The sequence below is a fragment of the Halomonas sp. ATBC28 genome (genome assembly GCF_005937175.1).
GTDB classification, from domain to species: domain Bacteria; phylum Pseudomonadota; class Gammaproteobacteria; order Pseudomonadales; family Halomonadaceae; genus Vreelandella; species Vreelandella titanicae.
Genome location: NZ_VCQL01000008.1, coordinates 57,330 through 115,000 on the forward strand (window position 1 = coordinate 57,330; position 57,671 = coordinate 115,000).

The window sequence follows — 57,671 nt, forward strand, 5'->3', positions numbered from 1 at the left end:
TTAGGCCGCTGGTTCAAAGTACCCCAGGCGCGCTTGGACGCGCTGTTTGAAGAGCTCGCCGAAAGCCTGCGTGGGGAACTGGATTATCACGCCGAAGCCGATGCACTGGCCCGCTACCGTGAGCGCTATAAGGATGACCCGCGGCTAGTGATTCCCGAGCCTTTGCCAGCGCTCTCCGGCCCTCATGTGCTGGCGATGCGCTACGTGGAAGGAGCGCCATTGCGCGAATTAGCCGAGGCAGATGACGAGACGCGCCAGGGCATTGCCGAGACATTAGCAGACTGGATTACCCAAGAGCTGTTTACCTACGGCGAACTACATGCCGACCCCCATGCGGGTAATTTCGCAGCCGATGCCCAAGGGCGGCTGGTGATTTACGATTTGGGCGCGGTAATTGCGGTCCCCGATGCGCGTATAACGGCGATGATGCAACTGTTGGATGCCACCTTGAAGCATGACCCCATGGGGATGGACGAAGCCTTGATGCAAATGGGTGGCCGCCAGGGGCAGGGCGCGCCGCTGGCGCTCTATCGTGAATCTGCTGAATGTATCGCGCCACTGTTTGAGCCGGGCGAGCAGGATTTCAGCGATGTGCGGGTGCACCGTCGCCTGCGCGAGCTAACTCCTAAAGTGTGGGCGGCGATGGATCGCCTACAGCCTCCCGCAGAAACGCTGCTGCTTTCCCGGGCGCTGAACGGTCACTATTGGAATTTAGTGCGTTTGGGCGCGCGACTGAATATGCACGAGCGCACGCTTCCGCTATTACATCGAGCCTATTAATGATCAACCGATTGCCACTGCGACCATGTCGGCCTTCATGCTAAACTATGCCGCTTTTAAACAGGTCATTGTTTAATTCGATATCGTTGAACACGACATCGTTTAACAAGCTATCCTGTCACAACATGGAGACGGCAATGCTGGCGGTATGGGTCGATCAGCTGCTGGGATTCGCCTCCGGGGCACTCTCGGCAATCAGGCAACAAGAACACTATCCGGATTTTATGACCTGGGTGCGTGCCAAAGGCGCGGATTCATTTGAAGGCGATGTGTCCATGGCCCAAGCGCTGGCACCAGTGCTGTGGTCGCAAACACCGCTAGAGCGGCTCGACTTTGCCTGTGAGCCCCTCGCCACGCCGGGGCGTAATGAACCGTGCTGGTGTGACTCAGGGCGCAAATTCAAGCAGTGTTGCTATCAGATCGAGTTTCCCACTGAGATCCCCGATCAGATGATGTGGATGCTCTCGCTGCGCGAATGGAAGGGCGCGACCCTGAAAGCCGCGTTGGATAGCCGACAGGCTCCGGCTCAAGCGCTACTGGAAGCCGGGTTGATTGCTGCTGAAAGCGGTCAGACGGGCCGCGCTATGCAAATCCTTGAATCACTCTTCGATGGTAGTGACTGGTCACGGCTGCCTGAGCAGGCCGAGCCTGCCTTTGAAATCCTGCTGGATATTTATCAAGAGCGCGGTTTTAGCCGTAAACGTGCTGACCTACTTGATGATGTGATGGAGCGGGGGCCGCTGTTTTTGCGCGGCGTGGCTCTTGAGCGTTTATGCCTGATGCACTTGGATAACGATGACCTCGATAGTGCCCGCGGTGCCTTTGTGAAGGCTCAGCAGGCGCTGCCCGATTCGCCCACTTTGGCCTACATTGAAGCCATGCTGTTACTGCATGAAGGGCACGAACAGGAAGCCAAAGAGCGCGCCAACTTCTGGTATCGCCGCTTGGTTCGCCAGGGTGACCTGGATGAAGATCAGCTGGATTTTTTAGCCGCTTTGGCAGATAACCCCGGCGCGACGCTTGCCGATCAGTTGCTCAGCGCGGAAGAGGATCTGGCCACGCCGCTGGTAGCGCTTCAGGCATTGCTGGCCGCGTTGCCCACTGCCCCCAAAATCGATGTAAGCGCCGACCCTGAAAGTGGGCGATTGCTATATAACACCAGTGCTCGTGAAGAGACTCTGTTTGCCGCTTGGCATGAGCAGTTTCAGGTGTTGGTGGATGAAGACGTAGCGTTGGGCTTCCGAGATGACCCCTGGGGCAACGCCATTGAGTGGATGTCGGCACTCTGTGCACATCCCGAGTGGCTGGACGCCCCACAGGTAGTGCAGGACTTAACGTTGGCGCTCACCAGCCGCTTTGGCAGCCTGCCGTGGATGGCCCCAAGCCTGCTGGAGCCACTGGCGCTTCGACTTTCGCGCTGGCTGGAACAAGCCCGCGCCGAAGGCGACGGCAACCTGTGCTGGGACGATGCCAACAACGCCATGTTGCTACGCACAGGGTTAGCGCTGGTGGTTGGCATGGAGCGCGGTGCGTGTCAGCACTCCCGCGAGTTGGCCGAAGAGCTACTGCTGATCGACCAGGAAGATAGCTTAGGGCTGCGGGAGCTGGTACTTGACCAGCTGCTGCGTGATGATCGCAACGAGGAAGCGTTGGCACTTGCGGAAGAGAGTGACGACGACGGCTCGCTGGTATTGGGGCTTTTGATGGGTAAAGCCCTGGCACTCTATCGGTTAGAGCAGCGTGAGGCGGCAGAAGCGGCGCTAGGCGATGTGCTTGGCCATAACCGCTACGCGTTAGAGCTAATTTGTGCAGAGAGCCCGCGGCCTTCCATGCCTCACCCCGATGGTCAGGTTGACCCCGGCTCCCGGGCGGAAGCGTGGCAGTACCGCACCTTGATGCGCGATCAGTGGCGGACTACGCCAGGGGCCTTGGACTGGCTCGAAACACACCGCTAGCCTAAACCTTCAAGCCTGCTTAAGCAGGCTTGGGGGTAGGTACTAACTGCTTGTCTCGGCTGATCCAAATCGCCAAGATAATGGCGGGAAGGCCCAGTAACGTTGCGATGACAAAGAAGCTTGGGTAGCCCTGAGAGGTTACGACCAGCCCACCAAAACCGCTCAAGAACTTTCCTGGCAGCGTCATTAGTGATGAGAACAGCGCGTACTGCGTTGCAGTATAGGCGCGTGATGTGAGACTGGAAAGAAAGGCGATAAACACCGCACTGGCTAAGCCATTGGCAAGGTTATCGCCGATAATCGTCACCACCAGCATGGGCAACTGATTACCCACCACGGCAAGCACGGCAAACAGCAGGTTAGTTACCATCACCAACCCCGCGCCGAAGATCAGCAGCGGGCCAATGCCGTAGCGCGCCACGCATAGCCCGCCTAGAATTCCACCGGTAATGCTCATCGCAATGCCGAATATATTGGTCACGTTAGCAATCTCTGCCAGCGAAAAGCCCAGGTCGATATACAGCGGGTTGGCCATGGAGGCCATGGCCAAATCGCTGATTCTAAATACGGCAATAAACACCAAAATCCACAGCGCTTTCACTCCATAGCGGCGAAAAAAGTCGGTAAACGGACAGACCAGCGCACCAATGCTCCAGGCACCCAGGCGGCGTAACAGTTTGGGCTTACCGCGGCTGGCGCGAATAAACGCCCGTACCTTAGGCTCATGGATAAGTTGAATAGAAAGCGAAGCGCGCTTCGGTTCAGGGCGCAGCAGCACGGTGAGAACGCCAATGCCCATTAGCGCCGCCATGCTCAGGTAGGCCGCATCCCAAGAGGCAGAGGCCGCGATATACAGCGCGCCGGCACCAGCGGCAAGTAAGCCACCGCGATAGCCAATAATATAGGTCGAGGCCATGGCGGCCTGAACATCGTCATCGGCGGACTCAATGCGATAGGCATCGATAGCGATATCTTGCGTCGCTGAACCAAACGCCACCAGCAGGGCAAAGAGGGCCACCCAGCCGAGATTACCCACTGGGCTCAAACCGGCCAGCCCCACTAACCCTGCAACGATCAACCCCTGGGCTAACAGCATCCAACCGCGGCGCTGGCCGAAGGCGCGGGTTAAAATCGGGAGCGCTAACCGGTCTACTACCGGCGCCCAGAAAAACTTGATCGAGTAGAGCATGCCAATCCAGGCAAAAAAGCCAATTGCCGCTACCTCCACGCCGTCGCTACGCAGCCAGGCAGAGAGTGTTGAAAACACTAATAAAAAGGGTAGGCCTGCAGAAAACCCCAAAAACAGCATGGTAATAACGGGGGCACGACAATAAATAGCCAGCGCAGCAAGCCAAGTGCGCTGGGGGGTGGGGTTTAACATTAAACGCTACTCCTGGTGGAAAGACGCTGGCAACGGCCAAGTGATAAACTGAGGCAGTGTATTTATCGCAAAGTGCTATCACAAAGTTCTATCGCGAAGTTCTATCACAAAACCGACAGCTTACCGGAGAGGAGTTTTCCATGTCGATTACGGCGCATCAGGTAGTTACCTTGCACTATGTCCTCAGCGACGTGCTCAATGATGGCAGCAAGCAGGTACTGGATGACTCCCAAGCGCGCAATAAGCCGCTAGAGTATTTGCATGGCCACGACAATATCGTGCCAGGGTTGGAGAGTGCGCTAGCAGGTCAAACCGTAGGCGCCGAGCTTAGCGTTCAACTAATGCCCGCGGATGCCTACGGTGTGCGTAACGAAGATTTGGTTCAGGAAGTCAGTCGCGGCTCTTTTGGTAACGCTGAGTTGGAGCCGGGCAGCCGTTTTCAAACTGAGGGCGAAGCCGGGCCGCAAATTGTTACGGTACTCAAAGTCGATGGTGACCGCGTCACCGTCGATACCAATCACCCCCTGGCCGGGCGCACGCTGAACTATAAAGTCACCATTTTAGACGTACGCGAAGCTACCCGTGCAGAATTAGCCAAAGGCCATCCGTTACCACCAGGTACCGAACACAGTAAAGTCGAAGACCGCAAGGTGCTGTAGGTTAATAGCACCCAAAAATTGACCAGTATCAATTTCCTGTTTAACCGCTTACCCCCGCCTGCCGTAACTTGATCTAGGTCAGCATTCTTCTGCCGTTGAGTGACTAGTATGAACGCATACATCACGGCGGGGGGATTCACCATGTATTGGGATGACACAGTTATTTTCGGCTTAGTGACCGTCGCGTTAGTGATCGTTTTTATGCTGGGGTGGGTGGGCTTCGTGATTCGTGATCATCTACGTAAAGATGAGCGTAAAAAGTAGCTTTCCCACCTCATGTAAACCTTGTCAGGGGAGGGGGTTTGCTATCGCAGTAAACCTCCTGTTGCCAGCCCACCATGGGCTGGCTTTTTTTTGCCTGAAATGTGCTGAAAAGTTGCAATCGCATAGCGTGCGTTAATGAGCAATGCAAGGCGTGCTCTGGTAAAGTCCATTGAAGCAATGACTACACTAGGATGCTTTGTCATGAACGCAGTTGCCTTACACCACAGCCCGTGGGGTCGTGTACGTGATCGGTTAGCGTGCGCGTTAATTGTCGTGGGCATAATACTTCCCGCGACTGCCTTTGCCCAGGCAGTAAATATGATCAACGGCGATGTCACTCAAAAGGTCGCTTTAAGTGACTTGCACGACATGTCTGATACGACGTTTACACTCTATGACCCCTATCAAGGGCGCGATGTGGAGATGCAGGGCGTCGAGTTTCGCACCTTTCTGATTGAACAGTTTGGCGAAGTGCCCCCGGCGCTTCACTTTACCGCTTGGGACGACTACGAGGTTACCTTAGAAGGGTGGGACGACCCTAACTGGTACCTGGTTAGCTCTGAGGATGGCGATCCGCTCACCATCCGTACGCGAGGCCCTGTGCGGCTGGTAGAGCGTGACTACAATAATCAGGGCAAGGGTGATCGCGACGTAGAAAACCTGCGTGAGTTCAATGACTGGATCTGGATGATTCGTAGCATAGAGGCGAAGTGGTGACATCCAAAACTAGGCCCGTCGCGCAGCCCACAGTTCGTCCCCGGCCTTTAGCTCGCCAGCACCGCTATTTTACGTGGTTATCATTGAGCTTGATGAGCTTTTTGGCACTTATGGTGTTGATTGTTTATGAATCGCGCTGGGTATACCCCGAAATACAGGCTTATTTCAGCCAGACGGGGAGCCTTACAGGTCAGCAGCTTTCTACTCGGGCACGGGTCTACCTACAAAATGCCCAATCCGAGCTATTGAGTGACCAGGCAGAGCAAGATGCGCTGGATGCCGCAGCCTTGGATATTGACCTGGCCTACGGCTTAGCCGATGTGCACATTTATCGGCGTGAATATACCTGCGTTGAGCCTAGTTTGAAGGAGTTGGATCGGCTGGTGGCGCTGCTCGCGGCGCGGGGCATTGACCGTATCGCTGCGGCGATGGCGTTGTTCGCACCGATTCAATGCTTAACCCATATTGAGATGGATCAGCTTGATCGTCGGGGCGCAGCGATTAACGATTTTTCCGAAAGCACCCGTCAGCATAGTCAGGTGCTGACCTACTCCAGTTTATTGATCTTTGTGATGGGATTGGCGTTTTGGTGGCTCCATGAGCGCCAGCTAAGACGCACTGATCGTGCCACTCAAGAGACCTTCGAGTGGATGAAACGCGCCATGCGCGACCCGCTCACCGGGATCGGTAATCGCAGCGCTTTGCATCAGGATGTGTTGGTGCAGCAGCACCAGTCGCTGGGGCTGATTCTGGTCGATATAGACTTTTTTAAACAGTACAACGATGCCTACGGGCATCCGCAAGGCGATACCCTTTTGCGCCAATTGGCCACATTGATTGGTGAAACGCTGAATGATGAAGCGCAGCTCTACCGCTTGGGAGGCGATGAGTTCGCGGCACTACTTCACTGCCCGAACACCGACACGCTGAAGCGTTACTGCCGTCAGCTAATTGAAGGGCTGCGGGAAGCTGGTTTTGCCCACTCTGCCCATCCGGATAAAAAAGGCGTGACGTTAAGCGTTGGCGGGAGCTGTTTTGTAGCCGATGAAGCAACGTTTCCCTACGCTTACGAAGCCGCCGACAAAGCACTCTATCGGGTAAAAGCGATGGGCCGTGACGGATGGCAGGTTACTGAAGACGCATAACGTCTGCGTACATAGGGGCGAGTCTGCCCAGCAGTTCATTACGTGCGCCAAGGGCAATACCCTCCGCCTGCATAGCCGCATCGAGATGTTCCACCAAGCGATTAAAATGCGCATCTGTTAGCCCCATATGTTGATGAGCACGATCCATCGACGGGCCTTCATAGTGGCAGGGGCCATCGCTTACATCGCATAGCTGGCTGGCCAGGGATTCAGCAAATAAATCGATATTGGTATTAGCAAAAAACACCACTACTTCGGGATCATCCGCAATTCGGTATAAGAGATTCTCGACCACCGTGTCGATAGTGCCCTGACCGCCAAGCCGTTCGTAAAGCGTTGTTGATTGAGTGGCTGACTGATGAGTGCAGCCTGCGAGCGTAATTGCGATTGTTGCAAAAATAACCGTTATTAAACCACGGTGTGTCCGCTTGTATTTGTGTGGAAAGCTCATAGCGCCCCGCTTAGAAAGCTGCCTGAAGTGAAAGATAGCCGCCGCGTTGGGAAGGTAGGCCGGCAATGTCGCCTAAGTTCAACCACGCGCCCGTGAGTGATAAGTGCTTATTGAAGAAGTAGGCACTGTAGAGACTTTGCCAATCATCCTCTTTAACTACGCTTAGGTTATCGGGTTTCTGGCGATACTCTGCACCGACAACCCATTGCGGGGTAATAAAAACGCCCACGCTCCCCTCGGCCATCCACGAGCGGCTACTCTGATCGCCGCCAAAGCCAAGCAGACCGCCCTGGTTGGCATTGGTATTGCGCAGGGTGGCGTTGAATAGCACATTGCGCCCGGCAACAGCGCTAAACAGCAACTTGCTGGCGCTAAGATACATATCGGTACCGCTTGTTTTATCGGCACCGAGGGCGGTGGGAATGGTGCCATCAACCAGTCGTTTATGTTGCATCCCAACACTCCAAATGCCCCAAGGGTGATAGAGCACATCACCGAGCAAGCGCACCTTAGCACCGTAAATATCCTGGCCTAGCTCACCACCCAGGGTGTCTAGATCAAGCGTTTGACGCGCCACTGAGACTTCAATACGGTCATAAACATTCAGGCTTGCGCCGGTCACTGTTAGCCGATAATCGTCTACCCAGGCACGGGTAGCGGCGGCAGTGACGCCGATTTCCTGTTCGCTGGCGGTGCTGGCCAACACTGCCCAAGGCGATAAGCCACCCCCCGCGGCCCCTTCAATAGCACTCACTCCGCCCGTACTTACAATTCGGCTACCGGCATAGGAGGGCATGGCCGCAAGCGCTAAACAGACCGCAAGGCAGCTGAAAAAAAAGTGCCGAAAGGGTGAACTGGATGGTGAAAACATAGATTGAAATAACATCATGGCTTTCTCTGGAACGCCTTTAGTAGGGAAGACATCGGGTGGGGCAAGGAGAGCGGCGTAAAATTATCCAACCAGGCGGGGAGTTCATCAGCTGGCATTGGTTTAGCAATCCAATAGCCCTGTAAATAGTCACAGCCAAGCTTGCTTAACAGCTCGGCGCTGGCGCGATTCTCGACGCCTTCGGCCACTAAGCGCAGTCCTAAGCTGTGGCCCATTTCGATGGTCGAGCTGACAATAGTCAAGTCATCTTTTTGGGAATCAATGGCCAACACGAACGATTTATCGATCTTGAGTTCATCCACGGGCAAGCGTTTGATTTGCTCTAGGGAAGAGTAGCCGGTGCCGTAATCGTCAATCGCGATACGCAGCCCTAGTTGGTTGAGCTCCATCAACGTGGCCATGGCGGCATCAACGTCCTGCATAACGGCACTTTCAGTGACTTCGATACTCAGGCGGGTAGGGGCAAGACGATAGCGCTCAAGCAGACTAGCCAAATAAGCAGCTAATTGGCGATCCATCACATCACTGGCGGAGAGATTAACCGCTACCGATAAGTGGTAACCACGCTGCTGCCAAGCATGCAGTTGAGCGCATACATTGGCTAACATCCAGTGGCTAAGCATGCTGATGCTTCCCGAATGCTCGGCCAAGCTAATAAACTCATCGGGTGGCACAAAACCTAACGACGGGTGACGCCAGCGCATCAACGCTTCGCACTGATCGACACGGCCGTTACGTGTGTTTACTTTGGGCTGGTAGGCCATCCACAGCTCACCGTTGCCCACCGCGTCCTGTAGGTCTCGAATCAAGGTGAGCTGGCGTAAATGATGCTCATCCTGTCCTTCCAAATAGCGTTGATGGGCGTGACGGTGGCGACGCGCCATATCGAGTGCGATGTCGGCACGCCGCAGCAGCAGTTGAGGGCTGTCGCCATGGTCGGGGTAATTAGTTTCGCCCGCCGAGAGTGACGGCGTGATAGGGAATTTATCAAGGTCGATAGGGTGGTGCAGCGTTGTAAAAAGGCGGGTTCGCCAGGCAAAGTCGCTTCTCGACTGCTTGACGAGTAGCAGTAATTCATCGCCATCCAGTCGGTAGGCAGTGCTCTCAGAGCCATCAAAGTGCTGCAAGCGCTTGGCCAGTGTGACTAGCACGTGATCCCCCAGCGCATAGCCGAAGGTGTCGTTGATGTCGCGAAAGTTGTTAATCGCCAGGCGAAGCAAGGTAAAAGGCTCACCGCGTTTGATCAAAAGGCTAATATCTTCTTGGGCGCTGATGCGGTTGGGCAGGTCGGTAAGGAGGTCGTGGCGAGACTGGTGATGAAGCGTCGCCTCGCGCTGAGCGATGCCTTCCTGCATGGCGAGCAGTGTCGACGCCAAAAGCCCCGTTTCACTTCGCTCACTACCAATTGGTAGCTCGGTAAAACGTTCGCCGCGACCAATGCGCTGTGCCGCCTTCGCCAACTCCATTAACGGTTTGCTCATACTCCGGGCGCTCCACATAGCAATCAGCACGGTAAACAGCAGGATCAAAGCAATGATTCCCAGCAGTTGCCACTGCAGCGAGCGGTAAGCGCCAAGCAGCTCGTTGCGTGAGAGTTGTAACAACGCATAGGTCTGGTTGACGTCATCGGAATAGAGCTGAGACGCGTAGGTCAGGTACTCGGCATCCGGCGTCATCTGGCTGTGTAAGGCATATTCACCTTCGATTAGCTCATCGTCACGCCCGCTCATTAATTCCAGGGCCAGCTGCTCGGGATGAGAACTGGCAAGGTAGCTGATCTCGCCGTTGTCGCGATAGTTGACTACGCTGATGTCCAACCCGGTTAATGCATTAATCTCTTCCGTGACCGCTTCATTGATTAAAAAGCCCATACCCACCCAGCCAATCAGGTTGGGGGCACGCACTGGCAGCAGGGCAAACTCGTACGGCTGCCCTTCGGCGATGACGACGCTAACAGCTTCGCCTTCTTGGCTGGCTCGATCGAACAACTGCGGGAAAGGCATGGGGCTATTTTGCGCGTGATGGCTGCTTGCCAAAATACGCCCATCCAGGCCGCTGAGTAACACGATATCCGCCTTGGCTCGATCACCATGGTTGGCCAGTACGGAGTAGAGCGTATCGGTGTCCTGGGTGGAAACGGCGCTTTTAAAACCGAAGTCATCGGCAAGAATGGCGACGTTATTAGCTAACTGCTCACCGCGTGCGTCCAGCAGTTGTTCCAATACATTGGCACCCACTTCTAAACGTTGGGAGCCTTTTGCAATGACGTCGTTTTGGGTCGCACGAAGAAACGCCACCCCGGTGGCGAGTTGCGAGACAATCACCACTGTCAGTAGCACGAGCATCAGGCGCGTTCTAAAGCGCATAGCAACCTCACTAAGTGGCGGATCGCGATCTCCTGAACACTGATAGGGGCTTAGGTGGCATCTTTAAATCGCTGCTGAAGTGGGGAGAGTGTTGGCGCTGGGGGTGGCAGCGCATTGAGTTTCAAGCTGACGTTTAATTGGTCGGTATCGGTGATGACGCCTTCCCACCAGACTTGTTGGCTGTCATCAAGTTGAGGGTGCCAAATCCGCACACGATGCTCACCTGGCGGCAGAGTAGGCAGCAAAAGCGTGCCTTCGGCAGCCGTTGTGGCCATATAGGGAGCGTCGCTAACGACAATAAAGGCCTGCATATGGTCGTGAATATTGCACCCCAAGACGACAATGCCCGCTCGGTCGAATTGAACTGGTGGTGGGGTTTCTTGCAGGTAGAGATTTAAATCAAAGGTTTTGGCCGGTGAAAAAGAGTAGACGTGATGGCGAGTCGTATCTTGGTTAGGAAATGCCACATAGCTGCCGGTCGGTACGGTTAGCACCTTGGGATGAAAGGCGGCATCGCGCTGGTAGATACTCTCTTGTTGGGGTGGATTTCCTGCTGAGGTGTCGTAATAGACCTCAACCACTGCGTCCTCAAGCAGTTGACCTTCAACACTACGCACCGTTACCTGGGCAGCATTAGCGGTGGAGACAAGTAGGGATGTGATTGCCACTACAAAAAACGGGGCAGTAAATACGCTGAAAAAGCCACTAAAAGGGCTACGTTGTTGTGTTGGCATTCAGATTGGCATCCCGCATTAAGCTGGCAAAGTGTTAAGCCTAATAGTGGATGGATTATGCAAGAAAGTCATGCCTTTGGCTTAACGGTAAGCCAACACTTGTGGATTTATCCTTAACTTTGCTTTTGTTTTATGAGGTGCTGTGGCACTCGCACCAGTGACCACGTTAGCTTTTACCGATTAGATTGGCAGGATAGTGCTTAACGCAATGCTGGCTGGCGCCAAGTGTCCCGCCAGGCATACATGACGCGCTCTGGGTACCAGGTTTCTCCCAGGCTGCGTCTGGCGCTGCACGTTATCACCAATAAAACGCGCTAGCGGCGTGCCCATACGTTCACGCCGCTGGGCTTGTCTCTACAAGCCCAGCGGCGCTCAGCGTTACTGTCTTAGCTAGCTTTCTCACGCAAAAAGTCGATGATTTGATCCGCAGGCACCATGGTGGCTTCGCTATCCCGACGTCCTTTATATTCCAGTTCGCCGTTGTCCAGGCCGCGGTCGCCGATTACCAGGCGGTGAGGAACGCCCATCAGCTCCAAGTCGGCAAATTTAACGCCGGGCCGGGTGTCTCGGTCATCCAGCAAGACGTCTAAGCCAGCGGCGGTGAGCGCTTGGTAAAGACGTTCAGACTCTTCGCGAACACGCTGGGATTTGTGTGCATTCATCGGCACCAGTGCCACCTGGAAGGGCGCAATAGCGTTAGGCCAGATAATGCCGGATTCATCGTGGTTCTGCTCAATGGCCGCGGCGACCACTCGGGTCACGCCGATGCCATAGCAACCCATCCAAGGATGGCTGGTTTTGCCGTTGTCGCCCAGTACGTTGGCGTTCATGGCCTGGGAGTACTTTTGGCCAAGCTGGAAGACGTGGCCAACCTCGATGCCGCGCTTGATAGAGAGCGTGCCTTGACCGTCGGGAGAAGGGTCGCCTTCCACCACATTGCGTAGGTCGGCCACCTCGGGAAGGGCAGCATCACGCTCCCAGTTAATGCCGAAATAGTGTTTGCCTTCAATATTGGCACCCGCGCCAAAGTCGCTCATCAGGGCAACGCTGCGGTCGGCAATAATGGGCATATCAAGGTTAACCGGGCCAAGCGAGCCAAAGCCTGCACCAACTGCTGCGCGAATTTCCTCTTCGCTGCCCATGGTCAGCGGGGCCGCCACTTGCGGAAGGTTCTCTGCTTTTACCTCGTTCAGCTCATGATCGCCACGCACCAATAGTGCAATCAGGCCACCTTCAGCGGCATGTACGATCAGGGTCTTGACCGTTTTCTCGATCGGCAGATCAAACTGCTCAACCAGGGCGGCGATGGTCTTGGCATTAGGTGTGTCTACCAGATGCATCTCTTGGGTAGGTGCTTCGCGCTGTATATCGCTGCCCACCGGGGCAGGCAAGGCTTCGGCCTTTTCCATGTTTGCGGCGTACTCGGAGGCGTTGGAGAATACGATATCGTCTTCGCCCGAGTCGGCCAGTACGTGGAATTCATGGGAGCCGGTGCCGCCGATAGAGCCGTTGTCGGCAATTACCGGGCGAAAGTCGAGGCCCAGCCGCGTGAAAATGCGTGTGTAAGCATCATACATATCCTGGTAGGTCTGCTTCAGCGAGGCTTCATCCAGATGGAAGGAGTAAGCATCCTTCATGATGAACTCGCGGGAGCGCATTACCCCAAAGCGTGGGCGAATCTCGTCACGGAACTTGGTCTGAATCTGATAGAAATTGACCGGCAGCTGTTTATAGCTGGCAATCTCTTTGCGCACCAGGTCGGTGATCACTTCTTCGTGGGTCGGGCCGACGCAGTAGTCGCGGTCGTGGCGATCTTTCAGGCGTAACAGCTCGGGGCCATACTGCTCCCAACGGCCAGACTCCTGCCAAAGCTCAGCGGGCTGCACGGCGGGCATCAGTACCTCTTGAGCACCGGCACGGTTCATCTCTTCGCGCACAATGGCTTCCACTTTACGCAGGGTGCGCAGGCCAAGTGGCAGCCAGGTGTATAGCCCTGAGGTTAAACGGCGAATCATCCCGGCACGGAGCATTAGCTGGTGGCTAATGACTTCGGCGTCAGCCGGGGTTTCTTTGAGAGTGGCAATCAGTAATTGGCTGGCGCGCATGGGCGTGAGCATTCCTTAGGTTTTTGAAAACAGGGTTGTTGAAAACCTGGTTCTTGAAAGCTGGGTTCTTGAAAAAGTGCTTGGAAGCGTTGAATGGGGACATTGTACGGTCTAGCGGTTAAAGCGGCAAAATAGTGCTTATGTTCAAATGATCTATGCTTTTGGATGGCTGTGCTAAACTGATCGAGTTTTGTGGCGCGATAGTCGGCAAAAACGCAAGCGCAATACGCTATATCGACTATCGTTACTTTTGTATTTGAGGGAACCTTCATGCATCAAGCAGTTCGTCGCTGGTTGACTGGCGCCGTGGTTGGCGTTTCCATCGTGTCATTGAGTGGTTGTGGTACGCTTTTTCACCCTGAACGTAAAGGGCAATTGAGCGGTGATATTGATCCGGTTATTGCTGTCGCCAATGGGGTCGGTTTGCTGTTTTTTATTGTACCCGGAGTGATTGCCTACGCCGTGGATTTCTCTAATGGCACCATCTATCTGCCGGGCCGCAACAGCGCCTCAGTAGATGTTCACCACTTAGACGACGCTATGGATGTGGCTTCCCTGGAAAAATTGCTCTCTGAAACAGCTGGTCAGCCGGTGAGCTTAGAGAGCGAGTTGGTCATGATCGAGGAGGTGAGCAGCTTGGATGAAGCGTTGGCCATGGTGCGTATGTCGGGCGTGTTAGACCAAGAGAAACTCTCAGCTATGTAACGTTCGCTATTGATCGCTAAAACCCAGCCATGTGTCACGCTTGGCTGGTTTTTTTCATGTCGTGCAAGTGTTAAGCATACTGGGGAGGGTTGGGTACGCTGGGAAAGCGCGGCGGGTGCGCTTCCATGTAGGCGTGGCAGGCACGCAGTACCCGCACATCATCATACTTGCCACCCGCAAGCTGAAAACCCACCGGTAAACCGTTATCGGTAAAACCACAGGGCACTGACGCGGCGGGCTGCTGGCTAAGGTTAAAAGGATAGCTAAAGGGCGCCCACTCTTCCCAGTCCCGCATATCGCTGCCGAGGGGAACTTCCTGGTTAATTTCAAACGGCGGTATCGCCACCGAGGGGGTCATCAGTAGATGATACTCTTGGTTAAAGTGCTCCAGGAGCTGGGTTAACTCCGCACGATCTGCCAAGGCACGAAACAGTTCAACGGCTTTCCAGGGTTCGGCCTCACGGGCATTGGCCACCATGCCTGAATCTAGCAGCGTACGCTGGTGATCATCCATTTGTGACCACTGCTCTAAAGAGGCGGTAAACCACAGCTTACGGAAGGTATCCAGCGGTGACGAAAAGCCGGGATGCACTTCGACGATTTCAGCGCCCAACGCCTCCAGTCTGCCGGCTGCTTCTCGCACGCGTTCGGCAACCTGTGGATCTACCTTGGCGTAGCCAAGATCAGCCGAGTAGCCAATCCGTAGTCCGGTTAAACCTTTATCCAAATCCATCCCCCAGCACTCGGGCTGCCCGCGGGTGGCGTAAGGGTCACGGTAGTCGTAACGGCCCATCACATTGAGCATGCTAACCGCATCCCGCACGGTGCGCGTTAACGGCCCCAGGTGCGATAGGCTGGGTTCTTTAGCTGGAGGCCATTGGGGCGTCCAGCCAAATGTGGGTTTGAAGCCAAAAACACCGGTGAACGCCGCGGGGATACGTATGGATCCGCCGGAGTCGCCGCCCTGGTGCAGTACCCCCATATTGAGTGCCGCAGCAGCGGCGGCCCCGCCGGAAGAACCGCCGGGGGTTAACCGAGTATCACAGGGGTTAGCCGTGGCACCGAAGACACGGTTATCGGTCACGGCTTTCCAGCCAAATTCGGGCGTGTTGGTTTTACCTAAAATGACGGCGCCTGCTTCACGCAGCATGCGTGCGGGTGGCGCATCGGTGTCACATAGCGCTTCAGAAGAGGTTAACGAGCCTTCTCGGCAGGGCATGCCTGCCACTTGGGTCAGGTCTTTAAGCGATACCGGCACCCCGTCGATGGGGCTTAGCGGCTTGCCTTGCCCCCAGCGCCGCGCCGAGGCTTTGGCCGCCGATTCCGCACCTTCAGCATCTACATACACATAGGCGTTAACGTCTGGGTTGAAGCGCTCGATTCGATCAAGAGCGACACGAGTCGCTTCTAGCGGGGAGGCCTCTCGGCTTGCAAACAAGTGAGCTAGGGTCTGGGCATCTAAACTGCCAAGATCGGTATCGCTCATTGCACACTCCTTACGTAGGCTGGGGCTTGGGTAAAGGAGTTTAAGCGTAGGCAAGCATTACCGGGCGTGCAAAAACCGCTGAATCGTAGGCTGACTCTTTGTATCCACTTCAGGAGGCTTGAGCGCGTAGCCAAGCTATTTCATCGGCCCATATCTCGGGTTCGATGGTCTCCAGTATCATTGGAATGCCGTTAATCCGTGGTTCCTGCATGATGGTGGTAAAGGCAGGTAGGCCAATATTGTCTTTGCCCAGGCTATGGTGGCGATCCACGCGGCTGGCAAGGTTGCTTTTGGCATCGTTTAAATGCATACCGCGCAGATACTCAAAGCCGACCACGCTGTCTAGCTCATCAAGCGTTGCTTGGGTGGCCTCTGTCGTGCGTAGATCATAGCCCGCCGCAAAGGCGTGGCAGGTGTCAATACACACCCCCACGCGAGTTTTATCGTCCACGTGGGCAATGATCTCGGCCAAATGCTCGAAGCGCCAACCTAGGTTAGTGCCTTGGCCAGCGGTATTTTCAATGACTGCGGTAACGCCTTGGGTATGCGTTAGCGCTTCGTTAACGGATTCTGCAATACGCTTTAAGCAGTCGCTTTCGCTGATTTTGTTCAAATGGCTGCCAGGGTGAAAATTAAGCAGCGTCAGCCCCAACTGCTCGCAGCGCTGCATCTCATCCAGAAACGCATCGCGGGATTTGCGCAGCCCTTCCTGCTCGGGGTGACCCAGATTAATCAGATAGCTGTCGTGGGGCAAAATCTGCTCTGCAGAAAAGTTGTGCTCGGCACAGGCATCGCGAAAGGCTTGAATCGCCTCATCGGTGAGCGGTTTACCTTTCCATTGACGCTGATTTTTGGTGAATAGCGCAAACGCATCCGCACCGATTTCCACTGCTCGCTGCACGGCTTGGTCTGCGCCGCCAGCGGCGCTCACATGGGCTCCTAGGTACTTCACGGTGGACTCCTTGTCAGTGTGTGAACTTATAAGTTGTTAGAGTTTATCAATGGCTGTCTAAAAAGCGCTTGAACGCGGCGGGTTCATCGGTGATGACACTGCCGATGCCCCACTCCCAGCGGCTATGAAAGGCACTGGGGTCATTGGCGGTATAGCACAATATTTGATAGCCATCGCGCTGCATAGCTTCGGCTTGGGCGCGCTTCAAACGCGGCCAGTGGGGGTGCACGCTAAAAGCCTCAATGGCCTCGCACTGCTCACGCCAACTTTTGGGCACGCTACCGAACAGCACACCCAGGGCCAGCCGTTCTTTGCTGGCAAATTGACGGCAGTGGCCAAGAGCCGCGGCATTGAAGGAGGAGATAATCAAGCGCTCGGGGGGGAGAGTGTCGAGCATTTCCGGCAGCGCGCGTTCCACCAGCGCGATGGGGTCGCGGCCTTTGTTGACCTTGATTTCCATATTGGCGCCCATTTCCAGCTCGTTAAGCAGTGCCAACATCTCGCTGAGGCTAGGCATCTTCTCACCCGCAAAACGATCGTCAAACCAAGCCCCGGCATCCAGGGTTTGCGCCTTCGCCCAGCTCATGGAGGCGAGTCCGCCCCGTCCGTTTGAGCAGCGTGCTACATCGCCGTCGTGCCAAATCACCGGGGTGCCATCACCCAGTAGCTGCACATCCAGCTCTACCCATGTGGCTCCCGCTTCATAGGCGGCGCGCACCGCGGCGAGGGTGTTTTCAGGGGCAGCGGCGGAGTAGCCGCGGTGGGCAATCAGCGCGGGGAGTTGAATAGCGGGATGCGTCATGACAAATCTCTAAGCCTTAGACGATAAAGAAGCGCTAATACTAGCATGGGCGCATGACAGCAGGATTGCATTGCCTCGCGTTCTAGTGGGTAAAAATACGCTAGCGTGCTAGCTTGATTTAAATGCCATGACGCGCTTGTATAGCAGCACCTGTTGCCATGCTTAGCATTATTCAGAGATGGCGTATCAACTCGAATAATAGCCGAATTACACAATAAGGAGTCCTAATGTCTCAGCGTATTCAATTTGCCCGCACCGGCGGTTCTGAGGTACTTGAACTGGTCGACGTTACCCCTGCTGAACCTGGCCAGGGTGAAGTACGTATTGCTAATAAAGCCGTTGGCCTTAATTTTATCGACATCTATTTTCGTACCGGGCTCTATCCAACCCCTTCCATGCCTTCTGGTCTAGGCACCGAAGGTGCAGGCGTGGTCGATGCGGTTGGCGAAGGAGTCACACACCTTCAGGTTGGCGATCGCGTGGCCTATGCCCAAGGCCCGTTGGGCGCCTATGCTGAACTGCATACGCTGCCAGCGGCTAAAGTGGTCAAGCTACCCGACTTCGTTGATTTCGACACCGCAGCGGCGAGTATGCTCAAGGGCCTTACCGTGCAGTATCTGCTTCGCCAAACCTATGAACTAAAAGGTGGCGAAACCATTCTATTTCACGCCGCAGCGGGCGGGGTAGGTTCGATTGCCTGCCAGTGGGCGAAGTCGTTAGGCGTTAAGCTGATCGGCACAGTCAGTTCACAGGAAAAAGCGGATCTAGCCATGGCCAACGGTGCCTGGGCGACAATTAATTACAGCGAAGAGAACGTGGTAGAGCGCGTACGCGAGCTTACCAACGGCGATATGTGCGATGTGGTGTATGACTCGGTGGGTAAAGACACCTGGGAAATGTCACTGGACTGCCTGAAGCCCCGTGGTCTGATGGTCAGCTTTGGCAACGCGTCTGGCCCGGTGGAGGGCGTTAATATCGGCATTCTGAATCAGAAGGGCGCACTTTACGTGACCCGCCCCAGCCTGAATGGCTACGCCGACACCCGCGAGCGTTTGGAGATGATGTGCGAAGAGTTTTTCGCCATGATTGAAAGCGGTAAGGTCAACATTGATATCGCCAACCGCTACCCACTTGCAGAAGCTGGCAAAGCCCAAGACGCCCTGCAAAGCCGCAAGACCACGGGCTCAACTATTCTTTTGCCGTAGCGAATTCGTTTTATCCGACGATAGAGCTTTGAGAGCAGCAGCAGGGGCAGCCTGAAGCGGTTGGCCAGGGCCCCGTGAAGTTTCCTATATCTCAAAGGCTGCACGCATCGCTATAAGATTGTTGATGCTCACATTATTGTTGAGCGCCAAAAGTAAGCGCTTTTATTAGCCCGCTTTACCCTTCATTACACTACCGATATGAAGCTCGGCTTTGCCGAGCTTTTGTCCCTTTTGGCTATGTGTTTATAGGCTTTGCGTATGCAGGGTCTATACCTCTGTATAGTAAACGTCTAATGTGCAGAAGAAATAGTCATGTTAAAGCGTGTTTTGCATCAATCGCATGGTGAACTTTCAAACGCCAGCAAGGGAGTGGGAAAAGGATGTCGGCTGAGGACATAAGTGTTGAGGGCTCAAGCGCTGAGGGCTCCGGTATTGAAAACGTAAGTATTGAAGCATTGGATCTTGGCGGGTTAACGCTTACACCTAGCACACTGGTGTTTATCGTACTTGGGCTAACGCTCGCCGCGTTTATATGGGGACGCTTTCGTTATGACTTAGTGGCGCTGGCAGCGTTGTTGGGTTCGGTCATGCTGGGGCTTGTGCCGGCCGAAAGCGCTTTCGCCGGTTTCGGCCATCCGGCGGTGATTACCGTGGCCGCTGTACTGGTGCTTAGCCGAGGGTTTGAGCGCTCGGGCGTGGTCGATATTATTGCCAACCAAGTGCTTAAAGTGGGGGAAAACCTGCTGCTCCAACTCCTGGTGCTGGTGGGTACCATTGTTGTGCTGTCAGGTATTATGAATAATGTGGGCGCCCTGGCACTGCTGCTACCGGTAGCTATGCGGCTTGCCCGCGAACACAACACCTCGCCTTCCTTACTGCTTATGCCCCTGGCGTTTGGCTCTCTGCTCGGCGGCCTGACCACGATGATTGGTACCCCACCCAATATCATTATTTCCAGTTATCGCCGTGATGTGACAGATGAAGCATTTAGTATGTTTAGCTTCTCGCCTGTAGGCATCGTAGTTGCGCTGGCGGGGCTGGCCTTTATTGTTCTGGTGGGCTGGCGCTTGACGCCCAAGCGTAGCGGCCAGGCCTCTACGGATGAAATGTTCGATACCGCCAACTATTTAGTCGAATTGAAAGTAGGCGAAGAGTCGAAGGCCAAGGGGCTAACGCTACAACAGTTGCGCGACGAACTGGACGAAACCATTCCCGTGTTAGCGGTGGTGCGTGATGACAACCGCCGTGCAGGCTATAACTTCCACGGCGCACTGGAAGAGGGCGATATTCTGCTATTAGAAGCAGGGCCTGATGAGCTTCAAATGCTGGAAGACAAAGTAGGGCTAAGCGCGATTGCAGAGTTGGAGGAAGACCCTGAGGCGGAGGATGCTGAGCCTGCGGAGAGTGATAAGGATCCTGTGAATAAGAAAGATTCTGCGCAGGATCGACAGCCCGTGGATACCGAGGGCCTGCAACTGATCGAGGCCGTGGTGCGTAACGACTCAATGATGATTAACCGCAGCGTACGCCAGCTACGCTTAAACCATCAGTTTGGCCTGCACTTGGTGGCTGTCGCACGGGATGGCGGGCGCTTGAAGCAGCGGTTGCGGGATATTCGTTTTAAAAACGGTGATGTTTTGCTCCTCCAGGGCAGTGAAAACGAGATGTCAGATAGCCTGGCCTCGCTTGGGTGTCTACCCCTGGCTAGCCGTGAACTGCATCTGGGGCAGCCACGCAAACTTGCTATGTCGATTGCTATTTTTGCCTTGGCAATCGTCGCCATGCTGTTTGATCTACTCCCCGCAGCGGTGGCCATGAGTAGTGCGGCACTGATTTCGCTCCTGATTGGCGTGTTACCACTCCGGGAAGGGTATCAGGCCATTGATGGCCCCGTCATAGTGCTGCTCGCGGCGATGATTCCCGTGGGCGAAGCATTAGAAACCAGTGGAGGTGCAGATTTGATTGCTAACGCGCTGCTCAGTTTTGGCAGCGATTGGCCGGTGGTGGTGACCATGATAGGGCTGTTTTTACTCTCTATGCTGCTCTCCAATGTGGTTAACAATGCGGCGGCTGCGCTACTGATGGCACCGATTGCGGTGAGCTTAGCCAATGGCTTTGACGTCTCACTGGATCCGTTTTTGATGGTCGTAGCTGTTAGCGCTTCCTGTGCGTTTTTAACCCCTATTGGGCACCAATCCAATACGCTGGTGCTTGGGCCTGGCGGCTACCGCTTTGGTGATTATTGGAAACTGGGCTTGCCGCTATCACTGGTGGTGCTGGTGGTTGCTATCCCAATGATCCTATGGGTGTGGCCGCTTTAATAGGCGAGGTCGCCGCTTGGTCTGTCGGTTTGGCACCTGCGGAATTGTATGAATAGTGCTATTAGGTTTCGAAAATTTTGCTAGATTATGTTCAGATATCAATAAAAATCGAACAGGCCGGGCTTATGAATCAACAATTTCGTCAGGATGCCATTGTCGAGCTGGTTCGTCAGCACGGCTATATGAGTATTGAGCAGCTCACCGATCATTTTGCCGTGACACCACAAACCATCCGTCGCGATTTAAATACCCTGGCCAATGAGGGCCGGGTGAGGCGGGTGCATGGCGGAGTAGGAATCGAGTCGAGTACAGTCAATACCGCCTACAGCACGCGCAAGACACTGCATCTGGAAGAAAAGGAGCGCATTGCCCGCTGTTTAGCACAGCACATCCCGAATCACTCCTCTCTGTTTATTAATATCGGCACCAGCAATGAAGTGATTGCTCAAGCGCTGTTAGAGCACCAGGGCCTTGAGATCATTACCAATAATTTAAATGTTGCCGCTATCCTGCAACATAAAGAGGATTTCACCGTGATTATCGCCGGCGGTCAGGTGCGCTCCCGGGACGGCGGCATTATCGGTGAAGCAACGATCGACTTTATAAATCAGTTCAAAGTGGACTACGGCATTATCGGCATCAGCGGTATCGATGAGGATGGCTCACTGCTGGAGTTTGATTACCAGGAAGTGCGCGTTGCTCAGGCGATTATCGCCAATTCCAGGCGCATCTATCTGGCGGCGGACTACTCTAAATTTCACCGTAACCCGGTTGTTCGGCAAGGTAACCTGGAACAGCTGGATGCGCTATTTACCGACCGCAAACCCCCAGACGCGATTCAGCGCTTGCTGACGCAACACGATGTGGCGCTCTACATTGCTTAATGAGGTAGTTTCAGCCTTGAGCATTTTGGGCGGCTAGAGTAGCCTTGGATGATAATAAAGCGAAAACGTGGAAACCTCTGATTAACTATTGCGCTTGGCCATACAGCGTTAAAAATCGCCTCAAAATGCTCATTTACACCCCGTAAACTCCGCTTTTTCGTTGATTTTTGCCTTGTCTGGCCTGCGCTCATCGCGTTAATCAGAGGTTTTCAATCATACAAAATCGAAAGATAATACAACAAAGCGAACTCGATATGTCCTCTTTTATACTCGCCATTGATCAAGGTACCACCAGTTCTCGCGCCATTCTGTTTGACCGCCAAGGCCAGGTGGCCGCTGTTGCCCAGCAAGAATTCACTCAGCACTTCCCCCACGACGGATGGATTGAGCACAACCCCGAAGACATTTGGGAAACCGTGGTGGCGACTTGCCGAGATGTGATGCGTAACGCTGAAGTTTCCGCCGACCAAATAGCCGGGATCGGCATTACCAACCAGCGGGAAACCACTATTCTGTGGGATCGGAAAACGGGTAAGCCACTCTATAACGCCATCGTTTGGCAGGATCGCCGCACCTCAGATTTATGCCAGTCACTGCGCGATCAAGGCTATACCGATACCGTTCAAGCTAAAACGGGCCTATTGATTGATCCCTACTTTTCAGCCACCAAGCTTGGTTGGGTACTGGACAACGTTGAGGGTGCTCGGGAGCGCGCCGAGCAGGGCGAGTTGGCATTTGGAACGGTAGATAGCTTTTTAATCTGGCGGCTGACAGGCGGTCAGCAGCACGTGACCGATGCCACCAATGCTTCACGCACGGCGTTGTTTAATATCCATACTCAGGAGTGGGATGAAGAGCTGCTGGCGCTGTTTAATATTCCCGCCAATTTATTGCCCGAAGTGAAAGACTCCAGCGATGATTTTGGCACCACCGAAGCGCACTGGCTGGGTGCCGCGCTCCCCATTGCTGGGGTAGCGGGGGATCAGCAGGCTGCTTTAGTGGGGCAGGCGTGCTTTCAACCGGGGATGGGTAAAAGCACCTATGGCACAGGCTGTTTTATGATTGTGAATACCGGCGAAACGCCCTCGCTGTCGCGCAATCGCCTGTTGACCACCATTGGCTACCGGCTTAATGGAAAGCCGACCTATGCCATGGAGGGCAGTATTTTCGTGGCGGGGGCGACGGTGCAGTGGTTACGTGACGGCTTGAACCTGTTTGCCGATGCGTCAGAGACGGAGGCCTTGGCCCAGGAGACCCGCAGTGGCCACAGCGTTTATCTGGTGCCCGCCTTTACCGGCTTGGGCGCTCCACACTGGGATCCCAAAGCCCGCGGCGCTATTTTTGGGTTAACTCGCGATACCGGTATCGCTGAAATAGTCGCCGCTGGCCTGCAAGCGGTGTGCTATCAAACCCGAGACCTCCAGCACTGTATGAACGACGACATGGAGGCCGCACCAGGCACTTTGCGCGTCGACGGTGGCATGGTGAAGAACAGCTGGGTGATGCAGTTTCTTGCCGATATGCTGGGTGTCCAGGTGGATCGCCCTACGATTTTGGAAACCACCGCGCTGGGGGCTGCTTACTTAGCCGGGTTGCGTTTAGGTTGGTATCAAACCCTCGAAGAGATTGAGCAGCTGTGGCGCTGTGAGAAGAGCTTTATGCCTGCTATGGAGGAGACCACTCGCGAGCAGCTCTATCAAGGCTGGTTGGATGCGGTTTCGCGCGTGCGCTCCACGCCTTAGGTAATAACGATTTAGCCCACTACTTAAGCACACTATCTATTAACTCTTTCGATTCTTTATAATGCGGCGGCCAATTAAACCATTGGCCGCCTTTCTTCGCTTTTAGCGCCCCTCATGAAAGTCTTTAACACACTTAACACTTAATGAGTGTTTATGTAGTCGAGTTACAACCACCCCTGCTGCCAATGATGCATTGTGGGTTTTGTTGCAGTGAACCATAGTGAAGCCATGGATCAGGAGGGTGCTTCGTTATCCCGAGTCACTGACCCGATCCCTGCTACAGAACCATAGCGCTTCAGTATTACCCGAGCGCTAAAGGCGAAGGTCTTGCAAAGCTTGTGACCGTTTCGCAGTTGCCGAACTGGGCACTTATCCGGCCCAGCATGAGTAGCAACGTCACCATACGTCGTTAACTAAGATGGCTGCTTTTTTTAACCGATAGTCGGTTAAGCAGCGGATGACCATACCATGAGGTATTACTAATGAACTGCATCGAACTGAGCCAACAAGCCGACAGCATCGCCAGCACTTTCAGCAAACAAGATCTCGCTAGACTTGTTGTGGCACTGAAGGGCAACCGTGAATCACTGCAGCATGCCGTTGAGGTCATCGACACAGTGGATAGCCGCTCAGGCTGCACACTGGAAGAAGCTTGGGATGAAGTGCTCTCAGGGGACTCTCAAATGCGAATTGAAGACGAAGAGTAGGGCATCGCTTATTGATTGTTTGAGCCCCCTCACTTAGGTGAGGGGGCTTTTTTACGCTAAACCGCTGTCGATGTCGGCGGAAGTGCAGTATCGCGATTTTGTTCGAAGTACTGGCTAAATCGATTTTCAGCATCGTCACCAAACAGTACCCGACACGCTTCCTTTAAACCGGTGGAATGGCGTAACTGCTCATGAGGTACCACCAGAGAAACTTTGGCGCGGCGGCGCAGGAAGTCCTCAAGCTGGGTGATCATCTCGTGGTCGCGGGCATGCTCAATTTCACAACGGATGTACTCAGTGCCTTCAATGAGGATTTCGCCCTGAGCGGGATCCTGACGAATTTTCTCCAGCATCGGTATGGCTTGATCGGCATAGCGCCGCCACAGCCGAGAGGAGAGCAGCTCCGATGACGTAGAGGCGGTCATGGCATCTAGGTTCATACGCTTGGCTTGATCCATAAACTGCTGTTTCACGGGCTTGGCAGGTTCCCCGTACCACCGAAAGTTGGGGTCTGAAAGTGAAACGCCCAGGCGGCTTATATCTTCGGCAATCTCATCCCCTACGTTCAAACAGTCGGTAAGTTTTCCACCAAAGATGCTGATATGCGCACTCTCAATGTTGGTATCGACCACATGCTTGCGAGAAAGCTGTAAAAAGTCTCGGTCACTGCCCTGATCATCTTTGATGGCTAAAGGCCTTACGCCACAGCGTGTCGAGATAATGTCGTCTTGTGTGAGCGGTTGATCTAGCGTTAGGCGTTTATTGATATTTTCCAGCACAAAGGCGATATCGTCAGCAGTAACGTCTACCTCTGGATGCTCCATATGGGTATCGGTAGTGCCGATACAGGTGCGATTGCCCATGGGAATGACGAAGAACAGCCTTCCATCGTCGGCAAAAAATGCCAACACCCGCTGTGAATCGGTTAGCTGTGGAACGATGAGGTGAATGCCCTTGGAGTAGAGGTGATGATGGGTAGTCTTTTGGCCGGTCAGCTCGTTATGCTGATCTACCCAGGGGCCAGCAGCGTTGATTAATACCTTGGCATGAATATCGAAGGTGCTGCCATCCATCACGTTGTGCGCTTTGGTCACCCATAGGTCGCCGACCCGTTCGGCGCCGAGTGACTCGACGTAGTTGGCGGCAATTGCTCCATAGTTAAGCGCGTGGCGCACAAAGTTGAACACAAAGCGTGCGTCATTATCGTGGAGGTAGGCGTCGGAGTACTCGAAGCCGCCAACGGCGTCCTCAATATCGATAATGGGTTCTTGCTGCTTAATCTTGTTAGGCGAAAGCAGGCGTGGCAGTTTAGTGAAGCCGTTGCCCATCAGCCAGTAAAGCCAGGTGCCCGCCCATAGGTAGCGTGGTGAGTGGCGGAAACCTTTCGAAATAGTGGTCAGGAAACGAATCTCCTGCACGGTAGAGGGGTAACTCTTTATCAAGTGATTGCGGCTTTTGCACAATTTTCGAACCAGTGCAAAATCCTTGCTTTCCATGTATTTAATGCCTCCCCAAACTAAGTTGGAGGAGTGCATGCTGGTGCTGCCAGCGAAGTCGCCGCGATCAATCAGTGCGACTTTAGCGCCTTTTCCAGCCAGCGCCGCCGCAGTGGCCGCGCCATTGATACCGCCCCCTATAATCAGGGCATCAAAGGTCTCGGTAGGTAATTTTTCTATATTTCGATTTCGCAGTTTCATAGCGGATCCAATTAACAAATAAATAGCCCTGGTGCCCTGGGTGTTTTCTCTTGTGCTATGGCCTGCCGCCAATGAAACCCTTGCAGGGCGGTTGCCCACCCTGCAAGCGTTACGCGTGATTACTCTTGGCGCGTACCGGCTGCCATCCAGGCTTCCATCATTTCGTCATAAGGAACGGTGGTGCCTTGGGGCATTTCATTGTCCAGCTTGGCTTTGGGTGCGCCTTCCTGATCCAGCCAGTATTGCGGATCCTGCTCTTCATTGAGCACGGGCGCATAGCTGTCGAAGACGTTGGCCCTGGCTAGGCGATGCATGGTGCTGTCCATATCCGACGCCAGTTTGTCCAAGCCTTCCTGAGGCGTGACTTCACCACTCATGACAGGCGCCAGGTTTTGCCACCACAGTGGGGCCATGCGTGGGTAGTCAGGCACATTGGTGCCGGTAGGCGTCCAGTTCGACTCGTTGGGGCTGCGGTAGAACTCCACCAGGCCGCCTAATTTGGGGGCCATCTCGGTCATCTGCTCAGAGAAGATATCAGATTCACGAATCGGCGTTAGACCGTGCATCAGTTTTTCCAAAGACACCGTTTTAGACACGGTGAACTGGCCGAACAGCCACGCCGCGGTGCGACGATCTTCCGGCGTTGAATCGAAGAACGTCCAGGCGCCTACATCTTGGTAGCCGACCTTCATACCCTCTTCCCAGTACGGGCCGGTGGGGGATGGAGCCATGCGCCATAGCGGGTTGCCTTCGTCATCGGTCACTGCGACTGCAGGGTCGGTCATGTCGGCAGTAAAGGCGGTGTACCAGAAAATCTGCTGGGCAATGTGTCCCTGCGCAGGTACCGGGCCAGCCTCACCAAAGGTCATGCCCTGTGCTTCAGGAGGGGCATAGTCACGCAGCCAATCGACGGCTTTTTGCATGGCAAATACCGAGGCCGGTGAGTTAGTAGCACCGCCGCGGCTTACGCTTGCGCCTACTGGCTGGCTATCTTCGTTGACGCGGATACCCCAGTCATCCACCGGGTTGCCGGAAGGGACGCCGGGGCTGCCCATACCTGCCATGGAGAGCCAGGAGTCGTGGAAGCGCCAGCCCAGTGACGGATCGCGGCGGCCGTAATCCATATGGCCATACACCTTGGTGCCATCTATTTCGCCGACATGCTCGGTAAAGAACTCGGCGATATCTTGATAGGCCGTCCAGTTAGTGGGAACGCCAAGAGGGTAGCCGTAGACCTCTTCGAACTGTGCCATCAGCTCAGGGTCGGTAAACCAGTCATAGCGGAACCAGTAGAGGTTAGCGAACTGTTGGGTGGGCAGTTGAAAGAGGCTGCCATCTGGCCCGGTGCCGTACTGCAGTCCAATAAAGTCGTCTAAATCCAGGGTGGGCAACGTATAGTCGGCCCACTCGTTCTCCATCGCTTCAGACAGGTTGATGGTGGTGCCATAACGAATATGCGTGCCGATGGAGTCGGTGTCATTGACGAAGCCATCGTAGATGCTGTTACCCGACTGCATCTGATTCTGCATGGTGTCCACCACATCACCTTCACCGATGATGTTGTGGGTCAGGTTAATGCCGGTCAGCTCACTAAAGGCTTCTGCAAGCACTTCACTTTCATAAACGTGAGTCGTGAGGCCTTCAGCCACGGTTTGAATATCCATGCCGCGGAAAGGCTCGGCAGCGTTGGCAAACCACATCAGCTCTTCGATCTGCTCTTCGCGGCTCAGGGTTGAGTTCTGGAAGTGCTCGTCGACCAAGCGTTCAGCGATGGCACGGGTATCCTGCTCTTGCGCTGACAGCGTTCCCGACGCCAGCAACAAGCTGGCGGCGAGGGTTGTCAGTTTGAATTTAGTCAGTTTGGATTTATTGTCGTGCTTTTGCATGTTGACCTCGTTTTGTTGTGTTCTTCCTTGATGGCTTGGCCGTCCTTGATACCGATTAAACGCTGATGGCATTTCCCAAGGGCTAGTCCCAAGGGCTATCCCCAGCGCATTAAAACCAGCAGCCATACGGCTGATACCGCTAGTGCTATCCAAATGGAAAGTGACGTGAAGCCGATCACGCCCAAATGGATAAAGGCTGCGGAGAGCAGGCCGATAAACAGCCGATCCCCGCGAGTGGTGGCAATGGGTAAAAAACCTTTGCGTTCAACAGTGGGCGACATGATCTCCCATACCGTCATGCCTGCCAGCATGGCCGCAATGGATGAAAAGAATATGGCGGTGGGCACTGTCCATACCATCCAAGACATAGCGAGATCTCCTCAGGTACGGCCCAGGGCAAAGCCCTTGGCGATATGGTTACGAACGAAGTAGACCACCAGAATGCCGGGAATGATGGTGAGTACACCGGCGGCGGCCAAAGTGCCCCAGTCAATCCCAGAAGCAGTCGATGTGCGCGTCATGATCATGCCAATGGGCTGGGCGTCAGTGGCTGTCAACGTGCGGGCCAGCAACAGCTCCACCCAGGAGAACATGAACAGGAAGAACAGTGTGACGCCAATGCCTGAGCGGATCATGGGGATAAAAATCTTGACGAAAAAGCGCGGAAAGCTATAGCCGTCGATATAGGCGGTTTCATCGATCTCTTTAGGCACGCTGCTCATAAAGCCCTCCAAAATCCAGATAGCAAGGGGGATATTGAACAGGCAGTGAGCCAGCGCGACGGCGATGTGGGTATCGAACAGGCCTACCGAGTAGTAGAGCTGGAAGTAGGGCAGCAGAAATACCGCAGGTGGCGCCATTAGGTTGGTCAGCAGCCAGAAAAATAGATGCTTGTCGCCAATAAAGGTGTAGCGGCTAAAGGCGTAGGCGGCGGGTAGCGCGACGCAGATGGTGATGAGCATATTCATCGCTACGTAGAGCATCGAGTTGACGTAGCCCATGTACCAGCTTGAGTTGGTGAAAATGCCGATGTAGTTATCAAAAGTAAGGTTCTGGGGCCACAGCGTCATCGAGCCGAGAATTTCGCTATTGGTCTGTAGCGACATATTGATCAGCCAGTAAATGGGCAGAATCATCAGCGCCAGATAAAGGCCAAGCAGGATACGCGAGCGCCAGTGTGCACGGGCGGTGCGGTTACGCCGCTTGGCCGGTGAAACCTTGCTAAAAATCGTGTTGTACTTTTCACCGCGCTGGGTGTTTTCGAGTTGATAGCTCATGTTAGGCACCTCCGTGCGGCGGTTTGTCTTTCTGCATATTCATAATGGTGGTGTAGAACACCCAGCTCACCAGCAGAATGACCAGGAAGTAGATCAGCGAGAAAGCTGCAGAAGGGCCTAAATCCTGTTGGCCGACAGCCATAGTGGTTAGCGATTGACTTAAGAAAGTGGTGGCGCTGCCCGGCCCGCCGCCCGTCAGTACAAAGGGTTCGGCGTAGATCATAAAAGAGTGCATAAAGCGCAGCAGCACGGCAATGACCAGCACGTTGGTTAGCTTGGGGAGCTGAATGTAGCGGAACACCGCCCATTTTGAGGCACGGTCGATACGTGCTGCTTGATAGTAGGCTTCGGGAATCGAGCGGAGACCGCTATAGCACAGCATGGCCACCAGCGGCGTCCAGTGCCACACGTCCATTAAAATGATGGTTACCCAGGCGTCGCCGGCATTACGGGTAATGTTGTATTCAATGCCCAGTTCGCGCAGGCCCCAGCCCATTAAGCCGATATCGCCACGGGTAAAGATTTGCCAGATACTGCCCACTACGTTCCAGGGAATCAGCAACGGCAGGGTAATCAGGATCAACACCGCCGAGGCTTGCCAACCGCGTTTGGGCATAATGAGCGCGATGCCAATCCCTAGCGGAATCTGAATAGCCAGAATAATCAGCGAGAACGAAATTTGGCGCAGAAACGCTGCCTGCAGCGCGTCGTCGTTGAGCATGCTTTGAAACCACTCAGTGCCGGTAAAAAAGCGTGCGTTCGGCCCGAGCACGTCCTGCACCGAGTAGTTGACCACGGTCATGAGCGGAATGATGGCGGAAAAGGCCACCAACACCAGCATGGGAAGCACCAGTAGCCAGGCTCTGTTATTGGGTACCTTGTTATTCATGACCAGCCTCCACTAGGTATTCATCGATATACAGCGCTACGTGAGCAGCATCGAAGTGCGCAAACGCCGCTTCACTGACCGGCGGATGGCCTTCGGGCAGGCGTGCCTTAAAAGTTTGCTCGTTGAGTTTGAAGGTCAGCAGGGAGTAGGTGCCCAGGTCTTGCACGCTGGTCACCTGAATCGGCACGCTATTGGCCACTTCACTTGAGGAAATGGCGATAAACTCGGGGCGGATGCCTAGTTTTATATTGTTATGGCTAATATCGTTAGCGCTGGCATTGGCAGCGCTGGCGACAGCGTGCTTCATCTGCTCGCTAACCGGCAGTGGCTGTGTGCCGAACATTACCTGATCGTCGCGATATTCCACGGCCATAAAATTCATGCCCGGGCTGCCAATAAAGTAACCCACAAAGGTATGCGCAGGGCGCTCGAACAGCTCACGTGGGGTGCCGAATTGCACCACCTGGCCCTCATACATCACGGCAATTTTATCCGCAAAAGTAGAGGCCTCGAGCTGATCGTGGGTCACGTAGATCATGGTGATATTGAAGCGCTCGTGAATCTCTTTGAGCTTGCGGCGCAGTTTCCACTTTAGCTGCGGGTCGATAACGGTGAGCGGTTCATCAAACAGAATCGCTGTCACGTCATCGCGCACCAGTCCGCGACCCATGGAGACTTTCTGCTTCTCGTCGGCGGTCAGGTTTTTGGCTTTACGATCCAACAGAGACGTCAATTCAAGAATGTCAGCGACTTCGAGTACCTTGGGTTTCACCCGGTACTCGGGGGTATTCATATTACGCAGGGGAAAGGCAAGATTATCGAACACCGTCATGGTGTCGTAGATCACCGGAAACTGGAACACCTGGGCAATATTGCGCTCTTCTGGGGGCAGCTCATTGACCCGCTGACCGTCGAAAAGTACGTCACCCTCCGAGGGTTCAAGCAGGCCCGAAATAATGTTCAGAAGGGTCGATTTACCGCACCCTGAAGGGCCCAATAGGGCATAGGCGCCGCCCTGATGCCATACATGATCCATCTGTCGGATGGCGTAATCTGCCGCACCCTTGGGTGTTTTTTCGTAGGAGTGCGCCAAGCCTTTTAGTGTGATCTCAGCCATGGGCAGCTCCTCCCTGACGTGCAGGAATATGTACCGTGTGCCCCTGCTTGTCGAAGGCGTAAAGTTGATGGGTGGGGAAGTAAACTTTCAGAGGTTCATTAACACTAAACTGGTGAATACCCGCTAAGTGCAGCACTAAGGGAAAGCGTTCGTGGCGAACATGCAGGAAGGTTTCAGAGCCGCTAATTTCCGCTACATCCACATGGACATCCAGGGCCAGGTCATCGGCCTGCTGGGGTTGTAGAGTGAGATGCGAAGCTCGCACGCCAAAGTCGTAATCACCCGGTTCAAGGCGCTTTAGCTCGTCATCGCAGGGAAAGTGAAGCGTTTGGTCGAAGGTGATCTCGCTGTCGGTCAGCTGACCGGGAACGATATTGATTGGGGGTTCGGAGAACATTTCTGCGCTAAAGCGGCCATTGGGCTCGCGATAGACCTGCTCGGTAGGGCCGTATTGGAGAAGCCTGCCTTCGTGCAGTACCGCCGTATTGCCGCCCAGCGCTAACGCTTCATTGGGCTCGGTGGTGGCGTATACCGCAATACAGTTACGCGCTTTAAACAGATCACGCAACTCATCGCGTAGTTCTTCGCGGAGCTTATAATCCAGATTGACCAGCGGTTCATCAAACAGAATTAAGTCGGCATCTTTGATCAAGGCCCGCCCCATGGCGGTACGCTGCTGTTGGCCACCAGAGAGTTCCTGCGGGTAGCGGTTAAGCAGGTGCTCGATATGCAGCATTTCAGCAATTTCGCCAACCCGTTTATCAATTTCGCTTTTTGGGTGTTTGGCCAGTTTAAGCGGCGACGCAATGTTGTCATAAACGGTGAGGCTGGGGTAGTTGATAAACTGCTGGTACACCATGGAGACATTGCGTTTACGCACTGAGACGTTCGTGACGTCTTTGCCATCCATAATAATTTTGCCGCGGGTGGGTGGTTCAAGCCCCGCCATTAGGCGCATTAAAGTGGTTTTGCCAGCAAGTGTTCGCCCAAGCAGCACATTAAAGGATCCTGGCTCTAGGGCTAAGTCTATCCCACTGATATGGGGCACACCGTTAACGATGTGATCGATATTTTGCAAATGTAAGGACATGCCGATCTCGCTAGCGTCATTGTTGTTGGATAAGGTAGATCGTTTTCGTTTACGAAAGGCTAGTTGATCGTTTGCGAACTTGCAACGCGTTTTTGGTTCCTCGGTCTACGCATTTAGGTGTAGAAAGTGAACACAAAAAAGCCGACTCCTGGCATGCAGAAGTCGGCTTTTTTTACAGGTAACGCTTTGAACAAGAGAGGTATTACTTAACGTTTTCTTCCTCCGGCTTAGGCGCTACCGCAGGTTTTCCGTTGTGCTCGATCAGCGTGGACTTATTCTTGGCAAAGGCATCGTAGGCAAAATCGTCCACGGTGAGCATTTCCAGTACTTCGGCCTCGAAGGTACGCATAAAGTCGGCATCCTCTTCATTGATCAGGCCTTTTTCCAGACCGGCTTCTACACGAGCCTCAGGATGCAGCGCCGTTTGCGGGAGTTCGCCTTTAGCATACGCCTTGTTCACCGTGCGGTAGATCGCCTCGGCGCGGTCATAATCGACCAGCAAAGCGTTGTAGCGCGCCAGCGGGTTGCGCTGTTCACCGTCGTCTGCATCCCAGGTGTTTTCCAGCAGCTTGGTGCGCAGGGCACTGTGTGTAGACACACGCTTAGCGATATCCCGGGCCAGGTCATCGTGGGGTTTATTCCAGCGGCGACCGGTGGGCATTACTACGGCGTTGAGCGTTTTACCTAGCGCACGGTTGGGTAGATTATCGAAAATCTCCACAAACGCCTGCTCGGCACGCTGGAGCAGGAAGCGGCAGCTGTAGTGCAACAGCGCCTCTTCGCCTTCTACTTTACTGCCTGCCTGCCACTGCTTGAGTACCATTGAGGTGAGATAGAGGTTAGACAGCACATCCCCCAGCCGTGCAGAGATCATTTCACGTTTCTTCAGCGCTGAACCCAGGCTTGCCATGGCAGCATCGGCACACAGGCCAAAGCCAGCGGAGAGGCGGGCAATATCCTGGGCATAGGCGGCGGCGGGGCCGTCGAAGGGTACGCTGGCTTTACCAATGCCAAAGCCGAGGGTAAAGGCGCGCGCAGCGTTACCAAAGATCAAGCCCGCGTGACCGAAGAAGGCTTTATCGAACGCCTGCATATCGTTGGCGTCTTTGGCAGCCAGTTCTTCTAGTACGTAGGGGTGGCAGCGAATAGCACCCTGACCAAAGATCATCAGGTTGCGGGTCATGATGTTGGCGCCTTCCACGGTGATCGCCACCGGGTTGGCGCTGTAACCGATACCGAGGTAGTTGCGCGGGCCAAGAGTGACCGCCTTGCCGCCGTGAACGTCCATCGCATCGCTAAGCAATACGCGCTGGAACTCGGTCAACTGGCTCTTCAGGATGGCTGAGGGCACGGCGGGTTTTTCGCCGTGGTCGATCATATTGGCGGTTTGATACACGGTGGCCTGGGAGATATAGGCCAGCGCCGTCATGCGGGCGAGGGGCTCTTGCACACCTTCCATTTCGGCAACCGGCACGTTGAACTGACGACGAACACGGGTGAAACCGCCGCTCCAGCCCAGGGCGTAACGCGCGGTGCCGGTGGCGCCTGACGGCAGCGTGATGCAGCGGCCGATAGACAGACACTCCACCAGCATCCGCCACCCCTGGCCGATCATGTCTGGGCCGCCAATGATGGTGTCCAGCGGAACAAAGACATCTTTGCCGATAATCGGGCCGTTCATAAACGGGCTGCCGATAGGGTGGTGACGGCGGCCGATTTCCATGCCGTCGGTATCGCGGGGAATCAACGCCAGGGTAATACCGCGATCTTCTTCGTCACCCAGCAATTTTTCCGGGTCAAACAGACGGAAGGCAAGACCAACGACTGTGGCGATGGGCGCCAGAGTGATCCAGCGTTTTTCGAAGTTAAGGCGCAGGCCGATCACTTCTTCGCCGTTAATGGTTTGCTTACATACAACGCCAGTGTCTGGCAGCGAGGTAGCGTCAGAACCTGCGCGGGGGCCGGTGAGGCCAAAACAGGGGATCTCGCGGCCATCGGATAAGCGCGGCAGGTAATGATCTTTCTGCTCTTGGGTACCGTATTTAAGCAGCAGCTCGCCAGGGCCGAGGGAGTTGGGTACGCCCACGGTCACCATCAGGGTTTCATTGACGGAGAGCTTCTGCAGTACCATGGACTGAGCCTTAGCCGAGAAGCCAAGACCACCGTACTCCTTCGGAATAATCATGCCGAAGAAACCCTCTTTTTTCAGGTAGTCCCAAAGCTGCTGGGGCAGGTCGGCGCGCTCCTGGGCGATGTCCCAGGCGTTGCACATGCCAGCGGCTTTCGCACACTGATTGGCTAGGAAGGCTTTCTCATCGTCGCGTAGGCCATCGTCTTTAAAGGCGAGCAGTTTTTCCCACTGGGGTTTGCCTGAAAATAGCTCTCCGTCCCAGGAAACGCTGCCCGCTTCCAGAGCTGTGCGCTCGGTGGCGGAAACTTTGGGGGCGACTTTTTTAAAGGTGGCGAATAAGCGCGGTGTGAGCCACTTGCGACGCAGTGCAGGCAGGCCTGCCACGGCTACTGCCGCAGCGCCAAGAAGCAGCAGACCACCAATGATTTCCGCGTCAAACAGTAGGCCAACAAGGCCTAATACGCCAAACACAGCTAGCGCCGCGGGAGCGCCTGCTTCGCGACGCATGACCACGAGCAAGCCGACAATGGCGAGCACGATCAGAAGTAGGGTGAGCATAGGTTATCTCTCTTTTTGCTGGCCACTGTTGCAGGCCGACTGTTGTTAATAAAACGCGAGTAACATCGTTGTTGAGATATTGAGTCGAACACTTGTTTGAATATTGGCAGATGGGGGCTATCACACGCAAGTTTTTAGGCACGTTTGGCGTAGCTTGTTCCTTTAACGTAGCCAAAAAAAACGCCATGGCGACAAGCCATGGCGTTTGGAGTAAAAAACAGACTAAATGTTCAGGCGCGTTTGGCCGGTGCTCCGTTGGCGACGTAATAGTCAACGCTGGCACGGGGAAGCGGCTCATGGCCTTTGATACGGTCGGCGATTTTCTCGGCCAACATAATGGTGGGCGCATTCAGGTTGCCGGTGGGAATCACCGGGAACAGTGAGGCATCTACGACGCGAAGGCCTTCAATACCATGGACACGACCCTGGCCGTCGGTGACGGCCATTTCACCCTCGCCCATACGGCAGCTACCGCAGGGGTGGTAGGCGGTTTCGGCGTGCTGTTTTACGAAGGCATCGAGCTCGGCATCCGACTGCACGTCGGGCCCTGGTGCTATCTCGCGACCACGGTATTTATCAAAGGCTGGTTGGGCGATGATATCGCGAGTCAGGCGAATAGCATCGCGGAACTCTTCCCAATCTTTCTCTTTGGCCATGTAGTTGAACAGAATGCTGGGCGCCGCGTGTGGATCTTTCGAGGTAAGTCGAATACGACCACGGCTTTCTGAGCGCATTGAGCCAACGTGGGCTTGGAAGCCATGGGCTTGTACCGCGCTTTTGCCGTTGTAGCTAATCGCAATGGGCAGGAAGTGGTATTGCAGATTGGGCCACTCCTCTTCATCGCGGCTGCGGATAAAACCACAGGATTCAAACTGGTTGCTGGCGCCCACGCCGGTGCCATTGAACAGCCATTCAGCACCAATTTTGGGCTGGTTGTACCACTTTAGCGCGGGGTAGAGCGAGATGGGTTCTTTGCACTCGTACTGGATGTACATCTCCAGGTGATCCTGGAGGTTTTCACCTACGCCGGGCAGGGCGTGAACCGTCTCGATACCCAGTTCCTTCAGCAGTTCAGGGTTGCCGATGCCTGAGCGCTGCAGAATTTGCGGGGAGGCGATAGCGCCACCGCACAGAAGTACTTCACGGCGGGCGTAGGCCTGCTGTTTTTCGCCTTTCTGCTCATAACGCACCCCCACAGCACGTTTACCTTCAAACTCAATAACGTCGGTAACGGCGTGAGTTTCGATGGTGAGATTGTGGCGCTGTTTGGCGGTATCCAGGTAGCCTCGGGCCGTTGATGCACGGCGGCCCTTGGGCGTGACGAAGCGATCCATAGGGCCGAAGCCTTCTTGCTGGTAGCCGTTAACGTCTTCGGTTTCCGGGTAGCCAGCCTGCTTGCCGGCTTCAATAAAGGTGCGATAAAGCGGGTTGTTATCCGCTTTGGGCGTGGTCACGCTGACCGGGCCGTCGTCACCGTGGTAGCTGTTGGGTCCAATGTCGCGGGCTTCGCACTTTTTGAAGTAGGGCAGGCAGCTTAGGTAGTCCCAATCTTCGAGGCCGGGCTGTTTGGCCCAGTTGTCGTAATCGAGTGCATTACCGCGGATATAGCACATGCCGTTAATCAGTGAGGAGCCGCCCAACCCTTTGCCACGACCACACTCCATGCGGCGACCATCCATATGTGGCTCGGGGTCGGTTTCAAACGCCCAGTTGTAGCGCTTGCCCTGTAGTGGGAATGCCAAGGCAGCGGGCATTTGGGTGCGGAAATCGAAACGGTAGTCGGGCCCGCCCGCTTCTAACAGCAATACGCTGACGTTGCTGTCTTCGGTGAGGCGGGTAGCGAGCACATTGCCCGCCGAGCCTGCACCGATAATGATGTAATCAAATTCGCGTGGTTGAGACATAGTGTCTCCTTAAGAAATCTGGCGAGTCGAGGAAGTGAGCCGGTAGGCATAAAAGCGAAGCGTCTTTTTCAGGGCCGGAAAGTGCTCCATGCGATTCCAGCATTCCCGCCATCCTTGGCGGTCAGATGAAAAAGCCGAGCACCCATGGATGGGTTCACAGCGTCTTCGTGTTATGCCTACCGGCGGAGCTTAGTGCTTAGAGTTAAAACACTGACTCAAATGGCCCCATCTCGATTTGTACCGACTTGGTCTGGGTGTAGTGATTGAGCGTCTCAACGCCATTTTCGCGGCCAATACCCGACTCTTTATAGCCGCCTACTGGCATCTCAGAGGGTGATTCGCCCCAGGTGTTAATCCAGCAAATACCCGCTTCAAGTTGGTGGATCACGCGATGGGCGCGGTTCAGACTTTCGCTGAAGACACCGGCGGCAAGGCCATAGGTGGTGTCATTGGCGCGACGAATGACTTCTGCCTCGTCGTCAAAGGCGAGTACCGACATCACTGGACCAAAGATCTCTTCGCGCACGATACGCATCTCATCAGTGCAGTCGGTAAACACGGTGGGGGCAGCCCAGGCGCCATTGGCAAAGTTGCCAGTGTTCCAGTCGTCGCCACCTACGAGCAGGCGAGCGCCTTGCTCTTTGCCCAGGGCAATATAGGAGAGCACTTTCTCCTGATGCTCGAAGCTGACTAGGGGACCAAAGTTGACGCTGGGATCCATGGGGTCGCCTGCTTTGATGCGCTTAACGCGCTCCACCAGTTTGGCTTCAAAAGCATCTTTAACGCTACGTTCAACAAATACCCGCGTGCCGTTGGTACAGATTTGGCCGCTGGAGTAGAAGTTGGCCATCATGGCGGCGTCTGCAGCGCGATCAAGATCGGCATCTGCAAACACCAGCAGCGGCGATTTGCCGCCCAGTTCCATGGTGACGTCTTTCAGCGTTGAGCTAGCAGCGGCGGCCATCACTTTCTTGCCGGTGCCTGCTTCGCCGGTGAACGAGACTTTGGCGATGCCTGGGTGCTCGGTGAGCATGGCGCCCACGCGGCCGTCGCCCTGAACCACGTTAAAGACGCCATTGGGCAGGCCTGCCTCGGTAAAGATTTCCGCTAGTTTCATCACGGTCAGCGGGGTCACTTCGCTGGGCTTGAATACCACTGCGTTGCCTGCCGCCAGCGCCGGGGCGGCTTTCCAGCAGGCGATTTGGATCGGGTAGTTCCAGGCGCCAATGGCACCAATGACACCCAAGGGCTCGCGGCGAGTGTACACAAAAGAGCTGTCGCGAAGGGGGATCTGGCTGCCTTCAATAGCCGGCGCCAGGCCCGCGTAGTACTCCAGCGCATCTGCGCCGGTAACGATATCGACACTGGCCGTTTCGCTGATCGGCTTGCCGGTATTGCGGGTTTCAAGCTCAGCTAGCTCGTCATTGTGCTCCCTCAGCAGCGCGACGGCGCGCAGCAGGATGCGTGAGCGCTCCATGCCGCTCATCGCGGCCCACTCGCGCTGGCCGCGCTGGGCTGCGGCGACCGCGGTGTCAACATCCGCTTGGCTGGCTTGGCCGATAGTGGCCAGCAGGCTGCCATCGAAGGGGTTGGTAACGGTAAAAGTATCGCCTGAAGTGGCGTTTACCTGGCGACCATCAATATAAAGTGGCTGTACGTCTTGAGCGGCCATGTCGATCTCCAAGAATCAGAAAATTAAAGGTAAATATTGGATGCTTTGTTGGTGCATCCATGATGAGCAAAAAGCTGGTCGAGATAGGTGTGGGCAAGGTAGCGGGCCTCTTCGGCGTCAAGGCCTTCTGGCGTTAGTGCGCCACGCAGCCATAGCCCATCAATCATGGCGGCTAAGCCGCGTGCTGCGTTGCGGGCTTCTACGCGGGGCATAACACGTCGGAACTGGTGACATAAATTGCTGTAAAGACGGCGATCATTGACGTTTTGCAGACGCTGCAGCATAGGCTTATGCATGCTGCTGGCCCAGAACGCTAACCATGTCTTGGCGGCGGGGCCGGTGACCTGAGTGCGGTCAAAGTTACCCTCAATAATGGCACCGATATGGGCGCGGGGAGAGTCGTCTTCCAGCGCATGGCGGCGAACTGCAACGGCATCCGTCAGGTCGGTCAATATCTGCCGCATAGTCGCTTCGAGCAGGCCATCCTTGCCGCCAAAGTAGTGGCTGATAATGCCTGCGGAAACGCCTGCATGACGCGCAATACGCATCACGGTGGTTTCGGCCAGGCCGACTTCATCAATGGCTGCCATGGTCGCGGTAATTAACTGCTGGCGGCGTATCGGTTCCATTCCCACCTTTGGCACGACGTTCTCCTAATTCGTTGAATGCCTAACAGGGTCGTTGCTTGAAACCCGAGCGTAGACATGATTACCTAACAATGATGGCATTTTTTTATTGAACGTTCAATCAATAAAAAGACAGCGATGATTGCTACGCACTGCGACCACTGCAGCAACGGAGTGTTCGTATCTATGTTTTGGAAATACGTATTGGCAATATGTATTGGCAATAAGCTATAAAAGGGGACTACGATGATGAGCAGAACTTCTTCACGCTATGCAGGTGCTTTATTGCTGGCAGCGGGTCTGCCAACGGCAGCCTATGCAAACGAGTGCAGCAGCGTGCGCTTTGCTGAAGTGGGCTGGACAGATATTACCGCCACCACTGCGCTCGCCAGCGAAGTCCTTGAAGGGCTTGGCTATGAGCCAAGCGTCGATACAGTTTCCGTTCCGATTGCCTACGCCGGTATGCGCAACAATGATTTCGATGTCTTCCTGGGTAACTGGATGCCCTCGATGGCCTCTATTAGTGACCCCTATATCGAGCGCGGTGAAGTTGAGCGCTTGGCGACCAACCTGGAAGGGGCGAAGTATACCCTGGCAGTGCCTCAGTACGTTTACGATGCGGGGGTAACGTCGGTTAACGATTTGGCCGAGCATGCGGAGCAGTTTGAGCGTAGCGTGCACGGCATCGAAGCGGGTAACGACGGTAACGAGCTCATTGAGCAGATGATCGATGATGATGCTTATGGGTTAGGCGATTGGCAGGTGATCGATTCCAGCGAAGCGGGAATGTTGGCGGAACTGCGCGCCCGGGTACCCAATGAGCAGTGGATGGTGTTTTTGGGCTGGGAGCCGCACCCCATGAACTCTAACTTCGATATGGCTTATCTTGCTGATGCCGACGACTATTTTGGCCCAAATTTAGGCGGCGCGACTGTGCACACGAATACCCGAGCGGGATTCGTGGATGAGTGCCCGAATGTGGGTACCTTGCTGCGCAATATGACCTTCACGCTGGAAATGGAAAATCAGCTCATGAGCGCGATCATGGATGATGGCGAAGATCCCCGTGATGCCGCACGTGACTATTTGAAGGCTAATGATAGCCTACTGGACGAGTGGTTAGACGGCGTTACAACACGAGACGGCGAGCCAGGTGCAGAGGCCGTGCGCGCCGCTATTCAGTAAGTCAATTTCGATACGCTTTGTTGACTAGCAGGGCAAGCCGGAATCCGGCTTGCCTTTCGTCATTAAGGTAGGCATAATCTGCACCCGTTGATGAGGGAAAGGCTACGTAGCTCAGCTGGTTAGAGCACATCACTCATAATGATGGGGTCCCCTGTTCAAATCAGGGCGTAGCCACCACATCAGCCTCAGCACACTTATTCTATAACAGAGTGTGCCGTTATGGTGGTCCCTTAGGTCCTCCCGCAACGCTAAACTGCGAACCCCGCCAGGCCCGGAAGGGAGCAACGGTAGTGGTGGCTGCGTGTGCCGGGATGTGGCTTTTGGGGCCGCCTCCATTTCTGATATCCTGCCCGCTTTAGCTTGTACTCCCCTCCTAAACCTGTAGTGCCCCCTAAACCTAGAGTAACCCTCAGACCTACTGAAAAAATTACCTTTCGAGGCATTGTCACTGGCTTTTAATCAGCACCTCAGAGACATTGCGCGTCAGAGAAATGTCGCTCAGTTTTAGATCATTATCTGGACTGGCTTTTTCTGCTGAGTTAATAGTTGTGATGTCATGAAAATTACGGCTGACCTCTGTTAACAAAACTGCATTCGTTATATTTCTCATTAAATAATATGCGCTAACGGGACTTGTTTTAGCCTTTTTTTACTTAATTGCTAATTAGTTGGTCTAGTGAAATAGAATGAGAAAATATTCCTAAATTGTTAGGTTAACAGTTATAGCTATATAAACAGCTTGTTTATATACTTCTCTTCGAGATCGTTACTCTTTGGTTGCCTTTGTTTGGGTGATAAAGCGTATTCTTGTTGAAGTGGAAGTTGCCAAGATCTAATTTTTATATGGTAATAATAGTGACTTAACCATGCGGGTATTGACATCATGACTAAAATATTACGATTTTTTGATATCCTGTTTGCTGCCACGGGCCTACTCATTGGTCTGCCATTATTGCTTATATTAGCCTTAATCGGTTACTGGGACACGGGGTCTCCTCTATTTTTGCAAAAGCGTGTGGGATACCGTGGCCAGCCGTTTGTATTGATTAAATTTCGTACTATGAAGCCTGATACCGCTTGGGTTGCTTCGCATCTTGCGGATTCTTCTTCAATTACCAAATTCGGTCATTTCTTACGGCGTACCAAATTGGATGAGTTACCGCAGCTATGGAATGTATTGAAAGGGGATATGAGCCTTGTGGGGCCTCGTCCTTGCTTATACACGCAAGATGAGTTGATCAAAGAGCGTACTGAGCGTGGTGTATACAATGCTCGCCCAGGAATTACCGGGCTGGCGCAACTTAACGATATTGATATGTCTACGCCTCAATTACTGGCAGAAACGGATCAAAAAATGTTGGCGACAATGGCGATGCCGACGTATTTTCGCTACCTGTTCCTCACTGTGATGGGGAGAGGAAGCGGAGACCGGGTGAGACAATAAAGCATGCGCACTCCTGTGGCCTACAAGGTAAATACTGCATGCAGGCTTTAGCAATCACCGTGTTACCGCTATTGGCCCCCTTGGGCTATTGGCTAGGATTGGCGATCACTATTATATGGTCGTTTCTTGCTAGGCATGAGCGACAAAGGCGTAGCTTTTTTAGAAAACCAATGGGGCGTGGTGATGGCCTTCTTTTGGCGTTGCTACTAGGAGTCGGTATTGTCGAAGTAGTGGCTGGCGCTTGGCATTCTAGCTTGGAGCGGGCCTTGCCATTAGCTGGTGCAGCTTGGCTCGCGGCATTGGCGTTTATGTTAGTGCGCGCCGTTCCACCACGTCCTTCAGCATGGTGGGTGGGTTTAGCGCTAAGTGGATTGGGTGCAGGGGGTTGGGCGGCGTGGCAAAAATGGATAGTCGGTTTAACCCGTGCTACAGGCCACCCACCGTTACATTCAATCTTTTTCGGCAATCTTGCGCTATTGATGGCGCTGTTATGTTTGGCCGGATTGGGGTGGGCCTGGCAACAGCGATCAACACGTTTTTTTTGGGTAGCGCTTTTGCTGAGCGGCGCAATGGGGGGCGGACTAGCCTCGGCTCTTTCTGGCACCCGGGGCGGGTGGTTGGCACTGCCGCTAGTGATATGGGTATTTTATTACGGTTATGCGCGTCGCTGGCGAGCGCTGTGGCGATGGTTGGCACTGACTGCTGCAATAGCTGTGATGATAGGGGTGTATACGACGCCCCATAGCGGCGTAGAAAAAAGGGTGGATAAGGCGGTGGCCGAGGTGCATCGCTACATGGAAGGCGCTGACTATGGCTCCGTAGGGGCTCGCTTGGAAATGTATCGCGGCGCATTCTGGCTGATTTATGAACGTCCCCTCGTGGGCTACGGGCATCAGGGCTATCTACCCGCCATGCAAAGACTAGAGACTCAAGGCGTGCTAAGCCCCGAGTTAGGCAATTACTGGCATGCGCATAACGACCTTCTGGATGCCTGGGTACGAAAAGGGCTGCCAGGTCTTGTTATAGTAGTGAGCCTCTATCTCATTCCCCTGTGGCTTTTTTTCCCAGGTTTACGCGCTGAAAGCGCCACTCAGCGCTCCTATGCCGTGGCTGGTATATTGCTGCCAATCACTTTTATGGGCTTTGGCTTAAGCTATTCTTTTTTTGCTTATCCAGCAGGGGTAGCGGTGTATGCTAGCTGGCTGATTTTCCTTTGGGTTCTCGTTTCCGAGCAAGTTCTGCAAGATGGTCGCCATGTATACACTAATGAAAAGCCTGACGGCGATATTGCTGATGCCAATGTCTCTGATGACCCTCACTTTTACTATCGGATGGTTGATTCGTAAGCTTGGGTGGTACCGCCTGGGTCACAGCATAATGACGTTAGCAATGCTCTTGCTATTGCTGGCGGCCTGGGCACCAGTGGCAGATAATTTGCTAGGGCCGTTGGAGTCTCAATATGTCGCTTGGGAGAAATGGCCTGAAGAGCAGAACATCGAAGCAGTGGTAGTCCTCGGGGGTGGTTGGCAGCCGGAGCGCCCTTGGTCGATAACCGGCAGGCTCAGCGAAAGTTCGGGTTTGCGTCTGATGGAAGGCCTGCGGCTATGGCATGAGCGTCCAGACTTACTACTGGTAGTGTCAGGGGGAGGGCAAGATCCAAAAATGACCATGGCTCATGGTTACGCCGAAGCTGCCGAAGCATTGGGGGTTCCGCCAGAGAGTATCGTGACGCTGGTGTCGCCCAACGATACTGCTGAAGAGGCCAAGTCAGTTCGGGCGCTGCTCGGTGAAGGTGCGCAAGTATTGATTGTGACATCAGCGTCGCATATGCCGCGCGCTATGCGTCATTTCGAGGCGGCAGGCCTAGCTCCAGTTGCTGCACCTACCCATTATTTGGCCGATCGAACGGAGGGATTAGCGCTAGCTTATTGGCTGCCCTCTGCCCGTGAGCTACGCAAGACTGAGAGGGCAATCTACGAAACCCTTGGGTTGCTTGCTATTCAGTGGGAGCATTGAAGGTGTCATTTGAAAACGTCTACCTCTGCTCACCCAGGAGATAAGTAAGACATGTTCGAGCGTATTTTAGTGGTGTGTACAGGTAATATTTGTCGTAGTCCTGTCGCTGAGGCATTTCTTAAACAGCGGCTACCCGAGCGTCATATCAGTTCTGCAGGCTTGGGCGCCTTGGAAGGCGAGCCTGTATCCCCGTTTGCACGTCAATTGGCCGAGGCCGATGGTTTGGATGTGACCAGCCACCAGGCACGGCAATTAACGGTGATAATGATACAGGAAGCCGATCTCATTCTGGTGATGTCTGAGGGCCAGCGCCGTGCCGTAGGACAACACGTACCCCAAGCCTTAGGTAAGACGCTATTGCTAGGTCGTTGGCTAGATAGTGGCAAAGGGCGCAATATCCCCGATCCTTACCGAAAATCCAGGGAAGTTTTCGAGCATATCCATATGTTGCTAAAGGACGCTGCCTTTACGTGGGCAGAGAGGCTCTAGAGGCATCGCCATCGCTTCTTTTTCTTTTTTACTGCTTGATCTGTCTGCGGTATGGCCAATGTGCATGTCAGTATTAGATCCATTTTTCGTTTTAAAATTTTTAGTTGACTAATCATTAAGTAATGATTTTTTTGCTATTTTTTAATTATGTATTTCGTGTTTTTAAGATGTTGGTCTTTGTATTTATGATGGGGTTTATGTATTGTTTTTCTCATTTATTTTAAAGGAGTAAAATTGTTAAAAATGCCTGATTTAAATGCCAATAAAGTAGAAGATTGAGGTTTCTGTCTTTAGACTATGAAGGTGGATAAATTTAACAGAAACAAATGCTTGTATTTTTTTATTGTAGTTTTAATAATTTTTTCTGGAGATATCATATAACCTATCATTTAAGTGACACGATTTTGTCATTCGATAAAGTTACCGTTCCACTATAAGTCGTAACTAAGCGATTTTGTTCATTGCAGAAACTATCGGAAAAGCCTTTTTAACTCTCTGGCGTGATGCTCCATCTTGAGTAGATGCGTGACGTACCGAGAGTATGTCTTTGTGTTTAGGGCCATCACCGCTGGGTTTTACAAGAAAGGCGATTCTACCTAACCATCCATTAATTTGGCGGTCAAGCCTGATAAATAAGGAGGGATAGACAATGAATTACAAATCCTATGGTGATTTAAGTGAGGACATCGCTGCGTCCTTGTTCAAAGTTCACGGGAAGGATTACGACCTGGTGGTCGGTATTCCCCGTAGCGGCATCATCCCTGCCAGCATGGTTGCGTTGGGTTTGCATCTCGATATGATGGGGCTCCCAGACTTTATTGACAACCAACCGCTGAAAACTCGCTTGCGTAGAAAGGAAGAAAAGCCGCCGGGAGCCGCCTGGGACGCGAAAAAAGTTCTTTTCGTCGATGATAGCGTCATTACAGGGAAGACTGTGCAGGAAGCACGGAGTGCTATCCCCGAAAACTGTCCTTGTATAATAGATACCTTGGCGATCTATGCTGATCCCGACGGTAAGCAACATGTTGATTTTCATTTTTACACGCTAGAATCGCCTTGTGCTTTCCAGTGGAACCTTTTCACTCCTGCCATACTTTCCCAGTCATGTGTCGATATCGATGGTGTACTGTGCGTCGATCCTACCGACCTTCAGAACGATGATGGAGAGCAGTACATTGCGTTTTTGAATAACGCGGAGCTTCTTTTCCTACCTGCTGGCCGAATCGGCTGCTTGGTAACCAACCGTCTTGAGAAGTACCGTAGCCAGACAGAGCAGTGGCTGAAGCAACAGGGAATTGACTATGAGCGCTTGGTCATGCTGGATCTGCCTTCGAAAGAGGAGCGCCAACGCCAGGGGATTCACTCTACGCACAAGGGCCTGTTCTATAAGAACTCGGATTACACTTTCTTCATTGAGAGTGCTACCAGGCAGGCTGCAAGTATTGCAAAAATATCGGGGAAAGCCGTTTATTGCTGTGAAGATAATAGAGTCTATACAGCGTCTGATAAAATCTCCGCCAAAAAGGGATCGCATAGCTATACGAAACGCCTTCTCAGCGCCAGCAAAAGAAAGATTTTATCTAGCTTTCCAAGCCCCCTCAAGACGGCACTGAGGGAGCGGTGGAAACCCAAAAAGGCGTGAGCGGATTCAAAGACCAACTTATGGCCGCCCCTCCAAGGGTGGCTTTTTTCTATGTGACCACTGTCACTAAGAAACCCCTCAATTAAGGCGATATTACAATTGTTCCGCGATTGTAACTTGAAATTTCTTCTTTTGTAACTTTTTACAACTTATTAATTTTAAATATAAATTTTTTATTATCATTAAATGTTTAATACCGCTAGGCATGATCTCCTCTCCTCTCACCCATGACGCCAAACCTCATTTCTAAACGCCTAAATAGCGTTAGCTATCTCATCCTCAGCAATGAAGTAAATCAAAGTATGTTTTTTGTTTTTTTATGTAACATTATATTTGTCTGCCGTAATGGCATTCATGTCTTATGGCGGCTCGAAGGTTGCACTGCCAAGGCGAGTTTCCAAATAGGCTCTGGGAAATGCCATTTAAAATCCCCGGGCGGTAGCGTGGTAAGACACAAAGCAAAGGGAACAAAAAATGAATAATTTCAAAGAAATAGAAGGTGTAGAAACCAGAAAAAACCCATTGCGGCTGGTTCGCTATCTAATGTTCATCATGCTGCTGGGGATATTAAGTGGCTGTGCCATGGCCCCAGGCGGGCATATTGATGAAAGCGAGCTCGACCAATCGCTTGATGGCCGAGTGGACGTACAACCCATTACACCAGAGTTTGTAGATAGGTTGTATGTCCCAGAAGAGCCTACCACGCAAGCCACGTCTCAAGCATTGAATCAAGAAGTGCAAGATTACGAATATCGGGTAGGGCCTGGGGACATTTTAAGCGTGATCGTCTATGACCATCCAGAATTAACGATTCCTGCCGGCGCCGAGCGCTCCGCTGCGGAAACCGGGAACCGTATACGGCCCAATGGCACGATGTTCTATCCCTACGTAGGGCGTGTGAGAGTCGAGGGCATGACGCTTGACGAGGTGCGCGAGTTAATCGCACGGCGATTGTCCGCAGTAATCAATGAGCCGCAGGTAGAGGTAGGCATTGCGGCGTTTAACTCCCAAAAAGTGTACATCAGTGGTGCAGTGGAAAACCCCGGCACTCTGCCTCTGAGTATTGTGCCGATGACGGTACTTGATGCCATTAGTGAAGTAGGCGGGGCACGTGATAATGCGGATTGGCGTAATGTCACCCTAAGCCGCAATGGTGGTGAAGAGGTGATATCGCTTTACGCCATGATGCGTCAAGGGGATATGACACAAAACCGGTTACTGCGTGATGGCGATCTACTTCACGTGCCCACCATGGAAAATCAAAACGTGGTCGTTCTGGGACAGGTTAGCCGTCCAGGTGCCATTGCCCTGGGCAATGAACGCATCACGTTGACGGATGCATTGGGAAGGGCAGGTGGTGTGAATGAAAATCGCGCCCAGCCGTCGGGTATTTTCGTAGTAAGGGGAAACCCGCCGGGTAGCGAGAAAATTGCCACCGTCTATCAGTTGGATATTCAGGATGCCACTCGCTTATTGCTAGGAACACGCTTTCCTCTTGAGCCGCAGGATGTGGTGTACGTGACGTCAGCACCGCTGGCTCGCTGGAACTCTGTGATCTCCCTGCTGTTGCCATCAGTTAGTTTGCCAGGCGACTTTGCAACGTCTGCTATTGATGCCGGTGAGCTTTAATATATTTTCTGAGTGATGAGGCATCTCCATGACTAATTTCCCTTCACCAGCGCCGTCGCCAGCACCTCGAGAGAGCGATGAGCTTAATCTGCGTAAGTTGGTAGACACGCTGTCCGATCATCGCTGGTTTATTGTGTCGGTGACGGGATTTTTTCTGCTGGCGGGCTACTTTAATGCCAGCTCTCAGCCGAGAATTTATCAGGCCGATGCCTTAGTTCAGATAGAGACCCGAGGATCGAACTTGGCGTTTATGGAGTCATTGGGGGAGCCGCAACAAGGCAACCCTACCTCTGCTGAGCTCGAAATTCTGCAGTCACGTATGGTGTTGGGTGAAACCGCTGACCGTCTTGACCTGGCCATTCAGGTTGAGCCGCGTAGGTTGCCGGTGGTGGGGGACTTTCTAGTTCATCATGGAGTTAATCAGCAGTGGTTCGAGAGCCTCACGCCTGAATTCATTCGCCAGTGGTTAGCAGACTCTGTGGATGATGCTTGGAGTAACCCCTATGTGTGGGCTGGGGAATCACTGCGAGTCGCTCGTTTCGATGTTCCCGAGGAGAACGTGGGGGGGGAGCATGTGTTGCGGCTTCTCGACGGCGGTGAATTCGAGCTGCTGCTGGAAGAAGAAACGCTGCTTACTGGTAGCGTTGGGGAAACGGTACAGAATGATGAATTGGGGTATCGTCTTTTTGTCAGCCAGGCAGAGGCCCACCCCGGCGCAGAATTCACATTAGTAAGAACGTCTGCTCTTAGTGCAATAAGTGAGCTGAAGAATCGCTTTGAAATCATTCCGCGTGGGTTAGAGTCGGGCGTCTATGAACTGACGTTGAACGGGGCGGATCAAAACCAGATTCAGCCAACACTAGACACGCTGACCAGCGTCTTTTTGACTCAAAACGTGCAGCGTCATTCAGAAGAAGCAGAAAAACAGATCGCCTTTCTCAACGAGCAAATTCCTCAGGTTAGCAACCAATTGTCAGATGCCGAAGGCATGCTCAACGATTACCGAGCTCAGCGCGACTCTGTCGACCTGACGTTCGAGACACAGAACCTGCTTACTCGGGTAGTCGATGTGGAAAACCAGCTTGGTGAGTTGGCTATGCGGGAAGCGGATCTGGCTGAGAGGTACCGTCCTTCACACCCTAACTACCAAACGTTACTGAGACAGCGCGGCCAGCTAGAAGCCGAGCGTGACCGACTTAACGCTCTGGTGAGTGAATTACCCGAAACCCAACAGGAGGTGCTGCGTCTTACTCGGGATACTCAGGTCAATCAGCAAGTGTATGTCCAGCTACTCAATCAGCTTCAAGAGATGCGTTTGGTGAAGGCTGGCACAGTAGGCAATGTGCGTATCTTGGATGCGGCCATGCTGTCCCCCGGTACCATTGCTCCACGTATCCCTTTAATAACCGCTGTTAGCGGCCTGTTTGGCGCCTTGTTGGCAATGTTATTAGTGATCGTTCGTATGTTGCTCAGCCGGTCTATCAAAACCCCCGAGCAGCTTGAAGAATTGGGTCTGCCTGTCTATGCCACCTTACCGAATTCCGGTGAACAGGCAGGGCTTACCGAGCGTATTCGCCCGCGTCGTGCCAAGAAAGCCCAAGAAGTTTTTCGCGGCTTGCTGGCCGTCAAGAAACCCGCTGAAATTGCCGTTGAGGCATTGCGTGGGCTTCGTACCAGTCTCTACTTCGCCATGCTCGAATCCGATAACAATCGGTTGATGATTACTGGTGCTAGTCCGGGGGTAGGTAAGAGCTTCATAGCTGCGAACTTAGCGGCGGTATGTGCCCAGGCTGGCCAAAAAGTGTTGTTAATCGATGCTGATATGCGCCGCGGCCATTTGCACCATGCCTTTCACGGTAAGGGTATAAAGGGACTTTCAGAGTTGTTGGCACGGCGTATCAGTGTGGAGGAGGCCATTCGCCATAGTGAGCTTGATGGGCTTGATTATGTGGCAAGAGGAAGCGTACCGCCTAATCCATCAGAGCTTTTGATGCAGCAGAGTTTTCACGACTTTCTAGACACGATAAGCCAGCACTATGACTTGGTAATCGTGGATACGCCACCGATTCTGGCGGTAACCGATGCCTCGGTAGTCGGCAAGTTGGTTGGTACCAGTCTAATGGTGGTGCGGTTCGACACGAACCCTCCTGGCGAGATCAAAGCCGCTAAGCGTCGTCTTGAGAGTGCTGGTGTGAGGCTCAAAGGTGGAATTCTAAATGGTGTTAAGAAGCCGACCAGCAGCCGTCACGGATACTATGGCAGCTACCTCTATGCTTACCGGTGAGCCAATATGCTTAATCAATTGCGCGAATTTTATTCTTTACTAACGCAACAACAGCGCCGCCGATTGTTAGGGCTTCAGGCACTGATCATTGTGATGGCGCTAGCTCAAATTGCCAGTGTCATCGCCATTGGGCCTTTTATGGCGGTGGTCGGCGATATGAGCAAACTCCAGGGCAATGGTTGGTTAGCCTGGGCTTATACTTATAGCGGAATGCAAAGCCACAAGTCCTTCTTGAGTCTATTGGGCGGTATGGTACTTGGAGTGTTGTTAATGGCAGCGTTAATTTCCATGTATACCACCTGGCGGCTGTCGCTCTACAGTGAGCAAGTGGGAGCGGAACTCTCTAGCCGCCTCTATCGTTATTATCTGTACCAACCTTGGTTATTTCATTCGAACCAGAATACCAGTGTCCTGATCAGCAAGGTCTCCGTTGAAGTCCAGCGCGTTACGACAAAGGTGATCAATCCAGCGATGGAGCTCAACGCCAAGGCGGTCATGGTGACCTTGATGAGCTTGGCTATCTTTATCTATAACCCTGTTGTAGCAATATCCGGCTTAGTGATATTCCTCGCCACTTATCTACTGCTTTATCAGACGGTGCGGCGCTTTCTCAGCATTAATGGAAGGCGTATATCTGAGGCTCAATCGAAACGCTTCAAGCTGATGACTGAAGGGTTTGGAGGCATCAAAGATCTTCTTTTATTGCATCGTCAGGCGAGTTTTACCACGCGGTTTGAAAAGGCCAGCAACCGCATAGCGCGAGGCCAAGGTGTAACACAAGGACTGAGTGAGGCACCCCGTTATGCTATCGAGCTGGTGGCCTTTGGTTCGGTAATCCTGCTGGTTCTTTACCTGCTTAACCTCTACCAAGGCAATCTGGGCGCCATTTTGCCGGCGCTTTCAATTTATGCCCTAGCCGGTTTCAAGATGCTGCCTGGCTTTCAGAAAATCTATACCTCCATTACTAAAATACGCGGCAACCTGGCGGCTTATGATGCAATCCGTGAAGATTTGATCGCCAGCAGTGAGGAAACCATAAAACTGAAAACAGGCAGTGAATCTAAGCCTGCTGCTCAGTCAATGCCGTGGGTTCCTCAGCGAGAAATCAAAATTCATGAGGTCGCCTTCGACTACCCAGGAGCGCGAGCACGGGCGCTGAATGGCCTGACTCTGACAATTCCGGTCAACAAGATGGTCGGCTTAGTCGGTGCTTCTGGCAGTGGTAAAAGTACTGCTGTGGATCTATTGCTGGGTCTGATCGAGCCTCAGCAAGGGCAAATACTCATTGATGGTGTGGCTTTAACGCAGGAGAACTTGCGGAATTGGCATGCCAGTGTGGGGTTTGTGCCGCAACAGATATTTCTGTCCGATGCCACGATTCTCGAAAACGTCGCCTTTGCCATTGAACGCGAAAATATTGATGTTGAGAGAGTCAAAGAAGCCCTACACATGGCGCAACTCGATGAACTGATCATGCGATTTCCCGAAGGGCTCGAAACTAGAATCGGGGAGCGCGGAGTGCAGATATCAGGGGGACAGCGTCAGCGTTTGGGTATCGCCCGTGCTCTTTATCAGCAAGCCAGTGTATTAGTTTTTGATGAAGCCACCAGTGCTCTGGATGGGATCACCGAACGTCGTGTGATGGAAGATATCCAGCGCTTCGCAGGCCAAATGACGGTGGTGCTTATTGCCCACCGCCTGGCCACGGTCAAAGAGTGCGACATAATTTATATGCTTGAGGACGGGCAAGTAAGTGATGCAGGTACTTATGATGACCTGGCCAGTCGCAATCATACCTTCCAGATGATGGCTAACCTCTAGCCACAGTAGAAAAAAGGTATCGCCATGAATCTGATCGGTGCGCTATTGCTGTTTGTGGGGCTTTCGCTAAGCAGCCTTTATTTGTTTCCCAGCGGTGGGCCACAGCTGGCTGATTTTGTGCTGATCGGTTTTGCCGGCGTGATGCTTTTGATGTCATTAGGAGACAAACACCTGAAAGTTTCACCCTTCGCTATGTGCTGGGGATTAATGGTGTTGTGGGTAGTAATGGTATGCCTTAGCTGGACGTTAGTGATGGAAACCACTGAATTTTTTAGACCAGCCCAGTTTTTCCTGTTCAATTTTTTAATCGGTATGGGGCTGCTGCGTTTCCTAAGCGTTTACGGTGAACGTGCCATAGGGCTTATTCGAAATAGCATCTCTATTGCGCTAGTGATCGCCGGTGGCCATGTGTTAGTGCAATTAGCCTTGGGGATCAACCGCACCACTGGCAGCTTTAATAATCCCAATCAGCTGGCCTACTTTTCGCTATGTGGCGTAGTGGTGTTGTTAATGCTCGATGATTTTCACCCTAAAATGAGGCCTTTGGCATTGGCCGGGCTAGCTAGCGGCGTGTTGGGGATCTTATCGGCGTCGTCGTTGGCCGCTATGGGAGGTGGGGCTATGGTGGGGATCGGCTGGGCCATAGCAAATGCTAAGCAGGTCAAGTACTTTGCGCGCCTGTTGCTGCTGGTGCCACTATTATTGGGAGGTGTTGTGCTCGCCAATATTAGTACTGAGGGGCAGGTGTTGCGCAACCTGGAAGCGCGTATGGATCGAGCACCAAGCAAAATTGATAGTGTGTATGAAGAACGCAAGTTTGACCGACTGACTAACTTTCCCGCCTACGCAATATTGGGGGCAGGAGAAGCCGAACGGCAGCGTTTTGCACCATATGATGGGGCCGAAATCCACTCCTCCTTTATTAACATGTTGTTTGCTTATGGCTTGCCAGGCCTAGTGCTTTTCCTATCGATAATAGCCACCGTATTGCGCCGAGCTCCCCTTTACATCTGGGCTGGAGTAGCAGGGCCATTGATTTATTCCACTACTCATAACGGGCTGCGCGCGACGTTATTCTGGGTACTACTAGTGATCTGTTGGCATCTCTATCGAGAAGGCTCGATAGCGGCTTCCCGTCAAAATCTCGTTTTTGATCGCCCACTTCAATAATGCGGCTGCCAGCGCTGTAACTTGGCAACCCGCAAGGACGGATAGAGATAACTATGGCTAGTTTAATAAAGTCGTTATCAATGGCGCCGCGCTCCATAAAGCGCCGGGTACTTGTTGTATTTGATGGTTTGATTGTGGTGGGTAGCCTGCAACTTGCCACAATGATTCACCTGGAAAGCCTACAACCACTCAGCAGCATTTCCTTGTGGATGACCATCAGCGTGTTAGTTCCGATAAGCCTTTTGCTTTTCCGCTGGTTAGGGCTTTATCGCGCCGTCATTCGCTACATGAGCCATGCCACTGTATCCACTATCGCTGTTGTTGTGCTGGCATCGACTTTGTTAGTAGCGCCGGCCAGTTACATGGTTAACTCGCCCATTGGACTATCTATTATCATCATTTATGCGCTGCTCTTATTGTTGGGTATCGGTAGCCTGCGTTTTCTATTGCGAGAGTTGTATCGCCACAGTCAGCTTCGACAGCGCAAGCCAGTGGTGATTTATGGGGCAGGGGCCGCGGGTTGCGAGCTGGTGGCTGCTCTGCGCAATGGAGAGGAATACCAGCCGGTGGCCTTCGTTGATGACTGGCGGGGATTGGAAGGCGCCATGGTAGAAGGGCTGCGGGTACATCAGCCGGTAGCATTAGCTGCTCTGGTTCAAGAACACCGCGCCACAATGGTCTTGTTAGCTATCCCCAGCGCCCCACGTTGGCGTCGCCGCGAGATACTGCACTGGCTTTCGGGCCTTTCCGTGCCTCTTAAGACAATTCCTGGTAGCGCCGATGTAATTGCCGGTAGAGCCAAAATCAGTGAACTTCGCGATGTGGCGCTGGAGGACTTATTGGGTAGGGAGTCTGTGCCTGCCTTCCCCGAACTGATGGAGGCCAATATCCGCGATAAATCGGTCATGGTGACGGGGGCAGGAGGCTCGATAGGCAGTGAACTGTGTCGTCAGATTCTTGATCAGAATCCTGTCCGCCTGCTTTTGATCGATAACTGCGAATTTGCGCTATACGCCATTGAGCAAGAGTTGAAGCAACATATCGAAAGCACCGCGTCACGGTGCGAGCTAAAACCATTGCTTATCTCAGTGCAGCATTCGGGCAGTCTTAAGGCAGTGTTCGAATGTTTCGAGGTGCATACTGTCTACCACGCTGCTGCTTACAAGCATGTGCCGATGGTGGAATTTAATCTCGTGCAAGGAGTGAGTAATAACGTCTTTGGCACATTGAATCTGGCCAAGGCGGCAATGTCGGCCAATGTTGAAACCTTTGTGGTGGTATCCACCGATAAAGCGGTTCGCCCCTCCAATGCCATGGGTGCATCCAAGCGTTTGACTGAGCTTATCTGTCAGGCCTTCGCACATTCTCAGTCCAACACTCGATTCTGCATGGTGCGCTTTGGCAATGTTCTGGGTTCAAGTGGCTCCGTTGTCCCAGTGTTTCGTCAGCAGATTGAGCAGGGCGGCCCCGTGAAGGTGACTCACCCGGATATCACCCGCTATTTCATGACAATTCCCGAAGCTGCTCAGCTGGTTATCCAGGCTGGCGCCATGGGGGAAGGTGGGGAGGTTTTCGTGCTCGATATGGGCGAGCCGGTACGCATTCATGATCTGGCCATGAATATGATTCGCCTTTCGGGATTGGAGGTAAGAGACGCTGCGCATCCTGAAGGGGATATCGAAATCATCTATTCCGGCTTGCGGCCTGGTGAAAAGCTTTACGAGGAATTGTTGATAGGTCATGACGTCAGCAAGACGCGCCATGATCGTATCATGACTTCAAAAGAGCGCTTCTGGGAATGGCCGAGGCTCGAAGCCTTTTTAAAGCAGCTGGAGCAGGCATTTATCGCTACTGATCACCTGAGTATCCGCCAGTTGTTGCAGTCGGCTCCACTGGACTACAACCCTTTGGACGAAATAGCCGACTTGGTATGGAAAGCGCGTCAGACCATGACCTCAGACACGCAACGCCAACATGTTGATGCAACGAACACAGCCTTAAGGTCGGTCGCCAGACTAGGCCCTGTATTACGCTCCGTACCCAAAGAAGGTTGAGAATCTTATTGAATCGCTGGCTATCACAAGACGACGGAATCTTACCAACTTTGCTGCAACCCGTTTACTTCCGGCGCCTACGCCATAGCGACTGAGCCGTTTCCCCCTCGCTCTGATCACCACTTTTCATGCTTGAGTGATGCGAAAAGCATTATTGAGCATGTCATCAATGCTTATTTAAAAATAAGTGCTCTCTTTAGCACAAGGAGGCAAGTCATGATGAATAAACAATCTAATGACGAGCAACAAGAGTGGCTATCCGGGATTACTGTTTTTCTGATTAGAGAGTGTGAGTTGGCGTATCTGGACACCCTTCTTAAGTTGCTTGATCACTATGGATTTAATGTGTTGTGTAGCGTGCCAATCGAAAGTGGGCAGCAACAGGCGCTCGCTCAGTGGGTGCTTGATGATGGACAAGAGCAAGGAAATTTTGCCAGCAGTGGGTCGCCGCCAGTTTTTCTGCTTGTGGTACAGGATGTCCATCCAGTACCGGTGAAGCGGATGTCGAGTGACTCTCCCAATTTAAGACTACCTACCATCAGGGCAACCTTCAGTGCCACGCTCTCTCCAGAGGAGAGCAAAGCAGAACAACAGAGTCCGATACATTGCTCCCGCGATGCGGATCAGGCGTTTAAGTATCTCAAAACCTTGGTGCCCGAGCAGATCGGTAAGATACGTGAAACAGCCCTAAGCAACGATGCAGCATTTCGCACACCTTACCCGGTATTAGCTGACCTAAGTAAAGAGGTTTGCCGAGCCAAAGTAGAGCTGGTGGATTTTCATGGCACTGAGGCGATTTGCAAGACATTTCGGCCTGGGCGTGAGCGCTACCTAGAGCGTGAAGTAAAGGCGCGTGAACTCGGTGCCTCTCTGCCAGAAGTATCCCGTCTGCTAGAAGTCGGTACTCATTATCTAGTGTTTGAGCGCTATGCCAATTGCATGGAACGCATTTTATCGCCTCGTGCGCCTTTTTCTAATCATGGTTTGCTGCCTATCTGGGCCATCGAGCGCGTGAGAGCCGTTATTTTGCACTATCGCAGTCTTGGCTATGAATGCATCGATCTTAATCCGCATGACCTTATCTATGACCCTTGCCAAGGGCTAAAGATTATCGATTTCGAGTTTCTACAGCCCGGTTCTGACGAAATAAAGACGCTGAAAGGCAACTATGCCTGGTACGCCGTACCTTCGATTTTTACCGGCGATTTACCTCCTTCAGCCCGGCAGAGCTCCTATCGACAATGTTGGTTTCCCTATACCGGCCTGCCGCGAACCTTATGTCTGAGTGAGCTTCCGCGTCCGTTACTTGCCATGGTGCGTTCAGTGGCTCTGGTGCCCTTGACGTTGGATGGCTTGAGGCGAGTGAGCTGGCGCCATATTCAGCGCTTTGTACGCAGCTGAGATTAGCGCTGTTATTTGCCCTACTCCTGCCAATGCCCTCTATTCCTCCCACGTCATGGAGTTATTAAATGAAGATTCTTGTTACCGGCCATGCCGGATTCATCGGCTTTCACACTGCCAAGCGGCTACTGGAGCGCGGTGATAGTGTCGTCGGCTTTGATAGCGTCAATGACTATTATGACCCTGCCATTAAGGAGGCGCGCCTAAAAATTCTTGAGCAGACGGCGAAAGAGACAAGAAACGACTACCTTTCTATTCGCGCTAATCTAGCTGATCAACAGGCGGTGGCCGAGTGTTTTAATGAACACCACTTTGACCGAGTTATTCATCTAGCTGCCCAAGCAGGGGTTCGTTATTCGCTGGAAAACCCACTTAGTTATGTGGAAAGTAACTTGATTGGGTTTACTAATGTTTTGGAGGCGTGTCGTTACTCCAGCATTGCGCACCTGACGTACGCCAGTACCAGTAGTGTTTATGGCGCTAATACTTTAATGCCGTTTTCCGAGCATGAAGGAGCCAACCATCCACTGCAATTTTATGCTGCCACCAAAAAAGCCAATGAAATGATGGCCCACAGTTATAGTCATTTGTTTGGATTACCGACCACCGGGCTAAGGTTTTTCACCGTCTATGGCCCCTGGGGGCGCCCAGATATGGCGCTTTTTAAATTCACCAAAAATATTTTGGCCAATGAGCCCATCCAGGTTTTCAATTATGGCTGCCATACCCGCGACTTCACCTATGTGGATGATATTGTTGAGGGCGTTATTCGCGCCAGTGATGATATAGCCACTCCTGCTTTTGAGTGGAATAGCGATAACCCTGACCCTGCTACCAGCAATGCGCCATTTCGTATCTTCAACATTGGCAATAATGATCCTGTGACGGTCAACATCTATATCGAAGCCATTGAAAAAGCATTAGGTAGAAAGGCCATCAAGGATCTACTGCCTTTGCAGCCTGGCGATGTTCCAGACACTTATGCGGATTCAGGTGAATTAGAAAAAAAGGTTGGTTATAGGCCCGCCACATCAGTTTTTCATGGCGTTGCCAAGTTTGTCGAATGGTATCGAAGTTACTATTCGCCAAATAAGGCGAGCAGCACCATAAGTGAAATTCATAGCTTGCCTAAATAAAACTTCTCTCTAATTTTTCTCATCACTTTACTCTCCAGTTAGGAAATCCAATGAACGTTACAGTTTTCGGCACGGGTTACGTAGGCCTGGTTCAAGGAACTATTCTGGCTGAAGTTGGCCATCATGTTGTTTGCATCGATCTAGATGATCATAAGGTCGAACAACTTAGGCAGGGCAGCATCCCTATTTATGAACCTGGTCTAGAATCTTTAGTAAAAGAGAACTACGCCGCTGGGCGCCTTGAGTTTTCTACCGATGCGGCCGCGGGAGTCAACCATGGCCAAGTACAGTTTATTGCTGTGG

General features: G+C 53.2%; 46 protein-coding genes, 1 tRNA gene and 1 other RNA gene (2 of these 48 cut by a window edge). 28 read left to right on the top strand and 20 right to left on the bottom strand.

The window, feature by feature from the left end; translation table 11 throughout:
• Both E0L35_RS10800 and E0L35_RS10805 read left to right on the top strand, forming a co-directional pair.
• On the top strand, positions 1-780 hold the 3' portion of the coding sequence (locus tag E0L35_RS10800; protein WP_138800284.1) for an AarF/ABC1/UbiB kinase family protein. The gene continues 462 nt to the left of window position 1, outside the view; only the last 780 of its 1,242 coding nucleotides appear in the window; its start codon lies off the left edge, out of view; it ends in the stop codon at positions 778-780.
• A 137-nt stretch (positions 781-917) separates the two neighbouring features.
• Positions 918-2,735, top strand: a complete 1,818-nt coding sequence (locus tag E0L35_RS10805; protein WP_138800285.1) for an SEC-C domain-containing protein — start codon at positions 918-920, stop codon at positions 2,733-2,735.
• 19 nt (positions 2,736-2,754) lie between these two features.
• Here the strand turns inward: E0L35_RS10805 and E0L35_RS10810 are convergent, their stop codons facing one another.
• On the bottom strand, positions 2,755-4,116 hold the full coding sequence (locus E0L35_RS10810; RefSeq protein WP_022523730.1) for an MFS transporter: 1,362 nt from the start codon (positions 4,114-4,116) through the stop codon (positions 2,755-2,757).
• Between the two features lie 140 nt (positions 4,117-4,256).
• Between E0L35_RS10810 and E0L35_RS10815 the strand changes: the two genes are divergently transcribed.
• From E0L35_RS10815 to E0L35_RS10825, 4 genes are all read left to right on the top strand, one after another.
• Positions 4,257-4,775: a peptidylprolyl isomerase gene (locus E0L35_RS10815; protein ID WP_022523729.1), complete on the top strand. Its 519-nt coding sequence runs from the start codon at positions 4,257-4,259 to the stop codon at positions 4,773-4,775.
• 108 nt (positions 4,776-4,883) lie between these two features.
• Complete coding sequence (ccoM, locus tag E0L35_RS26265) at positions 4,884-5,039, top strand: cytochrome c oxidase subunit CcoM (protein ID WP_022523728.1); 156 nt, start codon at positions 4,884-4,886, stop codon at positions 5,037-5,039.
• A gap of 201 nt (positions 5,040-5,240) precedes the next feature.
• Positions 5,241-5,756 (top strand): hypothetical protein, encoded by a 516-nt coding sequence (locus E0L35_RS10820; protein ID WP_249362128.1) that lies wholly within the window; start codon positions 5,241-5,243, stop codon positions 5,754-5,756.
• A 92-nt stretch (positions 5,757-5,848) separates the two neighbouring features.
• Positions 5,849-6,901, top strand: coding sequence for a GGDEF domain-containing protein (locus tag E0L35_RS10825; protein WP_171051138.1), 1,053 nt, complete (start codon positions 5,849-5,851; stop codon positions 6,899-6,901).
• Here the strand turns inward: E0L35_RS10825 and E0L35_RS10830 are convergent.
• The 5 genes from E0L35_RS10830 to E0L35_RS10855 form a co-directional block, all read right to left on the bottom strand.
• Entirely contained in the window at positions 6,885-7,352 is a 468-nt protein-coding gene (locus E0L35_RS10830; RefSeq protein WP_138800288.1) for a group 1 truncated hemoglobin, read from the bottom strand. The two genes, E0L35_RS10825 and E0L35_RS10830, sit on opposite strands and share 17 nt — an antisense overlap.
• 10 nt (positions 7,353-7,362) lie before the next feature.
• Positions 7,363-8,241 carry a DUF3034 family protein gene (locus E0L35_RS10835; RefSeq protein WP_249362129.1) on the bottom strand — a complete coding sequence of 293 codons (879 nt, stop codon included), beginning with the start codon at positions 8,239-8,241 and terminating at the stop codon, positions 7,363-7,365.
• On the bottom strand, positions 8,238-10,607 hold the full coding sequence (locus tag E0L35_RS10840; protein WP_138800289.1) for an EAL domain-containing protein: 2,370 nt from the start codon (positions 10,605-10,607) through the stop codon (positions 8,238-8,240). The genes E0L35_RS10835 and E0L35_RS10840 overlap by 4 nt, the downstream gene beginning before the upstream one ends.
• 50 nt (positions 10,608-10,657) lie before the next feature.
• Entirely contained in the window at positions 10,658-11,341 is a 684-nt protein-coding gene (locus E0L35_RS10845; RefSeq protein WP_138800290.1) for a Cupredoxin, read from the bottom strand.
• A 386-nt stretch (positions 11,342-11,727) separates the two neighbouring features.
• A complete protein-coding gene (locus E0L35_RS10855; protein ID WP_138800291.1) occupies positions 11,728-13,446 on the bottom strand; it encodes a proline--tRNA ligase in 1,719 nt (572 codons plus the stop codon).
• Between the two features lie 270 nt (positions 13,447-13,716).
• Between E0L35_RS10855 and E0L35_RS10860 the strand changes: the two genes are divergently transcribed.
• The gene (locus E0L35_RS10860; protein ID WP_009286505.1) at positions 13,717-14,151 is read left to right on the top strand and encodes a hypothetical protein; all 435 of its coding nucleotides are present in this window, start codon (positions 13,717-13,719) and stop codon (positions 14,149-14,151) included.
• A 70-nt stretch (positions 14,152-14,221) separates the two neighbouring features.
• On the opposite strand, the gene E0L35_RS10865 is transcribed toward E0L35_RS10860, so the two are convergent.
• The 3 genes from E0L35_RS10865 to E0L35_RS10875 form a co-directional block, all read right to left on the bottom strand.
• Positions 14,222-15,637: an amidase gene (locus E0L35_RS10865; protein WP_138800292.1), complete on the bottom strand. Its 1,416-nt coding sequence runs from the start codon at positions 15,635-15,637 to the stop codon at positions 14,222-14,224.
• A 109-nt stretch (positions 15,638-15,746) separates the two neighbouring features.
• Complete coding sequence (gene nfo, locus E0L35_RS10870; RefSeq protein WP_138800293.1) at positions 15,747-16,589, bottom strand: deoxyribonuclease IV; 843 nt, start codon at positions 16,587-16,589, stop codon at positions 15,747-15,749.
• 46 nt (positions 16,590-16,635) lie between these two features.
• The gene (locus E0L35_RS10875) at positions 16,636-17,391 is read right to left on the bottom strand and encodes a glycerophosphodiester phosphodiesterase family protein (protein ID WP_027959228.1); all 756 of its coding nucleotides are present in this window, start codon (positions 17,389-17,391) and stop codon (positions 16,636-16,638) included.
• A gap of 227 nt (positions 17,392-17,618) precedes the next feature.
• On the opposite strand from E0L35_RS10875, the gene E0L35_RS10880 reads away from it, so the two are divergent.
• The 5 genes from E0L35_RS10880 to E0L35_RS10905 all read left to right on the top strand — a co-directional run bounded on the left by E0L35_RS10880 (position 17,619) and on the right by E0L35_RS10905 (position 24,250).
• Positions 17,619-18,596: an NADPH:quinone reductase gene (locus E0L35_RS10880; protein WP_009286508.1), complete on the top strand. Its 978-nt coding sequence runs from the start codon at positions 17,619-17,621 to the stop codon at positions 18,594-18,596.
• Between the two features lie 380 nt (positions 18,597-18,976).
• Complete coding sequence (locus E0L35_RS10885; RefSeq protein ID WP_138800294.1) at positions 18,977-20,917, top strand: SLC13 family permease; 1,941 nt, start codon at positions 18,977-18,979, stop codon at positions 20,915-20,917.
• A 125-nt stretch (positions 20,918-21,042) separates the two neighbouring features.
• On the top strand, positions 21,043-21,801 hold the full coding sequence (locus E0L35_RS10890; protein WP_022523714.1) for a DeoR/GlpR family transcriptional regulator: 759 nt from the start codon (positions 21,043-21,045) through the stop codon (positions 21,799-21,801).
• Between the two features lie 254 nt (positions 21,802-22,055).
• Positions 22,056-23,543, top strand: a complete 1,488-nt coding sequence (glpK, locus tag E0L35_RS10900) for a glycerol kinase GlpK (RefSeq protein ID WP_138800295.1) — start codon at positions 22,056-22,058, stop codon at positions 23,541-23,543.
• Positions 23,544-24,025: 482 nt separating this feature from the next.
• A complete protein-coding gene (locus tag E0L35_RS10905; RefSeq protein ID WP_022523712.1) occupies positions 24,026-24,250 on the top strand; it encodes a hypothetical protein in 225 nt (74 codons plus the stop codon).
• A 56-nt stretch (positions 24,251-24,306) separates the two neighbouring features.
• Here the strand turns inward: E0L35_RS10905 and E0L35_RS10910 are convergent, their stop codons facing one another.
• From E0L35_RS10910 to betI, 11 genes are all read right to left on the bottom strand, one after another.
• On the bottom strand, positions 24,307-25,947 hold the full coding sequence (locus E0L35_RS10910) for an FAD-dependent oxidoreductase (RefSeq protein ID WP_022523711.1): 1,641 nt from the start codon (positions 25,945-25,947) through the stop codon (positions 24,307-24,309).
• A gap of 119 nt (positions 25,948-26,066) precedes the next feature.
• Positions 26,067-27,833, bottom strand: a complete 1,767-nt coding sequence (locus E0L35_RS10915) for an ABC transporter substrate-binding protein (protein WP_022523710.1) — start codon at positions 27,831-27,833, stop codon at positions 26,067-26,069.
• Between the two features lie 95 nt (positions 27,834-27,928).
• Positions 27,929-28,201, bottom strand: a complete 273-nt coding sequence (locus E0L35_RS10920) for a DUF2160 domain-containing protein (protein ID WP_022523709.1) — start codon at positions 28,199-28,201, stop codon at positions 27,929-27,931.
• 12 nt (positions 28,202-28,213) lie between these two features.
• Positions 28,214-29,110 (bottom strand): carbohydrate ABC transporter permease, encoded by an 897-nt coding sequence (locus E0L35_RS10925; RefSeq protein ID WP_008956663.1) that lies wholly within the window; start codon positions 29,108-29,110, stop codon positions 28,214-28,216.
• 1 nt (position 29,111) lies between these two features.
• Positions 29,112-29,999 (bottom strand): sugar ABC transporter permease, encoded by an 888-nt coding sequence (locus tag E0L35_RS10930; protein ID WP_022523708.1) that lies wholly within the window; start codon positions 29,997-29,999, stop codon positions 29,112-29,114.
• The gene (locus E0L35_RS10935; protein ID WP_138800296.1) at positions 29,992-31,116 is read right to left on the bottom strand and encodes an ABC transporter ATP-binding protein; all 1,125 of its coding nucleotides are present in this window, start codon (positions 31,114-31,116) and stop codon (positions 29,992-29,994) included. Before E0L35_RS10935 ends, E0L35_RS10930 begins: the two co-directional genes overlap by 8 nt.
• Complete coding sequence (locus E0L35_RS10940; RefSeq protein ID WP_022523706.1) at positions 31,109-32,206, bottom strand: ABC transporter ATP-binding protein; 1,098 nt, start codon at positions 32,204-32,206, stop codon at positions 31,109-31,111. Before E0L35_RS10940 ends, E0L35_RS10935 begins: the two co-directional genes overlap by 8 nt.
• 202 nt (positions 32,207-32,408) lie before the next feature.
• The gene (locus tag E0L35_RS10945) at positions 32,409-34,895 is read right to left on the bottom strand and encodes an acyl-CoA dehydrogenase (protein WP_022523705.1); all 2,487 of its coding nucleotides are present in this window, start codon (positions 34,893-34,895) and stop codon (positions 32,409-32,411) included.
• A 230-nt stretch (positions 34,896-35,125) separates the two neighbouring features.
• Positions 35,126-36,799: a choline dehydrogenase gene (gene betA, locus E0L35_RS10950; protein ID WP_138800297.1), complete on the bottom strand. Its 1,674-nt coding sequence runs from the start codon at positions 36,797-36,799 to the stop codon at positions 35,126-35,128.
• A 202-nt stretch (positions 36,800-37,001) separates the two neighbouring features.
• A complete protein-coding gene (gene betB / locus E0L35_RS10955) occupies positions 37,002-38,471 on the bottom strand; it encodes a betaine-aldehyde dehydrogenase (RefSeq protein ID WP_138800298.1) in 1,470 nt (489 codons plus the stop codon).
• A 23-nt stretch (positions 38,472-38,494) separates the two neighbouring features.
• Positions 38,495-39,115, bottom strand: coding sequence for a transcriptional regulator BetI (betI, locus tag E0L35_RS10960; protein WP_212751681.1), 621 nt, complete (start codon positions 39,113-39,115; stop codon positions 38,495-38,497).
• A gap of 231 nt (positions 39,116-39,346) precedes the next feature.
• Here betI and E0L35_RS10965 point away from each other — a divergent pair, with 231 nt between their 5' ends.
• From E0L35_RS10965 to E0L35_RS11040, 16 genes are all read left to right on the top strand, one after another.
• On the top strand, positions 39,347-40,282 hold the full coding sequence (locus tag E0L35_RS10965) for a choline ABC transporter substrate-binding protein (protein ID WP_035537546.1): 936 nt from the start codon (positions 39,347-39,349) through the stop codon (positions 40,280-40,282).
• Between the two features lie 100 nt (positions 40,283-40,382).
• Positions 40,383-40,459: transfer RNA gene (locus E0L35_RS10970), tRNA-Met, on the top strand.
• Between the two features lie 52 nt (positions 40,460-40,511).
• Positions 40,512-40,608: signal recognition particle sRNA small type (gene ffs, locus E0L35_RS10975), an RNA gene on the top strand.
• A 557-nt stretch (positions 40,609-41,165) separates the two neighbouring features.
• Positions 41,166-41,726, top strand: a complete 561-nt coding sequence (locus tag E0L35_RS10980) for a sugar transferase (protein WP_035537425.1) — start codon at positions 41,166-41,168, stop codon at positions 41,724-41,726.
• Between the two features lie 38 nt (positions 41,727-41,764).
• Positions 41,765-43,072 carry an O-antigen ligase family protein gene (locus E0L35_RS10985; protein ID WP_138800299.1) on the top strand — a complete coding sequence of 436 codons (1,308 nt, stop codon included), beginning with the start codon at positions 41,765-41,767 and terminating at the stop codon, positions 43,070-43,072.
• A 43-nt stretch (positions 43,073-43,115) separates the two neighbouring features.
• On the top strand, positions 43,116-43,742 hold the full coding sequence (locus E0L35_RS10990) for an ElyC/SanA/YdcF family protein (protein WP_249362130.1): 627 nt from the start codon (positions 43,116-43,118) through the stop codon (positions 43,740-43,742).
• A 51-nt stretch (positions 43,743-43,793) separates the two neighbouring features.
• Complete coding sequence (locus E0L35_RS10995; RefSeq protein WP_009286545.1) at positions 43,794-44,231, top strand: low molecular weight protein-tyrosine-phosphatase; 438 nt, start codon at positions 43,794-43,796, stop codon at positions 44,229-44,231.
• Positions 44,232-44,880: 649 nt separating this feature from the next.
• A complete protein-coding gene (locus E0L35_RS11000) occupies positions 44,881-45,873 on the top strand; it encodes a phosphoribosyltransferase family protein (protein ID WP_009286546.1) in 993 nt (330 codons plus the stop codon).
• 474 nt (positions 45,874-46,347) lie between these two features.
• Entirely contained in the window at positions 46,348-47,502 is a 1,155-nt protein-coding gene (locus E0L35_RS11005; protein WP_009286547.1) for a polysaccharide export protein, read from the top strand.
• 28 nt (positions 47,503-47,530) lie between these two features.
• The gene (locus tag E0L35_RS11010) at positions 47,531-49,786 is read left to right on the top strand and encodes a polysaccharide biosynthesis tyrosine autokinase (protein ID WP_022523695.1); all 2,256 of its coding nucleotides are present in this window, start codon (positions 47,531-47,533) and stop codon (positions 49,784-49,786) included.
• 6 nt (positions 49,787-49,792) lie between these two features.
• Positions 49,793-51,607 carry an ABC transporter ATP-binding protein gene (locus E0L35_RS11015; protein ID WP_138800301.1) on the top strand — a complete coding sequence of 605 codons (1,815 nt, stop codon included), beginning with the start codon at positions 49,793-49,795 and terminating at the stop codon, positions 51,605-51,607.
• Between the two features lie 24 nt (positions 51,608-51,631).
• A complete protein-coding gene (locus E0L35_RS11020) occupies positions 51,632-52,777 on the top strand; it encodes a hypothetical protein (protein ID WP_022523694.1) in 1,146 nt (381 codons plus the stop codon).
• A gap of 53 nt (positions 52,778-52,830) precedes the next feature.
• A complete protein-coding gene (locus E0L35_RS11025; protein WP_138800302.1) occupies positions 52,831-54,831 on the top strand; it encodes a nucleoside-diphosphate sugar epimerase/dehydratase in 2,001 nt (666 codons plus the stop codon).
• A 216-nt stretch (positions 54,832-55,047) separates the two neighbouring features.
• Positions 55,048-56,232: a hypothetical protein gene (locus E0L35_RS11030; protein ID WP_138800303.1), complete on the top strand. Its 1,185-nt coding sequence runs from the start codon at positions 55,048-55,050 to the stop codon at positions 56,230-56,232.
• Between the two features lie 68 nt (positions 56,233-56,300).
• A complete protein-coding gene (locus E0L35_RS11035; RefSeq protein ID WP_138800304.1) occupies positions 56,301-57,368 on the top strand; it encodes an NAD-dependent epimerase in 1,068 nt (355 codons plus the stop codon).
• Positions 57,369-57,418: 50 nt separating this feature from the next.
• Positions 57,419-57,671, top strand: partial view of a UDP-glucose/GDP-mannose dehydrogenase family protein gene (locus E0L35_RS11040; RefSeq protein WP_138800305.1) — the beginning only. The gene runs 1,106 nt beyond the window's last position; the window shows 253 of its 1,359 coding nt (coding positions 1-253); its start codon is at positions 57,419-57,421; the stop codon falls past the right edge of the window.

Coding starts and splice junctions, on each gene's coding strand:
- E0L35_RS10805 (WP_138800285.1), top strand. CDS start 918: ATGCTGGCGGTATGGGTCGATCAGCTGCTGGGATTCGCCTCCGGGGCA.
- E0L35_RS10810 (WP_022523730.1), bottom strand. CDS start 4,116: ATGTTAAACCCCACCCCCCAGCGCACTTGGCTTGCTGCGCTGGCTATT.
- E0L35_RS10815 (WP_022523729.1), top strand. CDS start 4,257: ATGTCGATTACGGCGCATCAGGTAGTTACCTTGCACTATGTCCTCAGC.
- ccoM (WP_022523728.1), top strand. CDS start 4,884: ATGAACGCATACATCACGGCGGGGGGATTCACCATGTATTGGGATGAC.
- E0L35_RS10820 (WP_249362128.1), top strand. CDS start 5,241: ATGAACGCAGTTGCCTTACACCACAGCCCGTGGGGTCGTGTACGTGAT.
- E0L35_RS10825 (WP_171051138.1), top strand. CDS start 5,849: ATGAGCTTTTTGGCACTTATGGTGTTGATTGTTTATGAATCGCGCTGG.
- E0L35_RS10830 (WP_138800288.1), bottom strand. CDS start 7,352: ATGAGCTTTCCACACAAATACAAGCGGACACACCGTGGTTTAATAACG.
- E0L35_RS10835 (WP_249362129.1), bottom strand. CDS start 8,241: ATGATGTTATTTCAATCTATGTTTTCACCATCCAGTTCACCCTTTCGG.
- E0L35_RS10840 (WP_138800289.1), bottom strand. CDS start 10,607: ATGCGCTTTAGAACGCGCCTGATGCTCGTGCTACTGACAGTGGTGATT.
- E0L35_RS10845 (WP_138800290.1), bottom strand. CDS start 11,341: ATGCCAACACAACAACGTAGCCCTTTTAGTGGCTTTTTCAGCGTATTT.
- E0L35_RS10855 (WP_138800291.1), bottom strand. CDS start 13,446: ATGCGCGCCAGCCAATTACTGATTGCCACTCTCAAAGAAACCCCGGCT.
- E0L35_RS10860 (WP_009286505.1), top strand. CDS start 13,717: ATGCATCAAGCAGTTCGTCGCTGGTTGACTGGCGCCGTGGTTGGCGTT.
- E0L35_RS10865 (WP_138800292.1), bottom strand. CDS start 15,637: ATGAGCGATACCGATCTTGGCAGTTTAGATGCCCAGACCCTAGCTCAC.
- E0L35_RS10875 (WP_027959228.1), bottom strand. CDS start 17,391: ATGACGCATCCCGCTATTCAACTCCCCGCGCTGATTGCCCACCGCGGC.
- E0L35_RS10880 (WP_009286508.1), top strand. CDS start 17,619: ATGTCTCAGCGTATTCAATTTGCCCGCACCGGCGGTTCTGAGGTACTT.
- E0L35_RS10885 (WP_138800294.1), top strand. CDS start 18,977: ATGTCGGCTGAGGACATAAGTGTTGAGGGCTCAAGCGCTGAGGGCTCC.
- E0L35_RS10890 (WP_022523714.1), top strand. CDS start 21,043: ATGAATCAACAATTTCGTCAGGATGCCATTGTCGAGCTGGTTCGTCAG.
- glpK (WP_138800295.1), top strand. CDS start 22,056: ATGTCCTCTTTTATACTCGCCATTGATCAAGGTACCACCAGTTCTCGC.
- E0L35_RS10905 (WP_022523712.1), top strand. CDS start 24,026: ATGAACTGCATCGAACTGAGCCAACAAGCCGACAGCATCGCCAGCACT.
- E0L35_RS10910 (WP_022523711.1), bottom strand. CDS start 25,947: ATGAAACTGCGAAATCGAAATATAGAAAAATTACCTACCGAGACCTTT.
- E0L35_RS10915 (WP_022523710.1), bottom strand. CDS start 27,833: ATGCAAAAGCACGACAATAAATCCAAACTGACTAAATTCAAACTGACA.
- E0L35_RS10920 (WP_022523709.1), bottom strand. CDS start 28,201: ATGTCTTGGATGGTATGGACAGTGCCCACCGCCATATTCTTTTCATCC.
- E0L35_RS10925 (WP_008956663.1), bottom strand. CDS start 29,110: ATGAGCTATCAACTCGAAAACACCCAGCGCGGTGAAAAGTACAACACG.
- E0L35_RS10930 (WP_022523708.1), bottom strand. CDS start 29,999: ATGAATAACAAGGTACCCAATAACAGAGCCTGGCTACTGGTGCTTCCC.
- E0L35_RS10935 (WP_138800296.1), bottom strand. CDS start 31,116: ATGGCTGAGATCACACTAAAAGGCTTGGCGCACTCCTACGAAAAAACA.
- E0L35_RS10940 (WP_022523706.1), bottom strand. CDS start 32,206: ATGTCCTTACATTTGCAAAATATCGATCACATCGTTAACGGTGTGCCC.
- E0L35_RS10945 (WP_022523705.1), bottom strand. CDS start 34,895: ATGCTCACCCTACTTCTGATCGTGCTCGCCATTGTCGGCTTGCTCGTG.
- betA (WP_138800297.1), bottom strand. CDS start 36,799: ATGTCTCAACCACGCGAATTTGATTACATCATTATCGGTGCAGGCTCG.
- betB (WP_138800298.1), bottom strand. CDS start 38,471: ATGGCCGCTCAAGACGTACAGCCACTTTATATTGATGGTCGCCAGGTA.
- E0L35_RS10965 (WP_035537546.1), top strand. CDS start 39,347: ATGAGCAGAACTTCTTCACGCTATGCAGGTGCTTTATTGCTGGCAGCG.
- E0L35_RS10980 (WP_035537425.1), top strand. CDS start 41,166: ATGACTAAAATATTACGATTTTTTGATATCCTGTTTGCTGCCACGGGC.
- E0L35_RS10985 (WP_138800299.1), top strand. CDS start 41,765: ATGCAGGCTTTAGCAATCACCGTGTTACCGCTATTGGCCCCCTTGGGC.
- E0L35_RS10990 (WP_249362130.1), top strand. CDS start 43,116: ATGCTCTTGCTATTGCTGGCGGCCTGGGCACCAGTGGCAGATAATTTG.
- E0L35_RS10995 (WP_009286545.1), top strand. CDS start 43,794: ATGTTCGAGCGTATTTTAGTGGTGTGTACAGGTAATATTTGTCGTAGT.
- E0L35_RS11000 (WP_009286546.1), top strand. CDS start 44,881: ATGAATTACAAATCCTATGGTGATTTAAGTGAGGACATCGCTGCGTCC.
- E0L35_RS11005 (WP_009286547.1), top strand. CDS start 46,348: ATGAATAATTTCAAAGAAATAGAAGGTGTAGAAACCAGAAAAAACCCA.
- E0L35_RS11010 (WP_022523695.1), top strand. CDS start 47,531: ATGACTAATTTCCCTTCACCAGCGCCGTCGCCAGCACCTCGAGAGAGC.
- E0L35_RS11015 (WP_138800301.1), top strand. CDS start 49,793: ATGCTTAATCAATTGCGCGAATTTTATTCTTTACTAACGCAACAACAG.
- E0L35_RS11020 (WP_022523694.1), top strand. CDS start 51,632: ATGAATCTGATCGGTGCGCTATTGCTGTTTGTGGGGCTTTCGCTAAGC.
- E0L35_RS11025 (WP_138800302.1), top strand. CDS start 52,831: ATGGCTAGTTTAATAAAGTCGTTATCAATGGCGCCGCGCTCCATAAAG.
- E0L35_RS11030 (WP_138800303.1), top strand. CDS start 55,048: ATGATGAATAAACAATCTAATGACGAGCAACAAGAGTGGCTATCCGGG.
- E0L35_RS11035 (WP_138800304.1), top strand. CDS start 56,301: ATGAAGATTCTTGTTACCGGCCATGCCGGATTCATCGGCTTTCACACT.